Raw genomic sequence first — 55,180 nt, forward strand, 5'->3', positions numbered from 1 at the left:
GGCGTAACACCGCCGTCCAGTACCCCGCTGTTCTATCGCGTCGCGGCTGATCAGTTCACTACGGATCCGGACATTCAGGTGCTGGGGGAAGCTTCCAGTGGCGAGGTGGAAGTGGTCCTGATCGGCACCGATCAGGGCACCCTGGTAGGTATCGGCTCCGATCACACCGACCGCGAAGCCGAAGCCTGGTCCGTGGCCCATTCCAAACAGGTCTGCGCCAAACCCGTCAGCTCTCAGGTGTGGCGGCTCGACAGCGTGATCGGCCACTGGGATGAGCTGCAGATGGCATCCTATGCCACCATCGACGGTGAGGAGGTGCTTTATCAGGAAGGTCCTATTACAGGCCTGTTGCATCCGACAGAACTGCTTCGCCGGTTCGGGCTGGACAGGACGGAACTGCTCCCGGGCCAGGCCATGCTGTGCGGCACGCTTCCGGTGATCAGTGAGCTACGCCCGGCACAGGCTTTTCGCATGGTGCTTAAAGATCCGGTCTCTGGCCGCGAACTTCAGCACCGGTACAAAATCCACACCCTGCCGGTGGTCGCATGAACAGCGAAAAACCCCTCGCCCAACTGCTCGACGACATGACCAGCGGCCGAAAGCGGGCCACAGAGCTACTGGACAGTTGCCTGGCCCAGATCGACGCCTACGACGATGCCAAAGCCCAGGTCTACACCAGGCGCTTTGATAAAGCCGCGCGCGCCGAGGCCGACGCCACTGACCGCCTTCGCCATGCAGTGGTGCCCGCAGGACAACTTGCCGGGTTGCCCATTGCCCTCAAAGCACTGTTTGATGTGGCCGGCGAAGTCACACATGCGGGATCCCGGGGCTGGCAAGCGCCGGCACAATCCGATGCTGTTATTGTTTCCCGGTTGCGGCGTGAAGGCGCGGTGATTATTGGTCACACCAATATGACCGAGTTTGCGTATTCCGGCGTGGGATTGAACCCTCACTTCGGCACACCAGACAACCCTCTGGCACCGGGTCGTATTCCCGGTGGCTCGTCTTCCGGCTCTGCCGTGGCGGTGGCCCGTGGAATGGCAGCCGGAGCCATCGGCACCGATACCGGCGGTTCCGTGCGGATTCCGGCGGCGTTCTGTGGCCTGGTGGGCTTCAAGCCGTCCCAGTCCCGTGTTCCCCGTGATGGCACCTATCCGCTATCCGACAGCCTGGATTCCATCGGCCCGATCGCCCGCACTGTGGATTGCTGTGCCCGCCTGGATGCGGTTCTGTCAGGGCGCCGATACCAGCCGCTCAGGCCGGTTTCCCTGAAAGGCCGGCGCTTTGTCGTGCCGACCGATTACATGCTGGACGGCCTGGATGACACCGTTGCCCGGGCGTTTAGCCGCAGCCTGGATATTCTGCGTGATGAAGGCGCCAACGTTGTTGAAGCACCTGCACCGGTGCTTGCCGCAATTCCCCAACTCATGGAGGGGGGCGGGTTCACTGCCGCGGAAAGCTATTTCGTGCACCGACAATCACTGGTAGACCATGGCGACCTTTACGACCCCCGCGTGCGCAGCCGGATTGAGCGTGGTGCTGCCATCACCGCCGCCGATTATCTGGAGCTCTGTCGCCGGCGCCAGCAACTCAAGCTGGACGCGGACGAGTGGTTACAGGATTACGATGGCCTGCTCGCCCCGACCGTGCCGGTGGTCCCTCCCCGCATCGAGGAACTGGCTGCGGACGAGGATTACGCACGCCTTAATCTGCTGATCCTGCGTAATCCCACTGTGGCGAATATGCTGGACCTGTGCTCCATCACCCTTCCTGATCACAGGCCTGGCGACCTGCCAGTCGGGCTGATGCTGACTGGCCGCAACGGCGCGGATGACGCCCTGTTACGGTTGGCTCAGGCCATTGAGCGCGTGTTGTAACTGCCATGCTGACCATTCTGCTGACCAAGCTCATTGCCACTGCCATCGTAGTGATCGGTGTTTCGGTGTCAGTGGGCAAACTGGGGCCAAGACTGGGCGGCATTCTTGCCGGAACGCCGATCATTCTTGGCCCCGGTTACTTCTTCATGCTGCAGGAGTGGCCAACGGAATTCATCCAGGAAGCTGCACTGGCCACTCTCCATGCGCTGATCGCCACCCTGCTGTTCAGCATTATCTTCGTACTGACTGCCAAAAAGCTCGGTGCTCTGGCAAGCCTCGGCCTGGCAACGCTGGCCTGGATTCCGGCGGCGTATCTTTGCTCATTCATTCCCGGCGGCGTTGTGGTTGCGGTCGTGATCTATGGTGTGGTGCTGTTATCAGCAGAAGCCATCAAACGTGCGCTCGCACTGAAGAAGTCCAGAGTGGTCGCAGTTTCTGGCTGGTTTGATGTGGTCCTGAGAGGGCTGCTCGGTGGTGTACTCGTGGCTGTCGCCACCACCCTGGCAGCCCGCTCCGGCCCCATGCTGTCAGGGATCCTGGTCGGTTTTCCCGTAGGCCTGTTCACCATCGGCTGGGCGCTCCATGACCGTTACGGTGCCGACGTGGCCCGAGCTACGGTGGGCGCCGCGCAACAGGGCATGCTCAGCCTTGTCGCCTTTGCCGTGGTCACCGCGATGCTGGTGGGCCATGTGCCAGCGATGATGACATTTGTATTCGCCCTGCTGGCATCACTTACCGTCAGTGCAACCCTTTTCATGGCCAGCCAGTGGAGGGTCCGGCGGGCTTACGGGCACCTGCTGGATTCCTCAATCAACAATAAAGAGAAATCACATCCATGACTGACAGAAACACGGTTTCCGACGAAGAGATTGCTGATTCCCGCTCAGGTGGGGAGAACGCCCGCCGCATCCTCCGGCGTGACCCGAATCCCCATATGTTCCGCCCCATCCGTTTCCGGTCAGTGGAGGCGCGCAACCGCATCATGCTGTCCCCCATGTGCCAGTATTCCGGCCAGGACGGGCTTTCCAACGACTGGCATTTTGTTCATCTGGGCGCGCGGGCAGCCGGTGGCGCTGGCTGGGTTTTCACCGAAGCAATACACACCGAACCACGGGGCCGAATCACGCCATATTGCCTCGGCCTGTGGAACGATGAGCAACGCGACCGCATCGCCCGCATCGCCCGTTTCGTTTCAGATCACGGAGCCGTACCGGGTATTCAGCTTGGCCACGCCGGTCGCAAAGCCTCCGTGGGTCGCCCCTGGGAAGGTTCTCAGCCGCTATCGGCAGAGGCCGGCGGATGGGAGGACCTGATTTCTGCGTCGGCGCTGCCCTATGCCAACCGATGGCAGGTCCCGGAGGCAATGACAAATAACCAGATCGGCGAATCACTCCAATCCCTGAAGTCCGCCACCCGTCGCGCCCGGGAAGCCGGTTTCAAAGCACTGGAACTGCACGGTGCCCATGGCTATCTCATTCATCAGTTTCTGTCACCTCTGAGCAATCAGCGTACCGATGCGTACGGTGGCTCGTTTGAAAATCGAATTCGCTTCCTGCAGGAGTCGATCTCGGTGGTTCGTGAGGAATGGCCAGACGATCTGCCCCTCTTCCTGCGCCTGTCCTGCACCGACTGGGTCGACGGCGGCTGGACCCTCGATGACACTGTGCATCTGGCTACCCTGTTACGATTCCAGGGCGACGTGGACCTGATAGACTGTTCTTCCGGAGGCAACGACCCGCGACAGAAAATTCCCATTCACCCAGGCTACCAGGTACCTCTGGCTCAGGCGGTGCGGGCACGGGCTGATATTGCCACCGGCGCCGTTGGCCTTATTCACAGCCCGGACCTTGCCGAGTCGGTTATCGCCAACGGTCAGGCCGACCTGGTGATTCTGGGGCGGGCGCTGCTGTCGGATCCGGCCTGGCCGCTTCGTGCCGCAGCGGCTCTGAAAGCCGAAAACGTCGAGTGGCCCAAACAGTATGAACGCTCAAACATTTTCTGAGCCATCGCGCAGGGTTTTTTGCATAAGCGGAGAAGACACCATGAAACCTATACTGCTGAACGCCGACATGGGGGAAAGCTTTGGCCCCTGGGTAATGGGGCTGGATCACCAGGTTATGCCCCACGTGGATCTGGCCAACATCGCCTGCGGTTTTCATGCCTCCGATCCGGACGTCATGCGACGCACGGTGCGCATGGCAGCAGAACATTCCGTGGGGATTGGAGCTCACCCGGCCTACCCGGACCTCATCGGTTTCGGCCGCCGTTCGCTGGCCTGTTCACCGACGGAAATCGAAAACCTGGTGCTCTATCAGATAGGGGCCCTGGCAGCCATATGTCGCGCCGAAGGCATCGGGATCCGCTACGTAAAGCCTCATGGCGCACTCTACAACGACATGGCCCACAGGCCTGAGATATTCAGCGCCGTTGCCCGGGCGATGCAGGCATATGACCCGGAGATACCGCTGATGACTCTGGCAACCCGTGATACCTCTGCCATACGGGAACTTGCGCTTGAGCATGACATCACACTATGGTTCGAAGCTTTTGCCGACCGGGCCTACGACGGTGACGGCCGGCTGGTTTCCCGGACAGAGCTCGGCGCAGTGCATCACGATCCTGACGTTATCATTGAACAGGCACGGCGGATTGCGAGCGGGCATCCACTGACCGCCAGCGACGGTACTGATCTGATCCTGACTGTAGACACTCTGTGCGTACACGGGGACAACGAAGAGTCTGTAGCGTCGGTTCGTGCCATCCGGCAAATGCTCAACAGACTTCACCGGCCAGCATGAAAACAACCCCTGTGCCCTGCCTGGAACGCGCCGGCCTTGACGGCTGGATGGTGAGGTTGTTCGACCGTATTGAAGAAAGCAACCTGCTGTGGCTGACCGCACTTGCCGATGATTGCGAGGCAACCTTCGGGGACGTATTGATAGACCTCGTGCCTTCCTACACCACACTCCTGGTGGTCTTTGATCCGTTTCGCATGACACCCTGTGAGGCCAGGCAGCAACTGATCGATATACTGGCCCGGCTTACACCAGGGCAAACCGGGGCCGACGGCAAATTGCACGAATTGCCAACCTGGTACGATCAGCGAACAGGCCCCGACCTGCAGCGAGTCGCTGACCTTTCTGGCCTGTCAATCGAATCAGTAATTGAAGCCCATAGCAGCCGGCACTATCGCGTGTTCGCCCTTGGTTTTGCGCCCGGGTTCGCCTTTATGGGATTGCTCGACGAAGCACTCACCTGCCCGCGCCTGGACACTCCCCGCCAGAAAGTGCCTGCTGGCAGCGTAGCTATCGCCGGGCGGCAGACTGCCGCCTACCCGGTGGTCACGCCCGGGGGCTGGAACCTGATCGGTCGCACCACGGCGCGCCTGTTTGATCGCAATCGCGAGGGTTTCAGTCTGCTTCGGGTGGGCGATCGGGTTAGCTTCGTGCCCGTGGATCAGGCTGCATTCGAGGCGCAGGGCGGCGACATCACACCCGCTAACCGGGAGTCGGGCCAATGAGTGAGCGCAATCTGAGCGGCTTCCGCGTATCCCGCGCTGGCCCTCTTGCCTTGTTACAGGACGCAGGACGCTTCGGCGTCCGGCACCTTGGCGTGACCCAGGGCGGGCCGGCCGACCTGCACGCCTGGGCCTGGGCCAACCGCCTGGCGGGCAACGCCTGGGGCAGCGGGGTGCTGGAGATCACAGTTGGCGGTCTGGAACTGATAGCCGAACGGGATCTCACCATCGCGCTGACCGGCGCCGACCTGGGTATCAAATACAACGGGCAAGCGGCGCCGCGGTGGCGCACGCTGGCCATCACCATCGGCGATACACTGACCTTTGGTTCACCGGTCAACGGCTTGCGCGCTTACCTGGCTGTTGCGGGCGGGTTCCGTGGCGACACCGTGCTGGGCAGCGCCGCCTGCGTGGTGCGTGAACAGCTCGGAGGATTTGATGGCCAGGGAAACAGCCTGCGCGAAGGTGACACACTGACCGTGAACCGGGCCGAACATCTGCCAGCCGAACAGGCTGCACCGGAATCGGAACAGCCGGATTACCGTCAGACAGCCGTCCTGGATCTGCTGCCCGGCGCCCAGATAGCGGCATTCACCGGCAGGAGCCTGTTTGATGCCTTCAATGCCGAATGGCAAGTAGACCAGCGCGCCGATCGCATGGGAGTCCGGCTGAGCGGCCCCAGACTGCAATGCACCATTGGCTCACTGGTGTCGGAAGGAATTTCTCTGGGTGCGGTACAGGTGCCGCCAGACGGACAGCCGATCGCACTGCTCAATGACCGTCAGACCATTGGCGGCTATCCCCGCCTGGGCAACCTGACGCCATTGGCCGCCAGCCGCCTGGCCCAATGCATGCCGGGGCAGACCGTGCGGTTCCGGGCCGCCGGCATCGACAGCGCACTGCGACGACACCGGCAGTTTGTTCAGGACCACAAATGAGTCACCGTTTCCGGATTGGCCAGTCCCGGGTGAATCCTTCTCAGGCTCGCCCCAGAAAGCGTCGCTCTTCCACATTGACCCTGATTCGATCGCCGGTGGAAATGTGCTCGGGGACCTGGACAACCAGACCCGTTGTGAGTCTGGCCGGCTTGGTCCTGGCCGTCGCAGAGCCGCCCTTCACGGAAGGATCCGTTTCCTCCACCTGAAGGTCCACGGTAGGGGGCAGATCCAGAGCCACCGGTGCATCGCTTACCAGAACCACCATCAGGCCCTGGGTATCCTCGTTGACGAACAACAGCTCGTCGGCAATGGCTTCGGCAGTCAGACTGTACTGCGTGTAGTCCTCGGTATCCATGAAGACATATTCGTCACCGTCAGAATAGGAAAACACTGCTGGCCTGCGGACCAGATCCGCCAGGTTCAGCATGTCGGAGTCCCTGAACGTCTGATCGATCTTGTAGCCGGTCACCACGTCGTAAAGACGCATGCGATAAAGACTGCCACCCGCCCGCCCCTGCGGCACCGACCGCTCGATGTCCTTGACGAAGTAAACGCCGCCCTCGTACTCAACTGCCGAGTTCTTCTTGATTTCACCTGCTTTTGGCATTGCTTCTGGTTCCGCAATAAAAGTGAGAAATAGACGCGTGATCAGGCGCTGAGTTGTTACCCCGTAAGGCCAAGATTCTCGGCGTCCTTCAGGATGCAATCATCCAGAAGTTCGAGATACCCGGCCTTGGCTTTACGCTTGGTTTGCTCATGGGCCTTCATGTTCAGCTTCCGGAATTGCTGGGCCAGCTCATTCGCCCGCTTCATAAGCCGATCAGGTGCAACCACTTCATCCAGGAAGCCTGCCTGGACAGCACCTTCCGGGCTGAAGATTTCGGCGTTGACCACAGAGCGATAGAAATGCGCCGGCGACAGGCGGTGCCGCGCGATCTCGATACCGGCATGGTGCATGGTCATGCCGATGGCCACCTCGTTCAGACCCAGCTTGAAGTCGCCCTCGATACCAATGCGGTAATCCACCGAGAGCAGAACAAACGCGCCCTTGGCAATGGCGTGGCCACTGCAGGCAGCGATCACCGGCAGCGGAAAAGCCGCCAGACGGCGGGTAAACCTTGACCCCACCGTGACCAGGGCAGACGCTTCCTTCGGCCCCTTCTGCATTTCCTTCAGGTCGTAGCCTCCGGAAAGAATCCCGGGCTGTCCGGTCAGGATGACCACTGCCTTGTCTTCTTCAGCCCGATCAAAGGCCAGGCCAAGCGCCTCAAACACTTCATGACTCAGCGCGTTCGCCTTGCCGTTACTGATTGTGATTGTGGCAACACCATCTTCCAACTGGTAATTTACAAGGTCCGTCACCGGAATTTCCTCTTGCTGAAGTTGTCTTTCAAGGTGGAGAACTTTGCCAGCTTCTGCCGGAACTAGCCACCCTGCAGAAGCCGCTGTTCCTGCGACGGTTTCAGAAGCTCGCCAACTCATCCTGAAGGTCGCGTTTTAACTCCTCGGGGTCGGTAATCCAGAGGGTGTCATCCCGGCCCGGAAACACGCCCACCTCCAGACCATCTTTAGTCAGGCCGGGGACCCATTTTCTGAAAAAATCGGGCAGTGAAATGCTCTTCGGCGAGAGGTCATCAGAGCCCTTTGCGTATTCGGCAGCAAAGGCCGCGCGGGGCCAGACCGGCAAGTGGGCGATATCGCCGTCTCCGGATTCAATTTTCAGGAAACGGTTGTCCGCATTCACCAGAATCCAGATCTCCCGCTCTTCACCAACCAGGCTCAGGAAGTAGTCATATCGTTCCTCACCGTTCAGTTCGAGGATCTGGTTCATTTCATCATTGTTCATCGTATTCACCAACAGTTACGCTCCGGTAAGATTGCTTGCCCCACTCACCTGCTACACTTTCATGTTCAGGGCTGCAGTGGGTCCTGGATTATGGTTCCACAAGCACACTATAAGGAAATTGGAATGGGAAGCACGAAACTCCTTGGACTCGTTCTGCTCGTCGTAGGCGTTGCCCTGCTCTTCTTCGGTTATCAATCCACACAATCCGTCGGGGACCAGATAACCGAAACGCTCACCGGCCGCTTTACGGATGAAACCATGTGGTACCTGATTGGTGGCGCTGCAGCCGTTGTTGCGGGTGGATTCCTGGCATTCGTCAGAAAATAATCATCACAGGAGACCAGCCTTATGACACTTCATCTTGAACTCGCTCCCCTGATCAGCCTGGGCGCCGGCATTGCCATACTGGTATTTCCAAAGCTGCTCAACTACATCGTGGCAGGTTACCTGATCGTTCTGGGTGTTCTGGGATTGCTGGGGCATTCTTTCTGAAAAAAACGGGGTGATTATTTGCGGGACTGTCGTTTGCTAGAAGCTCGACCTTCCCCGCAACAGTACCTGTAACTGGTCAATACTGTCATCCCCGTCGAGCGGGAAGGCAAAATCCAGATGCGCCATCCGCTGGACCTCAATACGGCTCGACGCCAGCCGCAGACCAAAGCCCACATCTTTCAGAATGCCGTCATCCGGGCCATTGTTGCGCCCGTCGTCGAACCAGGCCCGCCCCACATCGGTAAACAGAACACCGCCCAGGCGGAACAGCTTGAACGGATGCCAGTCCGGAAAATAGCGACGCTCCAGAGTCCAGAGCGCCCGACGGTTGCCCTGTTGGTAGTCACTCGGATAACCACGGAGGCCATTTTCACCACCGATCAGGAGCTGCTGATCCACGGTCAGATTGCGCGCTGCCGTCAGGGAAAGATTGGTATACCAGCTGTTCCAGCGTACAGAACCGCCGTGAAAATACTCCAGATTGAGCGTTCCCCGAAGATTCTCGACACGGTTTCCATCCAGCCGATAGGTGCCGCTCTGGCTGAGCCCGTAGCGGGCATAGTTGGTTTCGGTGGCAAGAAGCGCATCCTCGAAATCCATGTTCAACACAAAACGATCCTCTGTAGCACCCAGTCCGGGGGATGAATAGCCCACTTCCGTGCGCCACACGAATCCATCGCGGACGTCCTCGACCCGCTGCAGGCGGGTCAGGTTTACCATCTCCCGAAAACGGTTTTCGCGGTAGTCAAAACCGATCCATGGATAGCTCAGAGTCCGGTCTTCCGGTAGTAAATCCAGGTCAGGCTCATCCGGCAAGCGCCCGAATTCCAGTGCGTCATAACGGTAGCCAGCAAGCAACCGGACCTGTCGGTCATTACGCTCCGTCAGCCGCCATCCCACATCAATGCTGACAAATTCCTGGCTACGGCGATAATCCGCAATGGCCTCGGCAGCGACAAAACGGGATTCTTCCCGCACGTCGTCCACCCCGCTGAGTCCGAAACGCCAATCTGTACGTTCGCTGTAAAAAGGACGCTCCAGATAGGCACTGCGGCCGCGGCCATCGCTGCGTTCATCCAGGGAAAACCCGGTCTGCCAGTGGGAACCAAGGACGTTGGGGTCATCAAAGTTGAAGCTGGCCTCGGTGCGGTCGGGATCTCTTGTGTAGGAAATCCCGACGTTTTTACCGGAACCGAGAAAATTCGGATCGGAAAGTCCGGTGTTGGTGGTATTCTCACCACCGGAGCGGGAGCCCCCGACAGACGGAAACAGCGTCCAGGTGTCCCGTGCCAGAACAGTCACCTCCACCTCGTCCCCGCAGACACGTGTTACGCCAACCCAGGCTGCTGTCAGGTACTCACGCTGACGGAGGACGCGTTCGGACTCGGCAAGCAGGCCCGGCTCGTAAACATCACCCTCACTGAATACCAGCTGGGCACGCAGAGCCGACTTCCAGGTTGGCGTATTGAGTCTGTTCAGAGTGCGATAGAGAAAATTATCCTGGTCCGGGTCACTGACATCAAAAATGGGCCGGCGAACAATGCGGATCTGGCCGATGCTGGCCCCTTCCGGGATCACCAGATCACTCTGGCGGGCCAGCTGGTCCCGGGGCTGGTCAAGATCAATTGACTCTGGCTGCACCTCGCTGGCAAGACAGGCGTCAGTCTCTGGCTCAGCACCGGCCCCGGGGGTAGCGTGCGTCACTGCGGAAACGAGAAAGACGCGCACCAGGGCTTTCACCGCAGCGCGGCTCATGCCTGCCTCCAAGCTATCGAATGCCTTGCGACTGCAGCCACTGGCTGATCTGCGACTGATTCATGGCACCACTCTGGCGGGCCAGTTCACGACCATTCTGGAACAGGATCAGGGTAGGAATGCTGCGAATAGCAAACTGCCCGGCTGTCGCCTGCGCCTGCTCGGTATTCAGCTTCGCAAAACGGACTTTGCCGCGCCATTCCCTCGCTGCCTGCTCAAATTGCGGCGCCATCATCTTGCAGGGCCCACACCAGCTGGCCCAGAAATCCACCAGCACAGGAACGTCACTCCGGCCGGTATGGACAGCAAAGTTCTGATCCGTCAGTTCCAGAACATGATCCGGCCAGAGCGGCTGTTTACAGGCACCACAATTGCCACCGGATGCCAGCTTGTCAGCAGGCAGCCGATTCACCTTGTGGCAGTGCGGACACACCAGATGTCGGGTATCGGTTGTCATTGGTCAGCCTCTGTTGATTCATTTGATCAAAAGATCGGGGCACCTGAAAGGAATTCAACCAGGGTGCGATCACGTCCAAAGAACCCCGAGACTGTCACGTCCGCGCCCTGGCTATGCGGAACAGCGCTTCCGGCGAAACCCGCTTGATCCAGAGCGCAGCCATCTCCTTGCCCTTGCCAACCGGGATCTCCCGTTTCTTTGCCTTGAGGCCTTTGAAAATCACCTCCGCACATGCGTTTACGTCCATGCCACCGGCAATATCCTTGTCCTCCTTCCCGTAGGCGGCACCGTCACCGGCGAGGGCATTGCGGGAAATGTCGGTGCGTATAAAACCCGGGGTAATCGTGGAAACATTCACACCCTGCCCTTCCACCTCTGCGCGCAGGGCATCGAAAAACCCCATCACCGCATGTTTGGCGGCACAGTAACCCGTCCTCATTGGCGCGCCTACCTTGCCGGCCACGCTGGACGTCACCGCAAGATGCCCGGCGCCCTTTTCCAGCATATGAGGCAGAACCGCTTTGGTCAGCGCAATCTGGCCCATCACATCGACATCCATCAGTTTCTGGTACACCGCCATATCGGTATCTTTGCACAATGAGCGCTGTGAAACACCGGCGTTGTTAACCAGCAGATCAATACTGCCGAAGGTATCGAGCACCGTCTGGACCGCACCGGGCAGCGAATCCCAGTCTGTCACATCCAGTGGCAGCACCAGCACCTCATTGGCGGCAAGCCCTGCCTCACGGCAACGAGTGGCAACGCGCTCCAGCTCGCTTTCCCGCCGGGCAGAAAGAACCACCCGGGCACTGTCCTGCGCAAATCGCACAGCAAGCGCCTCGCCAATGCCGGCGGACGCCCCTGTAATCCAGACGGTTTGTGTGGGCATAGGGGTTATATCCTTGAAGAGTCAGGTTGTGTTGGCAGAAAGTCTCACCAAGAGACTACACCAGCCCCCGCTCCCGTGCCATCGCCACGGCCACCCTGCAGTGGGTCTCTGGTGGTAAAAGACCACTCCACTCCCTCACCGTTTACGTGTGGAAAAACTCATCTTCTGATTCGCAAGTTTTTCCTCAGTTCCAAGCCAGGCGTAGGCCAGCAGTGTGGGTTCGAAGTCGCCTGTTGTCATGCGATGAGCTTTTTCCGGCGGATTGAAAAACAGGGCGCCGGGCGCAAACACGCTGTAATTGCCGTCTGAGACCGACCCGCTCAGGCATATATAGGATTCACTGATGCCATCGTGGCTATGCTCGGGATAGGTACAGCGAGGGCCAAACAGAACGAGCCCGAGAATGACCTTCCCGCTGATCGCCGGACCACCGGGACCCATCAGTTCCGTGTAGGCGTACTTACGCGCCAGGCTTTTGTGCATGCGTTCATAGCCATAACGCCAGGTCAGTTGTCCGGACACCCGCATCAGTGCCCGGACAACTGGCGCGGTGCGCTCGCTCAACCCCTGGTCCAGAGCCCGACCCAGCCACGCGCATACCGGCAGCTCGACTGGTTGATCGAGCTCCATAACAGGATTGGATTCAAGTTCGGCATTCAGCCTGTTACGGACATCCTTCAGGTGGGAGCGAATGACCGGGTTGCCGCCTGCAGAAGTGAACCGGTAAAGGTGCCAGTACTCGCGAAACAGATATTGCCAGTCAACGTGATCTGAGAGTCTCGACATAGGTTGGATTCTCCAGGTTCCTTGGTCACTATCCCTACAGGATAGGAGAAATGCAGCAGGTCGGTCAGCCTGAAAACCACCGATGTGGACTCGAGAGCCGGGTTTTGCTTCACTGGACTCCACAACGCATACAGGAGGGAAACCATGATTAATGAAACGGATATGAAACATCTCGGACGCTGTGTTGAACTGGCGACCATGGCGATTAAAGGCGGCAATCCTCCTTTCGGTTCAGTGCTTGTGGATGAACATGGGGCGGTAAGGTACGAGGGGCATAACGAGACCGCCGGCGGTGATGCGACCCGCCATCCCGAGTTTGAAATAGCGCGCTGGGCCGCGGCCAACATGACGCCCGACGAGCGGGCAGCGGCAACTGTTTATACCTCGGGTGAACATTGCCCCATGTGCGCCGCGGCCCATGGCTGGGTGGGGCTTGGCCGGATCGTCTACGCAAGTTCCTCCGAGCAGCTCTCAACCTGGCTGGACGAGATGCACGCAACACCGCCACCTGTAGCAACCCTGCCGATCAATGAGGTGGTTCCCGGTGTGCCGACCGAAGGCCCCTTTCCTGCCCTGGCAGATGCGGTTCGTGATCTCCACAGGCAATTCCGCTCGCAGCATCGATCCAGCGGCAGAGCCTAGCGCCCATGCGTATTCGCGTCACTCACCAACGCATCACAATTGCCCTGCAACTGGTGCTGCTTGCCGAGACGGTGTTTGCCATCTGGGGTCAACGCTGGTTTACCGCGTTCCTGACAGCAATGATCATTGCCATCACCTTTTTCCCGCTGTTGTTTGAACACCGTTTCCGCATCCACATTCCGCCAGAGCTGCAACTGGCTGCCATTGTATTTGTGTTCGCATCCCTGTTTCTGGGGGAGATACGCGGTTACTACACGAGGTTCTGGTGGTGGGACGTGGCCCTGCACACCATGTCCGGCTTTTTGCTGGGTATTCTCGGCTTCCTGCTGGTCCACATCATGAACGAGACCGAGAAAATTCACGTCCATATGAACCCCGGTTTCGTGGCCTTCTTTGCTTTCATGTTTGCCGTGGGCGTTGGCGCGCTGTGGGAGATTTTCGAATTCACCATGGATTCTGTCTTCGGCATGAACATGCAGAAGCCCATGCTGGGCGACCCCTCGGGGCTGACGGATACCATGTGGGACCTGATCGTCGATGCTCTGGGCGCCCTGGTGATCTCAGTACTGGGCTGGCGCTATCTGAAAAATCCCGATGAGCGATCATTCCTGGAGCGCTGGATCGACTCTTTCATCGAGCGCAATCCCCGATTCTTCAGGCGCTAAAGCACGGGAAGCAGTTCATCGTGCATCGACCATTCCTGATCGGGGAACCAGACAATTCATTGCTGTAATGGACAGATCCCTGAATACGCCCTCCGAGGCAATCACACCCGGGAACCTGTCATAGATAGCGCGCCGGCAGGACGATGTCCGGGCTTCGGCTCCGCTAACGCACTCCCGGTAGGCTTCTGCGTCGCGGTTTTGTCCGGTTGCATTTTCACAAACTGCGGGGATTTGGGTAATCACCCAGTCCACCGCGACACTGCGCTCGACAGGGTTCGCTGAAAGGTTGGTAAAGCGGCTGGCATCGACCGGCTCTGGCTGGTCCCGGCTCTGCTCCCACAGAACGAACAGCAGAGCTGCGGATACCAGTATGATGGTGACCTTTGGAATCTTCATGGACGCCTTTCAATCCGATGGAACAGGCAGCGGATGATATACGCTCGGGAATCCACTGTCTTGGGCTGCCTATACACTTTACAATGACAGGACATCCCAACGAACCGCAAATTCCCGGGGAGGCCAGTGATGATATTCCGGCAACTGTTTGATGATGTTTCATCGACGTTCACCTATCTCCTTGCCGATGAGGTCAAAAAAGAGGCCATCCTTATCGACCCCGTCTTTTCTCGGGCAAAGAGAGATATTGCCCTGATAAACGAACTCGGATTGACCCTGACCCTGGTCGCAGATACTCATGCCCACGCCGACCACATCACCGCTGCCTGGCTGCTGAAACAGAAAACCGGCTGCAACATTGCTTCTGCCCGAGCCATCGGTGCACAGCATGTGGATGTGGCGCTGGACGATGGTCAGCAATTCGGGGTGGCAGGTATCGCGCTTGAGGCCATCTCCACTCCCGGCCACACTGACGGGTGCATGAGCTATCTCCTTGCGGATCAGACAATGGTATTTACCGGGGACACCTTACTGATCCGGGGCTGTGGCCGCAGCGACTTCCAGCAGGGCAGCGCCCATAAACTCTTCGAGTCCATCTCCGAAAGACTGTTTGCCCTGCCCGATACCTGCCTGGTGTATCCGGCACACGACTATCATGGCCGGACCCAGAGCTCGATCGGGGAAGAGAAAGCGTTCAATGCCCGTGTTGGTGGCGGAGCGAACGAAACGGATTTTGTGGAGTACATGAAGGCCATGAAACTTCCCCATCCCAAAAAAATCGACGAGGCGCTACCTGCAAACCTCCGGAGCGGTTGTACCGAGGATGGTAAATTGCCTGAAGAACCTGACTGGGCCGATATCCGCATTACCTATGCCGGCGTTCCGGAAATCGGTGAGGAATGGCTTGAACATCACCTTGATGAAGTGACGGTTCTTGATGTCAGGCTCGAGGAAGAGGTGAAGGATTACCCCGCAACGGAGGCGCTGGTGGATATCCATATCCCCCTGGACCAGCTCAGGTCCCGAATTGGAGAATTGCCCGCCGACAAGCCTGTGGTTGCACTTTGCCGCTCGGGGCGACGGTCCGCCATGGCCGTCAATATTCTCAAGGAAAACGGTTTTGAAAAGGTAGCCAGCCTGAGTCATGGACTCCTGGCAATAACAAGAGATTGATGGACAAGACCCCTATAACCACAAGGAGCATTCATAAATGACCACACTGATCGTTGGCCTGGTTCTGTTTTTCGGCGTGCACTCATTGTCGATCGTTAACGAACCACTGCGTAATCGCCTCAACGCCTCTCTGGGTGAGGTTCCCTTCAAGGGACTCTACTCTCTGGTCTCCCTTGTCGGCCTGGTACTGATCATCTGGGGCTACGGCGCTGCACGTATGGATCCAACCGTGATCTACACGCCGCCGGGCTGGCTCAAGCACCTGTCTTTTCTGCTTTTAGTGCCCGTCTTCCCGCTACTGTTTGCCACCTATTTCCCGGGCAAAATCAAGGCGAAGGTGGGACACCCGATGCTGGTCGCCGTGAAACTCTGGGCGCTTGCTCACCTGCTGGCCAATGGAATGCTGCATGACCTGCTGCTGTTCGGCGCTTTCCTGGCGTGGGCGGTGGTTGACCGGATTTCCATGAAACGCAGAACCCAGCGGCCGATTCCGACTCTGCCTGCCACCAGGGCAAATGATGCCATTGCGGTTGTAGGTGGCCTGGCAGTGTATGTGGTCATGGTGGTCTGGGCTCATCAATGGCTGTTTGGTGTGGCACCGGTCTGATCTTCAGCCCCTTTTATTCCCTGCATCCATCCCCACAGACTTGGTTAACGCGTCGCTTGAAGAACACGTTGATTATTGTTTTACCGGGATGGAGGATTGATGCAAAGGACCATCGTCAGCCTGTCTTCGCTGATTATCAGTATTATCCTGCTCATTATGGGCAACGCCTACCTTATGACCCTGCTGGGCCTGCGGCTCAGCATCGAGGATTTCAGTGCCAGCGTCATCGGCTGGATCCTGGCATTCTATTCCATTGGTTTTGTCGCCGGCACACTTTACGCCGGGCGGATCATTGAGAAGGTCGGCCACATTCGGGCGTTTGCTGTCTTTGCGGCAGTGCTCACAGCCTCAATACTGATCTATCCCATGGCGATTGAAGCCAACCTGTGGGGTGCCCTGCGGGCGGTGGGGGGCTTTGTAATGGCAGGCCTGATGATCGTCATGGAGAGCTGGTTCAGCAGCAAGGCTGACAACCGCAACCGGGCGAGCCTGTTCGCGATTTACCAGATCGTTTTCTTCCTCTCCACTGCAGGCGGGCAGGTATTGATCCGCGTGGCCGATCCATCCGGTTTTATCCCGTTTTCCCTCGCTGCGGTTCTCGTTGTACTGGCGCTGACCCCACTGTCGATGACCCGTCGCGAATCACCGAGCATTACTCAGAGCGAACGCCTGTCACTGACCAGCCTCTATCGCAAGTCGCCAGCGGGCACTCTGGGCGCACTCATCGCCGGGCTGCTGATCAGTGCGTTTTACGCCATGGGGCCGGTGTTCGCCAACCGCATTGGCCTTGACCTTGGCCAGCTCTCCAACTTCATGGCGTCAGCCATCGTGGCCGCCATGTTACTGGCGTGGCCCATCGGCCGTATCTGCGACCGTTTTGACCGCTACCGGGTCATGCTGATTGTTGCTATTGTTGCCGCTGTCAGCAGCCTCATAGCGGCAGCCATCAGCAACTACAGCGTCATAGTGCTGGTGCTTTTCGTTGGCCTGTACATGGGCCTCAGCGCTGCCATCTACCCCATCGCTGTTGCCATCACCAATGACCTGATGGAAAGCCATCAGGTCACTGCCGCAAGTACGGCGCTTCTGTTGAGCTATGGACTGGGAAGCATTATCGGGCCGCTGATCAGTGCGCTTTTCATGGAGCTGCTGGGAGCCCACGGCCTGTTTATCAGCAATGCTCTTATCCTCGCATGCCTGATATTGTTCATGCTGGCAGGACCGGGACGCAGCCATCCCGAAGTAACACAGCAGGAGCACTACTACACCACAACCCCGGAAGCCGCCCTGGGTGTGTCGGAGCTGGACCCGAGGAACACCGGGTTCGAGGAATCCCTCGACAGCGACACGGATGAAAAACCCGAAACCACAGACAATGGAGTCAAGTGATTCCCCCACTAACTCCGACAACCCACAACACCGTGAAGAATTCTGCCCGATCCGGCCCTGCGTCCTGGCTCCATGCAGGGCCTCATCTGCCTCACAGTTACTGATTACTACGCTCGTTTAAATTTGTAATCCTTCTTCGCCACTGTCGCTTTGAATTACAGATCCAGCCATCAACAATTATCCTGAAAATCCCTAAATAACAGGGCCTTAAGAACACATTACCGTGTAACGTTTAATCTCAACGTGTATCCCCCCGTAATCGCCAATTTTCTGACGGATCCGCCCCGAAAAATCTGGAACCAGGCCGCATATCACCGAAAACCGCCGCTGTATGATTCGCCGGAACTCGTCAATAAACTGGTGCAAAAAAATGTCATATTGCGGCAAAACATTATCGAAGCATGGACTGCTGAGCTTACCTGCGGTGATTCTGCTCTCGGGCTGCGGTCTGGACATTAACTCCGGCGACAGCACTACAGCGGCGCAGTCCCAGGGCTCAGAAGAACCAACCGTGGCGATCGCCGGCGCTGCCATGAAAGGGGTTATCCAACAGGGGCTGGTGACGGCCAATCGCCTGATCTCCGACAAAGACGGCTACTACGCCCCCCAGCGACAGGCTGCAAAGCCTGTTCTGACTGCAGATGATGGCAGTTACGAGTGGCGACTGCGGGGAAAGGCGGACAGCTGGGCTCTGGTGGAACTCCAGGCAGACAGCGGTACCCGCATGATCTGTGACGTGGCGCCGCAATGCGAACAGAACAGTGCTGAGCCTGTGGCCTTCGGACAACCCATGTCCCTGGACAGTAACTTCAGCCTGCGCGGAGCCGGCGACCTGCGCCTGGAAACTGTCAACCTGACGCCACTGACCCATCTGGCTGTAGCCCTGGCGGAGCGCAGTGCCAACGGGCTTTCTCCCGATTCCCTGTCAGGTACTTACCAGACGGTGGAGGGCTGGTTCGGCCTTGCAGCCGGATCCCTCCGCCTTACGCCACCGGATCTGACCCGGCTTGATGAAGCTGACAGCGTATCTGCCGATGCATTGCAGGTGGCTATCGCCAATGCTGCCTTTCTGGCGCTGGTGAACAATAACGCCCAATGGGACTCCATTTCTGAGGTATTGACCGACGCAACCATCCAGGTCGCTGAAACCGGCCAGATCAGCCTGATGGGAGATGGTACCAACGTTGCGTTGGCAGACCTCATTACGGTCGCAGCGGTGCAGGCCGCCGAACTTCAGGCCACGGTGGATTCGAGCATCATCAGCCAGAGACTGGGGGTGGTTCAGAGCCGAAACGTTCATCATTTCAAGACCGTCGCGGACGTCTACGAAGACACTGATACCAGCGTTGCCGAAACCGGCGAAACTGCCAACGATACAACGGAAGGCAGCAATAACGACACCACCACTGACACCACTGACGACAATACCGGTAGCACCGAAGAAACCGCCGGGACCGGGGGCGACACTACCGGTGACACTATCGCCGACACAGACACCGGAACCGACACCAGCGAGCCGACAACCACCGAAACAACCGTGGAAGAAACGATTCCGGCCAATGCCGCACTGCTGAGCTGGACCGCACCGCTTACCCGTGAAAACGGTGACAGCCTGGCCATGGGCGAAATTGCGGGTTTTGAAGTGGTCTACGGCACCAGCGCAGAAATCCTGGATCAGAATCTCGCCATTGGAGATGCCTCTGTCGACGAACTGCTGGTGGATGAACTCACCGAAGGCACCTGGTACTTTGCCATTCGCACCCTTGATACCGATGGTAATCGCAGCCGCCTGTCAGAAGTTGTCCACAAGCAGATCTGAGTGAGATGCACTGACGGACAGCGTGGCTGACTTGCCGGCATGGGCGGATGAATCCGTCCATCGCGCTGTCCGCTATCGGACCAGCTGCGAAAAACGAACAAATCTGAATTCGTCGGTCAGAATGTCTGCCAGGTACTGAATGTGGGCGGGCGTAATCTCACAACACCCGCCCACAACACTGGCGCCATCGGCCAGCCATTGGCGCACCTGTGCGGCGTAGGATTCCGGAGAAACCTCCGCCCGCGCCTCCAGGGTATCCACCAGACCACCATTCGCTACGGCCTCGACAGATTCAAAGGCATTGGCGTAACCTCCGACAATCGGGTATAGCCTCACCAGCTCAGGCATGGTGTCGGTCACCCGTTCGGGTTCGCAACAGTTCAACATAATCGCAGCGGGCGAATAACCTTCAACAGCAGCAACCGCTTCCGCCAGGGTTTCCCCGGATTTGAGCCTGCCATTCGCTTCCAGGCGAAACGACACCCCGAAGGGTTTGCCCTGCTCCCGGGCTGCCGCACAAGCGGCACGTGCCTCCAGCGTGTTGGTCATTGTCTCAATAAGGACCACGTCGGCGCCGGCCTGCAGCTCAGCCAGCGTGACATATTCATCCACAACATCTTCAAAAGAACGAGCCGGCTGGCCCTGATAACTTGCGATGAGGGGCGGAAGACAGGCGGCAATATCCACCTGCACACCGTTGGCGTCGATGGCCCGCTCAAGGGCCTGGAACGCCCGCTGATGAATAGCTGCCAATTGATCATGCATACCCTGTTTCCGCAAACGGGTTGGTGTGGCGGCATAGGTATTGAGCGTCAGCGTTCTTGCCCCGGCCCGGATGAAATCCGAATGCACTGCGGTGACAATCTCGGGCTGCTCCACCATGACGGCCACAGACCACAGCGGGGAACTCACACCACGAGCCCGGCGATAGATTTCCTGGCCAAGACCACCATCAAGCAGTGCCACGGCCCGCCTGTCGGCGCCAGCGTTGTTATCAGGCATTGTAATCTCCACGTGAATAAGGAACATGATGGGTCTTTGAATCTGAATAGACACTCAAAGCAGTCACCGTGACCAGAATAAGCCCCATCCCGATAAGCTGAACGGGATCCAGACTTTCATTAAGCAGCAAAACGCCGAAAAGTGACGCGGTGACAGGCTCAACCATCGCGACAATCGCAGCTACGGTTGGCACAGTATTTTTCAGACCAACGATATAAAAAATGAAGGACAGCCCTGCACCGAGCACGCCCAACGCTATAAAAAACGGCCAGTCCGATGCTCCCAGAACCGCAACCACCTGTTCTGCGCTGGCCGGCCAGATCAGAATGATACCCAGAACGGCGAACGCTATCACCAGAACGGCCTGCGGGCTGCCATTTCTGGCTGCAAACTTGAAGCCGAAGATGAACAGGGCGTAAGATAATCCCGCAAGCAGACCGGCAACAATACCAGCCAAGGTGATCTGGCTACCTTCAATATCATAGATGCCTGTAAGCAAAGAGATACCGATAACAACAATCACGATGGCCGCAAGTTTGAACGGTGTCGGTCGCTCGAGTCTGAGAATGAAAGAAATCAGAAACACAAACACCGGGGCGCAGTACATCAGCGTTGCAGCAACGGCAACGCTGCCTTCCGAGATGCTCAGGAAATAAAAAGAAAAGTTACCAGCCACTCCCAGACCGGCAATGATCGCCCAAAGCCAAAGCCGGGGATTGCCCAACCCACTGTTCTGCGGATGCAGGGCCAGCCAGAAAAGCACAAACAGCAAACCGATACTGCCGCGGTAAAACGAAACCACGAATGGACCCCATCCCTCGGCTAGAAGGATGCCGCCGATGCCACCTGAAAGGCCCCAGAAAAACGCTGCAAGCGCTACAAGTATCGCGCTATTTGGCACACGATAATCGGTTTGACCTGCCCCTGGTCCGGTCACGATATTCTCCCTTGCAGCCAAACATGATCCAATCCCGTTCAGAACGACTATCCTACCCTACATGACAAACAAATTAACGGAGGCTACGACATGAAACTCGCCACTCTCTGCCAACCCGGCGGACTGGATCAACTACAGATCACCAACGCACCTGAGCCCGGAGAACCTGGCCCGGGCGAGCTGCTGGTGAGAATTCACGCCAACTCGCTCAATTTCCACGATTACGCCGTTGTTGCCGGCGCCATACCGACCGAGGAGGGACGCATCCCCATGGCTGACGGCGCGGGCGTGGTTGAGGCAGTTGGTGCTGGAGTGAGCGGGTTCAGGGCAGGCGATCATGTGGTGTCCACCTTTTTCCCACAATGGGAAAACGGCCCGGCTCCCATCGGCAACTTCAGCACCACGCCGGGTGACGGTATCGACGGTTTTGCCCGCGAGCGCGTCATTGCACCCGCACAGGGATTCACCCATTCGCCGAAGGGCTTCAGTCACGCCGAAGCCTCAACACTGACAACAGCTGGCCTCACCGCCTGGCGGGCGCTGGTGGTCAATGGCGGGTTAAAGGCGGGCGATACTGTACTCACCCTTGGTACCGGTGGCGTGTCCATTTTTGCCCTGCAGTTCGCCAGGATGATGGGCGCAAAAGTGATATCAACTTCCTCTTCCGACGACAAGCTCGAACGCCTGACCGCCTTGGGTGCCGATCACACCATCAACTACAAAACCACACCAGCCTGGGGCCAGCGCGTACTCGAACTGACTGGCGGACAAGGAGTTGATCACGTAATCGAGGTGGGCGGACCGGGAACCCTGCCGGAATCCATTGACGCAGTGCGCATCGGCGGCCACATCGCCTTGATCGGCGTGCTTACCGGTCAGTCCGGAGATGTGCCGACCGCCAAACTGATGGCCAAACAGGCCCGCCTGCAGGGGCTGATCGTGGGTAGCCGTGCCCACCAGCAGGAAATGATCCGTGCCATCGAGGCCAACGATCTGCATCCGGTGATCGACCGCACTTTCACACTGGATGAAATCGCGGATGCATTCCGCCATGAGGAGTCTGGCAAGCACTTTGGCAAGATCTGCCTGGAGTTTTAAGCAAACCTGACGAAACGGACTGGCGTTATTGGGGATTACAGAATCCGTTCTGTATTCCTCAGGACAGCGGTTCGGGTGCTGCGGAGGATAATTTCGGTGGGCCTGTTGCCTCGACTACTGTTCTGGCGGTTCGCTCCAACGTCAGTGCCAGCCGTTCAAACATGCCTTCGATGATAATCGTTTTCTGATCCGGATCCCGGTGGGCATGAATCGCCTCAAGCAGTCTGGCGCTTATCTTCCGGAACTCTGGATTCACGGCACCCCGGGAGCTTAACAGGTAGGTCTCGGCCAGGGTCTGCTGCCACTCCTTCAAAAGCGTATCAACTGCCGGGCTGCGATGGTCCTGAATCAGCCTGCGAAGTCGAATCGACACATGGCCGAGATTAAGCCCGGTGAAGCCAAGGTCTGTCATATAGCGATCGCTGCTTTCGGAACTCTGGTCATAATTGGCCAGCCGCAACAGGCGTTCCCCCATACGACCATTGAACCAGTTTTCCGGCTGTTGGTGATCGTCAATTGTGGTCAGATCACGGGCCGTTGATCTCAGCAGGCGGCGCTGCATGAACCGGCTGTCCGGCGGGGTAATCAGTTTGAATACCCAATAGAGAATACTGAGTCCCACAAACAGGCCCAGTGCAATATTCATCGCGCTTTCGGCATTGAATGTCATGCTGTTGCTGGGCTGCGTGATAATGGTGAACGGAATACAGAAGCCCAGACCGTAAGGCAGTGTGAGGCGATCGGCAAGTGCCAGCAGACCGAAGAAATAAGGGCCGGCCAGAACCAGTATCAGGAGTTCGAAATAGCCACTGGCCCGCGATAACAGGCCCAGCCCGAAGATCACCGCAACAGGAATAGCCACCGTTGCACCAATCAGCACCCGACGCAGAATAGGCGTCAGTGCAGCGAGGGAGAAACGCGCGAACATCACGGAAAACACCACGGGCATGATCATGATCATCAACGCCGCCGAGCTTGCTGTCTCGATCCAGATCACCGCCCCGATTACAAATATCATGGCCGTGCGAAAGCCGTTAATGAGTCCGACCAGCGGATCCCGATGGGTTTGCAGCATAGGCGCCTTGAGCAACGTCTGGTCCCGGCTTTCCAGCGCGTTATAGGCCCGCAATACCACCACCAGATCACCCACCAGTTCCAGGGCCGTCTTGGTCAGCCGGGTGACAATAGCGGACTCATTGCTGAAACCGCTTCGCTGCTCCAGCAAGGATCGCCGCAGCGCATGGGCAAGCCGGTAACCTTCCTGGTAGTTGTCTGCTTCCGCAATTTCCCCGAAGTAGCGGCGCATCTGGCGGAGCACCTCACTGAAAGCCGGCGACACCAGGTCACCATGATTCCGGTGGAAGCGCCCCAGAATCTGGGAAACCGCCAGCAGGGACATCACCTTATTGCACAATAAATTGGCTGCCCTGCTCCGGCCGGAACCTTCCGGGCCTTCGTAGGTAACAGCGCTGGAATCGTCATTAAGCGCCACCAGGATTTCGAGAATCTCGTCCGCATGTTGGTGACGCTGCTCGTGGGAGCTCCCTGGCTCCAGTTCCAGCGTGAGATACGCCAGTGTTTTGTTGATCACCTCGCGGGCGTTCCCTCGCAGGCTCTGTTTTACGGTCACGGGCCATAACAGCTGGCTGACCAGCATGGCACACACTGCGCCGGTGGCGATCTCACTGATCCGGGCCTGGGCGATGGCAAAAACCGCCTGGCTGTCTGTTGTGCTGGCATCCGCCATTACCAGGATAACGACCAGCCCGGCGGTCATTCCCGCCATCGCGAACGCGTATATATAGTTGGTGTTGTGCACCATGGAGGAGGCTGCCGAATTCAGGCCAATCCACAGGGTTAACAGGGCCAATGCCAGAAGCGGATAGGGCGTCAGGAATGCAAGCACCAGGATGCCAAAGCCGCCGCCAATCACCGAACCCACGATCAGGCAAAGCGCCTTCTCGATCACCAGTCCGCTTTCCGGCCGGATCTGTAGTAAAACCGCCGCAACCAGCGCCCAGTAAGGACGGTCCAGCTCCAGAGCCATCGACACAAACAGCGCCAGCGCCATGGCAACCACACCCTTGATTGCGAAGATCACGGCGTATCGGTTCGGCGTCAGGAGCTGCGCCAACAGAGGATGGAGAGACATACGCGCCAGCCTGCTACTCGGAGTCCAGATAAATCGAAACTGTCATGCCGGCACTCAGGTTTATATCCTCCGGCAGCGGGTCCAGCGTAATATCCACCGGAATCCGCTGGGCCAGCCGCACCCAGTTGAATGTCTGTTGCACCTGCGGAAGCATCTGGGCATTGCTGCTGGTATTGGTGTTGGCAATCGCCGGGGCAATACTGGCAACGGTGCCAGTCAACTTCCGGTCGCTACCCATCAGTGTCATCCGGGCGGACTGCCCGATCTGCACCAGATGCAGTTTGGTTTCCTCAAAGTATCCGGTGACATAAAACGAATCGGCCCTCACCTCAGACAGCACTGCTTCCCCTTTAACGACGTAATTGCCCCGGCGCAAATGCAGGTTGTTGATGGTGCCGTCTGCTGGCGCCACCACCTGTGTGCGCTCCAGATCAATACGTGCGGTCTCAAGTTCCGCCATGGCGAGTTCGTAACTGGCCTTTGCTGATTCCATGTTAATGCGGTCGGTGTCCGAGTCTTTCCCAGTGATGGCCTGGGGCTCAGAACCCCCCTGGCGACTCTGGTACCTATGCCTGGCCAGTTCCAGAGCACTGCGTTTCTCTGCGACTTTCGCCCCGGCTTCCGCAACCGCAGCCCGATAGCGTGTATCGTCAATGGTGAACAGCGGATCACCCTGATTTACAACCTGATTGTTGTTCACGCTCACTTGCGTGACCCAGCCTGAAACGTCTGGCGCAATCGTAATGATATCTGCGCGTATTCTTCCGTCGCGTGTCCATGGCGAATACAGGTAATGGTTCCAGAGCCAGCTACCGGCAACAACCGCTATCGCAACCACCAGCAACGTAATACCAACACGCAGTAGCTTTCCCATGAGTCTTTCCTAGCTCCCGAACAGATAGACAATCATTGCCAGGTAACACACGAACGCGGCGACATCGAACCAGGCCTCCTTCCAGATATAGCGACGCAGGTCCAGTCGGTGCAACGCCAGCCGGGTAGCAGCGCTCAAAATAAACGCCATCGGCACGAGCACCAGCAATGGACTGAACAGCATTCCGCCAAAACCCAGTTCGTGAAGCATGCATCCTTTACCGTTGTGTAGTGACGTAGTGGATAATCATGACCCAATCCGCCTCAGAAAGACTACCTTAAAAGGCTTGCGTATACTTACCCTGACAGACGACAAAGAACCGGTCCCTGATGAGCACATTACCGGGCTGGGAATCGACTTCCGCGAGATGGCTCTGAAGCGGAGTGACTGATTATTGCGATCGCGCCTTCAGCGCTCCCGGCCGAAACACAGCGGTGCCCAGCACCAGGAAAAACGCCCCCAGCACAAATACCTTGTTCACAAACCAGTTGGTCCGCCAGATGGACCACTCCGGGTCAACAAGGAAACGGCTGAACAGGGTGACGATGATCAGAATCTCAACTGCGGACATGCCAATAGCCAGCAGGCGGGTGTAACGTGGGCGCGCCAGTAATGCCCAGGCCAGCCAGACATGGGCAACCGGCCACAGGTCCCAGTAGATATAGGTTGTCCACGGCTCCCCGCTGGCTTGCGCAAAAGCGATCGGGAACAGGTATTTGATAAAGAGAGTCCAGGCCGCGAGAATCAGAAACAGATGCGCCAGAAAAGTCGTCCACCGGTTTCTGGGATGTTCCGTGGACGGTGCGGCCCTCTCATTCATCGTCGCTGAATGCGGAACGGTGGAATTCTGCGGCCTCATCCGCTTCCCTTACGCCTGCCTCGAGTAATTTCGGTGTCTCTCCACCAGCAAGCACTTCCAGCACCGCGTGGACACCTTGTGCGAGAGAGCTCAAATTGTAGCCACCCTCCAACACCAGGGCTAGCCTGCCTGCACAGTGCTGGTCGGCAATTTCCTGAATGATGCGGGTGATAACCCTGAAGCCATCGTAGGTCAGGTTCAAAGCCATGTCATTGCGGTGGGGATCGAATCCCGCAGACACGAGAATCAGGTCCGGCTTGAAGTATGCTGCGGCCGGCACCAGTATTTCCCGGTACACTTTTTCAAAGGCGACGTCGCCGGCTGACTCCGGAAGCGGAACATTGATAGTATAGCCCTCGCCGAAGCCCGCACCTACTTCTTCCAGGTCTCCGGACCCCGGATAAAAGGGTGCGGCGCAATGGGTATCAAAGAAAAGCACATCCGGGTCTGCCCAGAAAATATCCTGGGTGCCATTACCATGATGCGCGTCCCAGTCAACGATCAGCACCCGCTTGCAGCCCAGTTTTGCCTGGGCATGGGCGGCCGCCACGGCAACGTTATTCAACAGGCAGAAGCCCCTTGCCCTGACCGGCTCAGCGTGATGGCCGGGTGGACGCACCAGTGCAAAGGCGCTCTGGCAATCACCGTTGACTACACTTTCCACCGCTGCAATGGCATTACCGGCTGCCGCTAAGGCGGCGTTGACACTGTTTGGCGATACTGCCGTGGTATCCGAGTCCACCCAGGCGCTCTTTCCGAAAAGGGAGAGGAAGTGATCCAGGTAGGATGTGGTATGTACCCGGGCGAGCTGGTTGTAGGTGGCAGGGCTTCCCGACTTGAGCTGGACACCTGGCACAGGGTGTTGGTCCAGGTAATTTTTGATAGCCGTCAGGCGCCCCGGATGCTCCGGATAACTCCATTTGAAGTCCAGGCCCTGCAGTATGTGCCTGACGCGCTTTTCCACCCTGCTGGGAACAAAAGGCAGATCCACCTGGGGATCGTGGCCCAACATGACTTCGTCATAAAACACATTCACGGTTCTGTCGCCTAGCACCCAAACCTCCTTTGCGTCTTGAGCGTTCTATACCGCACCGGCTTCTAAGACCGGCTTTTCAGGGCTTCCCGCACCGAGCTTGTAAATGCGGCGGCACGTACCCCTATTGTCTTGAAGCCCAGCCTGGTCCAGGCCGCCCTGGCCTCCTTGTTAGACGCAGAGTACTCGAGAACCAGCTCATACACACCGCGGATCTCCGCGAATGCTACCAGCTTTCGCAACAGGTCGGGGAAAATCCCCAGCTTCCGGAATTCAGGCTCCACCCATACATCATCGATGATTCCCGACCTATATTCCAAATGACTGGTCTGCTCCCAGATGCCCTGATTGCTCGCTATATAAATATAGCCCATGCCAACCAGGCCTGCTTCCGGCACCTCCGCCACCACTATCTGCTTATTGGCATCGGTCAGAGACGAGCGCAACACTGCAATAAGACGGTCGCGCTCATATTTCTCCAGGCTCAAGGCTGGCGCACCCGAAACGTGCAAGGCCAGGCTGGCAAGAAATTCCACCAGTACGGGCAAATCATCCTCTACGGCTTCCCGTATCAGATACCTGTGGGCCTTCTCATTCATGGCTATCCGAAGCCTCCAAGCGAGTCCTTCGCTCAGTGTAGAATATAAGCCAACCATTAGCAGACTGGATCAACAATGGAATTCACCTTCCTGGGCACATCCGCCGGAACACCAACACGATCACGGAACGTGAGCGGGCTGGCGCTTTGCCACTCCGGCCCCAGACCCTGGTATCTGGTGGACTGTGGTGAAGGCACGCAGCACCAGCTGTTGCACAGCCGGTACTCGCTCATGCAATTGCGGGCCATCTTCATCACCCATATCCACGGCGACCATACCTTCGGCCTGCCGGGACTGCTCACCAGCGCCTCGATGCTGGGCCGCACCGAAGGGCTCGATATCGTCGCCCCTGCCCAGGTGCAAAGCCTCGTCAATGCGGTGATTGAAAACAGCGACTCAAGCCTTGGCTATCCTCTCAACTTTATCGACTCCGAGGCACCAGGCTTGCAATGGCAGGATGAACATTTCGGGGTGACCAGCGTGGCACTGTCCCATCGCGTGACCTGCCGCGCCTGGGTGTTCACTGAGCGGAACCTGGAGCGACAGCTACTGCAGGACAAGCTCAGGGAAGATGGCATAGAACCCGGGCCCAGTTGGGGCGAGCTGCAGAAAGGACAGGACGTAGCCCTGGAGGACGGCCGCCTGCTCAGGAGTGAAGATTACACGCACATTCCACGCCCGGCCCGCCGCCTGATCGTCGCCGGAGACAACGACGACCCGCAGCTGCTGAGCGATGCCTGCAACGGGAGCCATGTACTGATCCACGAGGCCACCTACACCCAGGACGTGGCAGACAGGATCGGCCCCTGGCCACAACACAGCTCCGCCCGGCAGGTGGGCCGGTTTGCCCAACAGGCCCGGCTGCCTAACCTGGTGCTGACCCACTTCAGTTCCCGCTATCAGTCGGGCCCCGGGGGCGCACCCCATATCAACCAACTGGCTGCCGAAGCCATGCAACAATATCGAGGCCAGCTGTTCCTGGCCCGGGATTTTGATACCTACAGGCTGGAAAAGGACCTGTCACTGAGCTGTCTGACCGCCAGACCCAAGGGTTCGTGAACCGGGACCGGGCGATGTAATTTCAAAAGGCAGGAGCAGTTGAGCAAAAACAACGATCCGGAATATTCAGCTAACTGCCTTCACGAGCCCTTGTCCAGGTATTTGAATACCGACGCAAAATCATCCCGTCCATGCCCTGCGCTATTTGCCTGCCCATAGACAGATTTCGCCAGGCTGGCCAGGAATAGCGGCTGTTTGTGTTCGTAGGCGGTCACATCCAGCAAGTGCAGATCCTTGAGCATCAGTTCCAGCGGAAACTGAGCTTCGTAACCGCCTTCCTTTATGAGCTCCGCCTTCCCCTTCAGAAAGGGCGCTGTAACCGGCAAATTCGGCAGTGTATCCATCAGAAAATCCCGGCTGAACCCGAGTTTCTCGCCCAGAAGTGCAGTTTCGGAATACACCAGCATGCTCTGGGCCAGCAGTGCATTGACCAGCATCTTGAAGGCACTGCCCTGGCCTGCGGGACCAACGTGAAGGACCTTCTGCCCCATAGCATCGAGCAATGGCCGAACCTGATCGACATCAGCAGATTCTCCGCCGAGCAGGAACGTCAGCTCGCCCGTTTCTGCCGGCATTTTGGTGCCTGCCACTGGCGCATCCAGAAAGCGTATTTTCCGGGCACGGGAGCGCTCGTCGCATTCTCGGGTGTAAGAAGGATTCACGGTCGAGCAATTTACCCAGAGGGCGTTTTCCTTCATGGCATCGATAAAACCGCCGTCATCCCCAAAGGCGACCTTTTCCACCACTTCCGGTGCGCTGAGCATCGTGAACACTACTTCGGCGTCAGCCACTGCATGCCGGGCAGAATCGGCGGCCCGGGCGCCAGCCTTTTCAAGCGGAGCCATTGCTTCAGGGGAACGGTTGAAAACCGTCAGTGTAATGTCATCGCACTTGAGCAGATTATTGGCCATGCGGCTGCCCATGATGCCAAGGCCGATAAATGAGACGTTCATGCAATCCTCCTTCATGGTTTCGGTGCGCGTATTTCCGTCGGATCCTTTGTGACAACCTTACGGAACATGTGGATCAGAGTCTCGATGTCTGGATGGCCACTTTCAATTACCGGGCGGGGCGCTCACAATCGCAGGATAACTTACTTGCGAGTGAACACGCACCCGATGTCATCAAACGTGAAAACCCGGATTCTTTTCCATTCCAGACGCCTGAACATCTACCTGGTCCGTTACCCCGAGGGTCATAAGATAGTGCCTCACGTAGATATGGTATCCGAGGGCCGGCTGTACAAATTCAACTGTGTGCTGATCAAACCCAAAGCGGGTGGCCAGTTCATTTGCGAAAAAAACGTATTCAATCTGTCCGGACGATTCATTCTGTTCCGGCCAGACCTTTACCAGCACGGGGTTTCAAAGATCGAAAGCGGTAGCCGATGGCTACTGAGCTTTGCTTTGAGCCGAAACTGATACAGAGCCGGGCGCAGTTCGTACATCACCTTGCGATCCATCAATCAGGGTCCACTTTTTTTCACGCAAAAGGACATGTATGAACAATTCCAAAGAACTGCTGGAATCTCCACTCTTTAAAACCGTGGCAGGCCTGGCTTTCGAGTCGGTGATGGTGACCGAAGCGACGGCTGACCATAAAAATTCCGTGATCGTGTATGTGAACCAGGCCTTCAGCAATCTGACCGGCTATTCAGCCGAAGAGGTGCTGGGCAAGACACCGGGACTACTGCAGGGGCCGGAAACCGAGAGTGGCGTAAAAGAAAGATTGGCGGAAGATCTGAAAAACAACCGGACCTTCCACGGCACCACTATTAATTATCGCAAAGACGGTTCGGCTTTTACCATTGAATGGAAAATTGCACCGGTGATGGATGGCGGTACCGCCACGCATTACGTAGCGGTCCAGAGAGCTATTGATTAAGAATGTGAAATCCGCCTGAACGGAGCCAGCCAGCAGCTATTTTGCCATGTGCCCCACATACGCGGCGGTAAAGGCGGGTTCCTGAAAAACCTTCAAGCCGGTGTCGGCAAAAGCAACGGACATTGGATTGCCTGCCAGCGTCGATTTTATCAGCGCTGGCGGCAGCAACCTTACTTCCAGCTCAACATCGCTGATCAGCTGGATGGCAGCCTCCAGTTTGAAGCTGATGGCGCCACCGGCAAACTTGCCTTTCGGCATCCGCTCCCTGATCGCCACGCTGGTCACCCCGTGTTCAGCCATCAATGCGGCGAAAGCTGCCTGGAACTGTTTCAGGTCTTGCCGGGTGTGGTTCTTGTTCAGCGACAGCTTGCGCACCTTGCACTCCGGCAAACTGAACTGGTCCCGGTCGAGATTCAGTAAACACACAACCGCATCGCTGCCGCTAAGCTCGACTCCGCAAATAATCATGCTTTGCTCTCTTTATGCTCATGACCCTCAGGCACAGCACTTCTTGAATTTAAAGCCACTGCCACAGATGCAAGGGTCATTGCGGGACGGTGCTTTGGCCGTGGTGACGGTCGCGCCTTTGTTCTGCAGTGCACTCAGTTCAGCGATGGATTCAGCAGCGCCCTCGCGGGTATCAACCATAATGTCCGCATAGACTCTGGCCTCGGCCACCTGTGCTTCGATCTCGAGCTTGCGGGCCTCACTGGTAACCACCAGTGTCAGCGGGAACTTCTTGCTGCCACTCTTTTGGCTGGCGTTGGTCTGGAAGCCGCCGTAAGCGGTGTGGTGCTGGCGTGCGTCCTGCCGGCCTTTGAAGAAAAATTTGTCTGACATGCTGAAATCCTGATGAATGGAGAGGCACCCGGGCGCTTTAAGAAACACTGGCGACCACTGGCGAGACGTTTTAGCATGCTTCCAGAATTGGTTATATAGGCATAAGTGGAAATTCGTGCCGTAGAGAGTGAGTAGCGTTCAATGAAAAAACCAATCCTGTACACCCTGGCGGCCATCGCAACCCTCGTTGTGCTTGGGATTGGCTACCTCTGGCTGACCTTTGCCAGCCCCTATGGCTATAATCCGGCCGGAGACCTGCCTGACATTGATGACGACGCCACCTATTCGGTCTTTGTCTACGGCACCCTCACGGAGCCCTGGGTGCGCTGGCTGGTGATGGGGCGCGCCGGAGATGGTGAACCCGCAAAGCTGCCCGGCTTCCGTAAGGACGAACTGGACCTCAAGCCAGCTCCCGGGGCTGTCACCGAAGGGGAAGTCATCACAGTGAATGCCGATGAACTCCGGGCCCTCGATCGGTACGAGCGGCTGGGTGTTCGCTATGAGCGAGTGGAATTGACGCTGCAGGATGGCGATTCAGCCTGGGTTTACCGGTTGATGGATCCACTCGTCTTGGAGCTTTCAGACGAGGTTTCCAATTAAATAAGGATTCGTCTTTGTCTGGTCATTTCGCTGCCAGCTTCGGGTACAAGGGCTCCATGATCGGCTTGAGCCCTTTGGCATCGTCAATAAACAACTGCAAATGGGGGAACGGAATCTCGATGCCAGCGGTGTCCAGGGCATCTTTCATCTGCTCCAGAATGTCCGCCATGATTCGCGGCTGTACATCCAGGTTGTCCGGAGTAATCCATACTTTGACTTCCAGATCCTGCGAGGAATCACCCAGGCTTTTGAGCATCACGCGTGGTTCCATGCCAGCGCCCTGCAACACCTCCGGGTGGCCAAGTAAAACCGGCATAAGAACTTCCCTGGCCGCCTTCGCAGACTCCTTGTAGGCAATGCCCACTTGAATATTAAGCCGGGTCGCACCTTCGGCACTGTAATTAATGATATCCGATGACGCCACGCTATCGTTCGGAATCATTGCGAAAATATTATCCCGGGTGCGCAGCCAGGTGGTACGCAGTGCGATCTTGACCACTTTGCCATCCTGGCCGTTAATCGTCACCCAGTCGCCGATGTGGAAGGGCCGCTCAATCAGCAGGGTAATACCGGCAATGAAGTTCGAAAGAGTGGACTGCGCCGCAAAACCGACCGCAATACCGACGATGCCCAAACCTGCAATAATGGAGATTACATCAAACCCGAACTGGGCCAGTACTGTCACCAGAGCCAGGGTGCCGGCAAATACTGAAAACAGGTTTTCGACCAGCTGGCGGATCGACGGATCCAGGCGATAGCGAGTCACAGCCTCCTTCATCAGTCGCCTGACAATCATCCAGGCAACAAAAAATGCCAGGACCATCAAGCCTGCCCTGGCCATGCCCTTGAGGAACTCGGGCGAGGCCCCGAATTGCGCCAGGATTACCAGCAAAGCACCCAGCCCGGCCAGGTAGCGGGCACCGCTGGATATTTGTGAGAACAACGCCTGTTGCGCCCGCTGCTTGCCTATCACCAGACGGATCGCACCGATCAGCAGCAGATAAGCTGCGACAAACAACGCAAGGTAGAAAATGGAGATAAGCAGTTGGCTCAGTAACTGAGCCGCGAACTCTCCCCATTCCACATTCTCGCCGGTCAGAGCCTGGAGAGCCGCGCCCAGGTTTTGCCTCAGCTGTTCCGCCACTGCTGCGGAGAATGATTCAGCCATCGGCTCGCTCCGCCTTATCTTGTGGCGACATAATTACGATCCCTGAAGATGCATGATCTACGCAGAATCGCCCAATCACCCCAGGAAATCTACTTTTCCAGACCAAACTTCTCGTGTTCCCCGAGATCTGGCTGTTCGCCTTTAATCTTGGCTTTGGCCGTTTTGACACTTTTCAGCATCTTGCTGCTGTCGCTGTTCCAGTGCTCTCCTTTCACAACCTTGATTTCCACCATGCCCACGTTGGGTGCATCCTTCCCGTCAGGGAACCACGCAGCAACAAACGGATTCCAGTATTTGTCGATCAATGTCTTGTCCTGAATGGCACGGCCGACACCGGTGAGCGACACGTAGACATGCTCGTCGGGGTCAGCAAACGAAATACAGACATCGTTATCGCTCTCCAGCTCAAATACTTTTTCCGACTCCAGATCGGTGTAAAACCACAGAATGCCGTCATATTCATCCTGCACCAGCACCATGGGCCGTGACCGAAGCTCTTCGCCATGACGCGTTGTCAGCATTCCGGTCTTGATATCCTTGATGAGATTCCAGATTTTCTGCTTGTGCTCCGGGCTGGACATACATCTTCTCCTTTCAGCGTCTAAAAAGTTTCCGCCTGCAAATTCAGTATATTAAAAGCATTGAAATTTGCCACGTACCAAGGGCTACGATCGAAAACACGGATTGGTTTTTCGAGGAACAGTCAGAAAGTAAATCTCCCCTGGTTTTTAACGCTGCTTCCAGGTGCCATCCGGCTGACACACGAGGGGTCCGATAACCGTGCCCGTTGGATAGGAGCGGCCGTTATAGACACAATCCGCCAGTGTCGCGGACGCAAAAAAGAGGCCAGCCAACAGTACAAGTACTCTCATTTTTCACCTCCAACCCCTGTTAACACCATTGAAACGACCGCCTCCTGACCCATGACCATCTTTACCTGGTACCCCAGGGGCACGATGTAAGCCACGGCCGACTGTAACCGCTCCTGCCCTACATTTCCGTAAAGTGCCCTGGCAGTGTTGGCATTTATCATGATGACTTCGGTGGCATCCGGGTCAGGTAGCCGGGTGCAGTGGAAGGGTCTCTCCGCGAACACAGACACCATTCTCTGTGTCTGCTCGCCATTGATCAGAAGCAGGTCATGACCGATAAACTTGTGCCTTCGTGGCGAGCAAACGGCGGCCGAATTATCGGAAAGTTGCGAGTCCGGTACAAACGTTACCCGAACAGGTATGCCGACCTGCTGGAAAATGCCTTCCTGTTGGTTCGCCGCCTCCCTGAGGCGCACAGCGGCCGGGGAATCGCGGTTGAGTCCGATTATTTCAAGGGCCGCGCTGAGGCTATGGATATTTCGATAGGTATGGAACTGATGATCAAACGGGCCTGCACCATCCACTAGCAGGCCAATGATCTCTTTGGAAACCTCGTCTTGAGGTGAAAGTCTGCGTAAGTAATCCACAAACTCGACACTCTGAACGCTATACAGACCATATCGCTCCCTGAGCATCGCCCGCACGATGTCGGCCTGGCCTTCGTCTGCCATCACATCGTCGAAGAGGCTGGAGAGCTCATACTCCCGCCCGCTGAAATCAAGAACGACCGAGTTCCCGCCTTTGGTCTCCACCTTGAACAGGCCCGGGCCGGAACTGCTCAGCATCATGTAGGTGAAGAAAGCGGCGAACAGGAGCACCGCTACAATGACCAGGTTAGTGTGGATCTTTATCCCTTCACTCATGGCGACAACCCCCCTTCCAGCATCCGGCTGAACATTCGGAGGATTCCCTGACGGCAAGAGCGTCATTGTAAGGACACGGGGCTCTAACAAAGGAATCAAAAGCGCCCCGCCCAAGTCACGCTAACCGTCCCAGCCGGCCTGCAGTGCGTTGTCGGGCGCCATCTTTTAAGTTAGTTCATCCCCTGAGGAAGTCAAACGAGGGGCCGAAATCAATGACAACAAATAACGGATTACCAAAAAAAAAAGCGTTTAGTGGTCTATCCTTGAGTGAAATTCTCCGCAGTTTCCCAGGCTGCCAGTCAATCATCAGGAGGACCTTGATGACATTACCCACGCCACTGACCCCGGAACAGGTCTATCACCGGTGCCCACTCGACCAACTGGATTTTGACACCACCGATTCGCTGGAGGACCTTGATCAGCCCTGCGGCCAGGAGCGCGTGCTGCGGGCCCTGGAGTTCGGGGCCAGTATGCAGGCAGACGGATTTAACCTGTTTGTCCTGGGGCCTGCCGGTGCTGGCAAGCACGACCTGGTCGAGCGTTTCCTTGGCAAACACGCCGAGCGGCAACCGGTACCTTCGGATTGGTGCCACGTTCACAACTTTGAGTTCCCGGACCGGCCCGGGGCCATCCGTCTCGCAGCCGGGGAAGGACGGCAGTTCAAGAAAGATATGAATGACCTTTCCGCGGAGCTGCGCACGGCAATTCCGGCGACCTTTGAAAGTGAGGAGTATCAGGCGCGTCTGCAGGAGCTGCAGGAGGAAGTGACAAAGCGCCAGAATCAGGGTTTGTCTGATATCCAGGAAGAAGCCAACGCCAATAACATCGCCATGATAACAACGCCCTCGGGCTTCACCTTTGCCCCCATTCGCAATGGCGAGGTAATTGATCCGGAGGAATACAAAAAGTTCTCCGATGAAGAAAAAGAACTCATCGAGTCCAAGGTGGAGGAACTTCAGAAGAAACTTCAGCAGACCATCCAACAGATTCCACGTTTACGCAAGGAGGTGCGACAGCGGGTTCACGAGCTGAATGAAGAAATGGTTCAGCTCACTCTCGGCGGACCGATCGGAGAGCTTCGCGAAAAATGGCGTCACCGGCCCGAAGTTGTCGATCACCTGGATGCCATACGCGAGGATGTGGTGGAACATGCGGAAGCGTTCCAGGACAGCGAGAACGGTCCACCCAATGGTCTGCTGGGACGGTACCGGGTCAATTTACTGGTGGATAATGCGGAAACAACGGGGGCACCCGTCATTTACGAGGACCTGCCTAATCATCAGCACCTGTCAGGCCAAATCGAACACCGGACCCGGCAGGGCACACTGTACACCGATTTCAGTCTGATAAAGGGTGGTGCTGTTCACCGGGCCAACGGTGGCTACCTGATCATTGATGCGCGTCGGATACTGACCCAGCCAATGGCATGGGAGAGCCTGAAGCGGATCCTGTTTTCCAGCGAGATCCGGGTCGAGTCCCTGGAACGGCTGTATGGATTGGCGAGCACCATAAGCCTGCAGCCGGAGCCCATTCCGGTATCGGTTAAAGTCGTGTTGCTGGGCGACCGCATGTTGTATTACCTGCTGTCCCACTATGATCCTGATTTTCTGGATCTGTTTAAAGTTGAGGCCGATTTTGAGGACGATCTCGATCGGGACGACGATAGCTATGGGCTCTATGCCCGCATGATTGCTACCATGGCGCGGAATCTGAAGTGCCGGCCTCTTGGCCGCGATGCGGTGGCAAGACTGATAGAGCAGGCAAGCCGGCTGGCGGCGGATCAGCGCAAGCTGACAGCGCACGATCGGGTGCTGCGGGATCTCGTCAGCGAGGCTGACCATTGGGCAGAGCAGGCCGGTGTCACTACCATGGCAGCGGATCATATCCAACAGGCGGTCGATGAGCGGGAGTTCCGCGCCAGCCGGATTCGCGAACAGAGTCGTGAGCAGATTAGCCGCGGCATTGTGATGATTGCGACCGAGGGTAAGACCGTGGGCCAGGTTAACGGCCTATCGGTGCTCAAACTCGGTGCTTCGATGTTTGGTCAGCCAACCCGCATCACCGCCACCGCGCGGCCAGGAAAAGCACAGGTTGTTGATATCGAAAGGGAAGCCAAGCTGGGCGGCCCGATTCACAGCAAGGCAGTGATGATTCTCTCCCGTTTTCTGGCCAGCCGATACGCCGGCGATGGCGAGTTGTCCCTGTCGGCAAGCCTGGCTTTCGAGCAGTCTTACGGCGGCGTAGAAGGCGATTCTGCTTCCGTCGCAGAAACCTGTGTTCTGCTGTCGGCAATCGGCCGTCTACCGTTGCGCCAGGCGTTTGCCGTCACTGGCTCGATGAACCAGCATGGGGAGGTTCAGGCAGTGGGCGGTGTTAACGAAAAAATCGAGGGTTTTTTTGAGGTTTGTCGTGAAGCCGGGAAGGTCCACGGGCAGGGCGTGATTTTACCGGCGAGTAATGTCGAACACCTGATGCTCAATTCGGCGGTTCGCGAGGCCATTGCCGATGGCGATTTCAGCATCTATCCGGTCTCGCACATCAATCAGGCGATTGAACTTCTGACGGGCATGGAAGCCGGCGAGCCGGACGGGAACGGGGAGTTCCCCGAGGCGTCCTTCAATCGGGCGGTGGCCGATCGCCTGTCCCGGTTTGCCGAAGTTAGCAGGAATCGGGATGACGGCGAGGGAAGCCGTGACAGCAATGGAGGCGCAAGCGGTGATTAATCCTGAAAAATCCGAAAAGCAGGCGTCTGCGCGTGGCCGTATTCTGGTGCTTATCGACGGTTCACGGATGAGCTACGCGGCCCTGGAGGCTGCTGCAGATATTGCCGGAAAGCGGGATGCCGACATCCTGGGTGTGTTTGTTGAGGAGTTGAACCTGGTGCGCAGCGCCGGCTTCGGTTTTGCCCGGGAGGTTGGCTCGGTCTCCGGGACCAGCCGGCCACTCGATCCCGGCATTCTGGAGCAGCGCATGCGACGGCTGGCGGACCAGGCGCGTGCGGCCCTTGCCGGGGCCGTAAAGCAGCGGGGAGGCAAAGCCTCGCTCAGCATTGCCCGTGGTCGTGTCATTGAGGAGGTGCTGGCCTTGGTCGGCCCGGATGATCTCCTTGTACTCGGCCGTGCCGGCTGGTCTTCCCCGGGGGGTGCCCGGCTGGGCTCTACTGCACGGGGGCTGATTCGACAATCGCCCGGGCAGGTATTGTTGTGGTGCGAGCTGAAACCGCGATACCAGAACCGGGTGGTTGTTTTCCTGAATGAGCACGATGAGGCAAATCACCGGGCTGCGTTGGCAGCGATCGAGATCTGCCGGCACGATCACCAACCGGTGACCATCGTTCTGGGCACTGACGGCGAGCCAGCCGCCGAGCGGCTCGACGCAATCAGGCAGGAGCTTGAGGTGCTCGGGGCCAGCACCCGATTGCGGGTCATGTCCGATCCAAATCCGGCAACCGTAGCCCGGGTACTTCGCGAGGAGCGCGCCTCGCAACTGGTGATCAGTCGCAACTCCGGACTCTTCAACGAACCCGGCACAGAACAACTGTTGGCAGCGCTGAATCTCCCTATTACCGTGACACCCTGACAGACAAGGGCAACAGATGATGTTCGGAATTGCCTGGTTCGCAATGATGTGGTTTGGACTGCTCATGGTCGTGCTGATTGCCGCCGTGGTGTTCTTCCTGCGCAGGCGCCAGGATGGCGGCAATGACATCGAAGTGCCCGGACGCCTGCAGCAGAGTGAGGCTCGTCAACAGGTCGTTGAAATGGTCAGGGGCATGCATAGGGCCACTGAAGGTCTCCGTGGCCGCGCTCGTGTAAAGGCGCTGCGGAACTATATGGACAGCATGAGCGACGGCCTGGAACTGGCTTCGGAAATTCGCTCCCCTGGCAGCGACTCCCCCGGGGGCGAATGGGTCATTGCACCCGGTGCAAAACCCGAGCGACGCATTCTCTACATTCATGGTGGCTCCTGGGTCGCCGGCAGCCCCAGAAGCCATCGCGCCATCACCGACCGGCTGTCGCGCCTGGCCCAAGCCTGCGTATTCGCTGTCGATTACCGTCTGATGCCGGAAAACCGCTACCTGGATGGGGTCATCGACTGCCGTCAGGCTTATCGCTGGATGCTCGGCAACAGCCCGGAAGGACAGACTCCAGCCGATTTCGTCGTGGTTGCGGGGGATTCGGCTGGTGGTAGCCATGCCCTGGGACTCATCGCCTGGATACGGGATCAGGGCCTGCAACCGCCAGACGCTGCCATTGCACTGTCTCCCTCCACCGAACTCATGGTGACGTCACTGGGCAAACGAGCAAACCTGAAAACCGATGTCATGCTGGGGCCAACCGTCAAAAAACTGGCCCGGATACCGACACCGTTGCTGTGGTGGGCCACCGTTCTTGGCATGCGGGTATTGCCCACCAGCCCGGTTGCGTCGCCCCTGCGTGGGAAGCTACACAATCTCCCGCCAACACTGATTCAGGTCAGCGAATCAGAGATGCTGCTGGAAAATGCCCAGCGGTATGCAGAAAAAGCACGGGCTGCGGGCTCACCGGTGGAAGTGCAGACCTGGCCTGACATGGTTCATGTGTGGCATATATTTACACCACTGCTACCCGAAGCGGAGGAGGCGTTCGAGCATATCGGGGAGTTCCTGTCACGGGTGGAAGCGGGTTCAACCTGACGAAATTGCCTCAGATATTGGCGTGTCTCCAGACACCACATCAAACACGCGATTAGAGGCCGCCTCCGACTCCAGCGCCGCCAATAGCACGCGGGCGACATCCTGCCGTGGAATCTTGCCGAACTGCTCCAGCCTCGCGCTCATCGTGACCTTGCCCGTGCCTTCATCATTGGTTAACTGCCCCGGCCGAACAATGGTGTAATCCAGGCCGCTGTTCTTCAGGTGCTCATCAGCGTTGTGTTTGGCCCAAAGGTAGTGACGGAGTTTTTCCGGTCCCTTTTCCGCTTCTTCAGCACGCATACTGCTCACCATGATAAAACGCTTGATACCCATCGCCTTCGCTGTATCCACCAGCCGTATAGCACCGTTCTGATCCACATCGACGGTCTTATCCGGCCCGGTATGAGGGCCTGAGCCAGCGGTAAAAATGACTGCATCGCAGCCTCTCATGGCCTCGCTACAGTCCTGCTCCAGATCGCCCAGTACGGTTTCGGTAGCGCCCAGCTGTTGCAGTTCCGGCCCCTGATCCTGATGCCGGACCAGAGCCCGTGCCTCATGGTCGCTGTCTGCCATTTCCTGCAACAGGTGTTGCCCGATCTGCCCGTTGGCGCCTGCAATGAACACATGCATGATGAATCTCCTGGTTACCTGTCTGGCTTGAGCCAACTATAAACCCGCATCGGGGGGATGTTCCGTAGCTCCAGTGCACAGCTGGCAGGCGACCCCATGATCGGGTCGGTAATCAAGGCCACATCCCGCCGGAACTGATAAGCAATGAAACGCCCACCCCTGGCCAGGTTGTCCTTCACCGCCTGCGCCACACGGGTAGCAACGGCTTCCGGCATCTTCGAGAAGGGAATACCGGAGATAACCACGTCCGGTTGCCCCATATCGTGCAAGACCAGAATCTCTGCGAGATCCTCAGCGCTACCCACATGGTTGGTGAAGCGTGGATCGGCGATCTCGTCGAGCAGTTCATGGAAGTATGGACTTAACTCGATTGAGAGCAGGCGCGCATCCTCACCAAGGTGCCGGAGAAACGTTCGTGTAGTGCCGCCGGTACCGGGGCCCAGCTCCACCACTCGCTTGGCACCAGACAGATGCGACGCCTCTACGATCCGTTGCTCCAGGAATCGCGAACTGGGGATGATTGAGCCCACCTGACCTGGTTCCCGCAAAAATCCGCGCAAAAAGGCCCCGGGACGTGTTCTGCGGTTTGAATCGCATTTCGGACTCTCACTTTCTTCACCCATAGAGTGTTCTCTCAATCTGTCCGCCTAAATCTCAATCGATTATACCAGTGAGATCGGTACACAAAAGCAGAATGACCCAGGCTAATGTCTGTCTTGATCTCCGGAAGACTCTGCAACCGACTGGCCAGAGGTGCGTTCTTCCGAGTCGTAGCTGAACGGCTCGCCCTCCTCATCCCGGAGCTGATAATCGTACGCAGCCTGGAGGCCAGTGTCTTCCTGCACTTGCTCCTCAGACCCTTGCTCAATGCTGCGCGGATACAGCGGCGACAGCAGTGCCACCACGATGCCAATCGCGGCAAAAATGGCGAACGCGTCACTGTAGCCGAAGTTGTTCACCAACATGCCGACAATGGGTGAGCCGGTAGCCTGACCGAGCGAAATCGCCATGAATGGCAGTACCGGACCCATCGACAGGCGGCCCGGCAAAAGCCGGATGCCGGACATCAGGTAAAGACCTGTCAGACTCATATAGGCCAGGCCAAAGACCAGCCCGGAAAACGCCGCGAGCGCCAACTGCCCCGGACTGGCAGCCAACAGCGCCAGGCTTGCTGCCAGCATCATCAGCATCAGCGCCTGAGTGATGGGCGGGTTGTTTCGATCGGCCAGATCAGCCACTACCGCACCGCCAAGCCCGGCGATACCAACCGCCAGCCAAAGCCAACCGGTTTGCCCGGGTGGAAGCTCACCGAGGGTGACCGCGAGATCGGGCGCAAATATCCAGTAAGCGGAAGAGACGAAGCCCATCACGAAAGCAAACAGCGAAAGCCTGAAAAGACGCCACCACTGTAGGGCGCTGATCGGGGGCGGCGGCGCCGCATTTGACGGGGCAACCCGGGACACTGAGGGAATATAGTACCAGGCCGCCAGCACCCCGATAACCGCAAGGACGGCAAAGGAGACGTAAGCGAAACGCCAGATACCGGCCATAAACAGAACCGCAGGCACTGCGACCGCTACACCGATACTCGTACCTGCGTTCATCACAGAGCTGACGCGCCCGTGCATGGAACGATCAACCAGCACCTGCATGGCAGCAGTTAGCGCTGGCATCATCAGGCCGGTGCAGATGCCGCAAGCGAACACCCCCACTCCCAGCGACAACGCGCCCGAGGACTGGCTGATAAGCGCCAGGCCGACAGCTCCGAACCCGCCAGACAGAACCGCCGTGTTGCGGGCACCGAGACGATCGGCTGCCAGGGGCGCAACCAACGAAGCCAGCAGGAAACTGATGAGCGGCAGCGCGCCGATAATACCGATCATTTCAGGTGTCAGCCCAAGCTCGGCGCGAATGGGCGGGACAAACAGACCAAAGGCAAAGCGCGCAAGACCGTAACTGATGGCGATCAGCGATGCGCCGAAAAAAGCAAATCCTGTGCTCGATACGGTCTTCACGATACGTTCTCCAACAGTAGCGTGCTTACAATCCAACCCTCCTAAAATGGACCAAATCCGGAATACTTACAATCCTCAAAATGTTCGTCACCAATCCTTGTGTTCAGGCAGGGTCACCATGACGTGGCTATATACTGGGTCTCCAGGAACTCCTTAATGCCATCCTGGGCCCCTTCCCGGCCTATGCCACTCTCTTTCATACCACCAAATGGAGCGGCCGGGTCGGATACAAACCCCCGGTTCACGCCAACAATGCCCGCGTTAAGCCTCTGCGCAATTCGCATCGCCTTACCAACATCCCGGCTGAAAACATAGGCGGCCAGGCCATAAGGTGTGTCGTTAGCCTGCTGGATAACCGATTCCACCTCCCGGAACCGCACCAGAGGCGCAACAGGACCGAACACTTCGAGGCCGAGAATACGCGCATCGGATTTCACGTTACTGAGCACGGTTGGCGCAAAGAAAAACCCTTTCTCGTAAAGCGTCGTGCCACCGGTTTCAAGAGTGGCGCCGTCGCTTACTGCCTCAGCAATTATGGCCTGTAGTTTCTCCAGTTCTTTACGGGAAATGATGGGACCGACATCCACGTCATCCTCAAGACCATTGCCGACTGTCAGATTGGAGAACCGTTCTACCAGTCGGCTGCAGAATTCGTCGTATATGGAGTCATGAACATAAAGCCTGTTCGCGGCAATGCATGACTCACCGGCATTGCGCATCTTGGCGAGGAAAGCTCCTTCGATAGCCGTATCGATATTTGCATCATCGCAGACAATCAATGGCGCATTTCCGCCAAGCTCCATCGATGTGTTGAGGATCCTTCGGGCGGCAGAACCAAGCAGAAGTCGCCCGACACCCGTGCTGCCGGTGAAGGAAATTTTACGCAGCCGCTGATCCCTTACCAGAGTCTCGGTAAGATCGCCTGCGTCATCAGTCGTCAGGACGTTGACAAGACCATCGGGCACGCCACATCTTTGCATCAGTTCTGCAAGATACATGGAGGTAAGCGGAGTTTCTTTCGGCGGTTTGACAATGACGCCACAACCGGCGGCGATGGCTGGTGCGATTTTTCGGGTGATCATCGCGGCCGGGAAGTTCCAGGGCGTGATCAACAAAGCCGTACCAACCGGCTGATGGGTCACGACGATCGTATGCTTGCCACTGGGAGATGGCCGCATTTCACCTCCCAAACGCAGGGATTCCTCACCATACCAACGAAAAAACTCCGAGGCATAATCGACCTCACCGGTTGACTCCTTGAGGGTTTTTCCTTCCTCGAGTGTGATCAACCTGGCAATGATGTCTTTTTCTTTTTGCATGGTGTCGAAAATGGATCGCAAGACTTCCGAGCGCTCTCTCGGGCTCAGCGCCATCCACTCCTTCGCGGCCCCCTCGCAGGCATCAAGAGCCAACTTTGCATGCTCAGACGTGCAACTGGGGACAATGGCGATTACTTCCTCGGTAGCAGGATTAACCACCTCAATTTTGCCATTGGTTTCAGTTATCCACTCTCCGTTGACAAACAGTCCGTTGGGTATGCTTTGTCCAATTTCTTCAATATAGTCTTTCAAACCATAGACTCCTGATTCTGGAATCGCCGCTGGATCTGTTGCCGGTCAGTACTTGTTAGCGACAAACAATTCCTTGGACGGGAATAACGTGATCACCTGGCAACCATCCGGGGTCACAACGACCTCCTCCTCGATGCGAGCAGCGCCATTACCGTCTGCGGCGGGGCAATAGGTCTCCAACGCGAAAACCATTCCCTCCTGCAACTCGAACGGGCTGTCGAACGATACCAGCCGGCTTATAATCGGCCGCTCGTGAAGTGCCATTCCCAAACCATGGCCAAACTGCAGACCGAACGCCTCCATTTCATTAGCGAAGCCAAAATCGGTTGCCTTGGGCCATACCGCGGCAATCTTGTCGGTGGTCATACCGGGACGGACCAGTTCGATCGCAGAGTCGATCCATTCCCGACACTGCTTGTAGGCATCCTCCTGGGATTTGGTAGAGCTGCCAATATTCAGAGTACGGTAGTAACAGGTGCGATATCCCATGAACGCCTGGATAATATCGAAAAACGCCTGGTCACCCGGCCGGTACATACGGTCAGTGAAATTGTGGGGATGCGGGCAGCAGCGCTCACCGGATACGGCGTTAATTGCCTCTACATCATCGGAGCCGTTGTCATAAAGAAACTTGTTGACCAGGGCCACCATCTCGTTTTCCCGGGTGCCCGGCCGAAGCTTTTCGGCCAGATGATCGTAGGCGCCATCCACCATCGTGGCCGCCATGTTCAGGAGAGTGATTTCATCCTGGCTCTTGATCTGACGGGCATCCAGCATGACCTGTTGCACGTCCCTGATTTCCAGACCGACTTCCTGGAGTGCGAACAGCATTGGAGGCTCAACAACATCCACGCCCACGGGCATATCAGCGACGCCCTCGGCACGCAGAATATCGCGGATCTCTTCAGCGGCACGCTTGAAGAGGCCGGCTTCCTGGCCGATAGATCCCCTCAGCCCGAGCATCCCCGCACGACACCGCTCCTGCTTCAGCCAGGGGGCATAAATGCGATGATGGGCAGCGGCTGAACCGAAGTCCCAAAGGTAGGGATCCGAATTGCCGGTGAACAGGGCGTAGCGACAGAACTTGTCTCGGGTCCATTCACCAATAACGGAACTGGTGAGGTACCTGATGTTATTGTTGTCGAAACAGAGAATGGCCCCCAGGTCGGAGCCAGCCAGAGCTTCCCGCGCCCTTCCTGTTCTGTAGCGGTGCAGGCGGTCATAGTTTACCCGTTCCTCAAAATCAACATGCATCCTGCCCGGTGCAGGTATAGGGCGCCCCCATACCCAGTGAGGATCGACGTCCTCGGAACGGACAATGGTTGGCTCGCTCGGTTTTACTGTCTTAGCCATGACTCCTCCTCAATGCGGCGGCAAAGATAAGCCTCTTCTGCTTATGGAAACTATCAAGCCTTACTCTAGTGCAAACGTTTGCGTTATTCAATTAAAATGGTGAGGAAAAGCGTTCGTGCACCCAGATTCGTGTATCATTCAATAGATTAGGTATTCAAGATAATCGAACGCAGAAGCTCACGACGTAGTCTCACGTCGTTTTCCAACTCTCTCTCAGATACTGGACTTTGGTTTTGGTGCACAGGAAACGGGTAACACTTCGCGATTTGGCAGAACACCTCAACATCAACACCTCCACGGTGTCCCGCGCGTTGAGTGAGAAATCCAGTGAAATGATTTCCCCTGATGTTGTAAAGCGGGTGAGAAAAGCCGCCCAGGAGATGGGTTACAAGCAGAATGCCGCCGCATACGCCCTCAAGGTTGGAAGAACCAAGTCCATCGGCATCATTATTCCGGACATGATGAACCCCGTGTTTGCACCTATCGTTCGGGGCATACACAGCGTACTTAATCAATATGGGTACACAGCGTTCCTGGCTTACAGTGAAAATAACGCAAGTGCAGCTCATACCGAGGTGGAGAAGCTTATAAGCCGGGGCGTCGACGGCATCATATACGCGGCTGCATTTCGCACGGATAGCGTCGTGGATTTGTGTAAGAGCCACAGCATTCCCCTGGTTCTGGTCAACCGGGTGGTCGATCAGGGTAATGTGGATACGGTGAAAGTGGATGACTCATTGGGTATTGAAATGGCAGTAGGCCATCTGCTTGATCTGGGCCACCGTAAAATCGGCTTCATTGCCGGCCCCAAGAACATCTCGGTGTCATACATCCGCCTGCGGGCCTTCACGCAAACAATGGCCGAGCATGATCTCGAAGTTGAGCCACACCGCATTGTCGAAGCCCACTCTTTGACAGAGGAAGGCGGCGAAAAGGCAATGTCAGTATTTCTTGGGCAAAACCCCGACGCTACGGCGCTTATCGCATCAAATGACCTGATTGCCCTGGGCTGCTTCACCGCCTTGACACAGTTTGGATATACCTGCCCGAAAAGAATATCGATAGTGGGCTTTAATAACATGCCTTACCTTGACTGGTTTGCGATCCCTCTTACAACGATATCCATTCCCCATTTCCAGATGGGCGAACGGTCTGCAGAGCTATTACTGAAACGAATAGATCCTGAGAGTGATGACCATTATGAGGAAGTGCTGCTGAAACCCAAACTCATTATCAGGCAGTCAACAGCTCCCGTGATCCGGAGGAAGAAAAAAATCGCCTCCACCTAGTGTCCCGTCTGGCCAGTGATTGCTCTGATCAGCGTGTCTTCAGTTACCTCGCTACGGTCAAAGCATCGGGTTATACGGCCATCGTACATTGCGATAATCCGGTCGCTTACGGTAAGTACCTCCGGCATTTCAGAACTGACAACGATCACAGCCAGGCCAGTTTTCGCCAATTCCCTTATAAGATGATGAATCTCTGATTTGGAGCCGACATCGATACCTCTGGTGGGCTCGTCGAGGATGAGAATTTTTGGCGAGGTACTCAACCACTTACCAATGACCACCTTCTGCTGGTTGCCACCACTCAGGTTGAGAGTTGAATATTCCCAGCCCGGGCATTTAATGCGAAGCTTATCCATATACTCTTCGAACACCTTTCTCTCAGCAGAAGTATCAATCCAGCCAAGCTTCGTAAACTCGCTGATATTGGCCAGGGTCGTGTTGTCTTTACAACTCATCCCAAGAACCAGCCCCTGCTCTTTACGGCTCTCCGGCACCAGACCAAGGCCATGATCGATAGCATCACTCGGCGAGTTGATGGCCAGATTCTGGCCATTAATCTGAACACTTCCGGAATCAGGCTTACGCAGACCGAAAATTGTTTCCATGATCTCAGTCCGGCCAGCCCCGACCAGGCCATAGAATCCAACAACTTCCCCGGCGTGAACATCAAATGAAATATCTGAATACAACCCATCGATACCAAGACCGCTGACCTCCAGGGCTTTGGCCCCAAGTTCCGGCGGCTGATGCTCGATATCGGCATCGAGGTCCCTGCCAATCATTCGCTGGGTCACTTCGTCTTCATTCGTTTGACGGGTGTAAAAAGTGCCCTGGTAGGTGCCATCGCGCAACACCGAGATGCGATCGGAAAGCTCGAAGATCTCATCCATACGGTGCGAGATGTAAACAATGGCAGTGCCACTCTCCTTCAGCTCCCGTATTACACCGAACAACACCACTTTTTCGTAGTCCGTAAGAGAGGCGGTAGGCTCGTCAAAGACAACGACTTTTGGCTGAAAAACCAGTGCCCGAGCGATTTCTACCATTTGCTGGTTGGCAATCGACAGATTGCCAAGCTTTTCCGTGGGCTTGAACTTGCAATTGAGGCGGGTGAGGATTTCTCCACATCGCTCATTCAGATGGCGATTATTGACAAACATATTGGCAAACCGGGGAATGTTTCCCAGGAATACGTTCTCGGCCACTGTCATGTCCGGCACCAGGGAGAGTTCCTGGTGGATCAGCAACACACCATGCTCCCGGGCCTCCAGGGGGCTCGACATGTGCACCAGTTGATCCTCAAGAAAGACCTCCCCCCCATCCGGCTGATAGATGCCGGCGAGTATCTTCATCAGGGTCGATTTCCCGGCCCCATTTTCACCGAGAAGCGCATGTACCTCTCCGGCGCGAACATCCAGTTCCACACCATCCAGTGCCTTTACACCAGGGAACGATTTACTGACGTTTTTCAGTTTCAGTAAGGGTTTTTCTTCGGGCTGCGAGTTTATCGATTCTTTCATTTCGGTTTGTGTGTTCATGCTCCCACTCCTTGCGGCTCGGCGAAGCGCTTATCGATAAACAGAACAATGATCAGAATAGAGCCCAGAATGATAAGCACGTAGAACGACGGCACCTGAAGTAAATTCATACCATTTCGGAGTATTGCGATGGCAAGAACACCGCCAAGGGTTCCGATGATGCTGCCAAAACCACCGGTAAGACGCGTCCCGCCCAGGACGACCGCAGTGATCGTCCAAAGCTCATAATTGCGGCCAAGATTCGGCGTTGATGCGCCCATTTGAGTAGATAACAGAATACCCGAGAGTGCGGCCAGGAAGCCTATCAGAATAAAATTCAGTAACATATGCGGGCCGACACGAATACCCGCCTCTTTGGCAGCAACCCGGTTACCGCCCACAGCAAAAACGTTTCGTCCATGAATCGTATATTTCAATACCAGATGGGCAATTATTGTTAAACATATAAAAATCAGTGCCAGCACAGGCATCCCAAACAACGAGCTGGCACCAAAATCAGAATAGGCCAGATCGTGCGCGTAGAAAGCCTGCTCTCCGGTATAGATGAACACCAGCCCTCTCACGCCTATCATTGCACCAAGAGTAACAATGAATGCGTCAACACCGGTTTTCCAGGCGATTATTCCATTCAGCGCGCCAATCACAATACCGGAGAGCAGTCCTACCAGTACCGCTCCGGTAATTCCCAGTTGCGGCTGCAAACCGACGGCAAGACTCGCTGCGAGCGCCAGGGTCGCTCCAACCGATAAATCTATATTGCCGTTGATCATGACAAACGTCATTCCAAGAGCAATCAAACCGATTGTCGAAGCCTGCACCAGAATATTACTGAAATTCCTGATGTCGAAAAAATAAGGTGATGAAAAGCTGAAGAAGACAACACAGATAAAAACAAATATCCAGATCGGCTGTCTTTTTACCAAGTCAATTATACGATTCATTGTCATTATCCCCGTCATATTTCGGGTTTTAATAAGTGCTAAACAGCTTGCCACGCTTGGCAGCTATGTCTAGCCAGACTGCTACAATAATAACCACCCAGGTAACAAGCCACTGGGTATAGTAAGGGAAGCCCAGCAGCAACAGTCCATTCTGAATCATCGCCAGAATCAGTACACCGATGACGGTTCGCGCAATACTTCCTGAGCCGCCCAGAAGGCTGGTTCCGCCCAGGATGACACCGGCAAGTACAAGCAACTCGTAACCTTCACCGACATTATTCTGAGACCCCATCACACGGGAGCCCAGAATCAGGGCAGCACAACCAGTGGTGAACGCTGATAACAAATAGGTACTGAATACAAGACGATTTCTGCGCAGGCCGGAGAATAATGAAGCGGTTGCGTTACCGCCAATGGCAAATATCTTGCGGCCGAAACCCGTTTTCAGGAGCACAATCTGCAAGATAATGCCCAGTACTATAAATATTATTGCCGGAACCGGAACTCCAAAGAGCGCCTCTCTTCCAAAAAAAGCAAACCAGGTGTTTGTCTGATCGGATATATCAACATTTTTACCACCTGAATAAACGAGGGTAATGCCCTGTATCGCGGATAACATACCCAGGGTGACAATCAGTGAATTCAAACGTAGATAACCGATTAAATATCCGTTAATCGAACCAATCAGCAAGGTAAAAACAAACATCAGCAGGATTGCCGTCCCAGGCCCTACCTTGTCATGAAGGTCGACTACCAGAACAGTGGCAAAAGATAATAGTGAACCTACAGACAGATCCAGATTTCCCCCGATGACAACAAAAGTCACACCGAGCGCAATGGTCCCGATAATGGACGCCTGCATCACCACGGTCAGGAAATTATCTGTGCTAAGAAATTTTTGAGTCGACAGCGAAAAAATGACGACACATAGAACGAAGGCCACCGAAATACCATGCTTCCCAAAAAACTGAAGCACAGATATTTCGCCACCTTTTGAACCTGGCTTGAAAGAATCCAACAAAGCTTTCATTATTTGACCCCACTAACCGGAGCCCTTTATGCAAGGGCCCCTTTTGCTGTCAGATATCCCGACTCAGAAAACAGGCTTTTCGAATTCGTCCATGTTTTCCTGGGTTATCTTCGGCGTGTCAAAATAACTCATCTTGTCCACTTCTTTCCCTTGGGCAACCGCAATAGCGATGTTTAAAGCATTGCGCGCATCCTCTGCGGGTGACTGGTACACCGAGCCATGATATTCACCCCGAGCCATGGCCTCATAACCAACCGCGAAGTTGGTGGCACCAATGAAGATTATCTCTCCGGCACGGTCTTCGGATTTCGCAGCATTCAGTGCACCAACCCCCATGTTATCGTCGGCTGCATAGACACCATCGATGTTGTCATATCGGGTCAGAAAGTCCTCCATCGTGCGCTGGGCTTTTGCACGATTCCAGTCGCCGGGCTGTGTATCGAGAATTTTTACATCGGGGCAGACTTCGGGAAGACGGTCTTCAAAGCCTTTCTGCCTCTCAATGGCCGTTGTATAACCAGGTTGCCCGGTAATCTGAACAATATTCCCCTCGCCTCCCAGCTGGTTACACATCATTTCAGCCGCATAAGCGCCCTGTTGAATGTTGTTGGGGCCGGAAAAGGAAGCGATCAGCGGCTGACCTGCCTCAGCAATATTCGAATTTGTTACCACTACGGGAATACCCGCGTTCCTGGCGCCGTTAATTGCAGGAACTACCGCCTGGCCATCGGTCGGCCAGATGATGATTACATCAACCTGTTGCTGGATCAGATTTCTTACCTGTGAAATCTGGCGGGCAACATCTCCGCCAGCATCGAGAACCACGACGTCCACGTTATCTGCTTCCTCAGCGGCATCCTCAAAGGCTTGCTCATAGGTAGTCTGATAGCTGTCCACGCCCACGTTGTTCTGGGTAATACCGATCCTGAAAGTTTCGGCCTGGGCCATCCCTGACAACCCGAGACTGATGATCGATCCGGCAAGAAGAGAAACTTTGCCGAGATTCTGAAAAGTGCGAATTGGATTTATTTGAACTTTCATTGTTTTGACTCCGTTGCTTGTTTTTTTGGGGATATGAGTTACTCAAAATCTCATTGTTAATCTTTGCAGAGTGCAAGCTATAATGCAATCGTTTGCACTGTTTTTTGATGTTTTTTTGACCACCTATCAGTGTTGGTGACCTTCCTCTACCTGCCCCTTCTCGACAAGTAGAACCTCTGTCGTAATCAACAGCGTCGCCAGTGACGATGCGGTCTGAACCGCCAGCCTCGTGACTTTTGTAGGATCGATAATGCCTGACTCGAACAGGTGTTCTATTTTTCCTGTCGCGGCGTTCAAACCGTAGTCAAGACTGCCACCGCGAATATTCTCGATAATCACCCCCGGTACCAGACCGGCATTTTCCGCGATCGTCGAGAGCGGCGCCTCCAGCGCCCTGATGGTAAGAGCGTATCCGGCGGCTTCGTCGGGAGTCAGCTCTGCAGCCGGATCCATCTTCTCGATCGCCCGCAACAGGGATACGCCACCTCCCGGAACATACCCTTCCTCGATAGCCGCACGCGTGGCCTGGATAGCATCCCCAATCCTGTCCTTTCTCTCCTCCAGCTCTACCTCTGTCGCTGCGCCTACCTTGATAATGCCGATACCACCGGAAAGCCTCGCCTTTCGCTGCATCAATTTTTCCCGGTCATAGTCTGAAAACGCATCCGGTATCTGCTGCTTGATCTGGTCAATTCGGTCGGTGATCGCATCCGGGTCACCTGCACCATCGATAATGGTGCAGGTATCCTGGGTTATAACGACCCGCCTGGCGCTGCCCAGATCAGCCTCCTGGAGATCAGCAATAGTGACGCCAAGGTCAGTTGATACCAGGCTGGCCCCCGTCAATATCGCAATATCGGCGATCATGTTTTTACGCCGATCACCAAACCCCGGCGACTTGACAGCTGCAACTTTTACACGTCCTTTCATGTGGTTAACGATCAACGTAGGCAGAGTATCGTGCTCAAACTCTTCGGCAATAATCAGAAGCGGCCGCCGACTCTTGCCTACTGTCTCCAATAAAGGGACCAGATCATTGAATGAATCAAACTTTCCGTCAATGGCCAGGATCAGTGGATTTTCGAAATCCACCGACATGCTCTTGTGATCGTTGATGAAGTGGGGGGATGCGTATCCACGGTCAAACTGCATGCCTTTGACCAACTTCAGCTCCAGATCAAGACCAGTACCATCCTCAACCGTGATCACTCCTTCAATGCCAATCTCACTCATGGCATCGGCAATCATTCCACCGACCGCTCTGTCGCCATTTGCAGAGATGGTCGCGATACGGCGGATGGATTCAGGCTCATTGCAGGGCAGCGACATGCTGATGAGAGCAGTGACAGCATCTTTTGTTGCCTGCTCTATGCCGCGCTTGATAGCTACCGGGCTCATATTTGCCGCGACCGCCCTCATCCCCTCGTTCATCAGCGCCTGAGCAAGAACAGTGGCCGTTGTGGTGCCATCGCCTACCTCTTCATTAACCTTGGATGCAACATTGCGTGCAAGGCGCGCTCCGGTATCCTCTATCTCGTCTGATAATTCTGTTTCCTTCGCAACCGACACCCCATCCTTTGTCACGTATGGCAAACGATCCTTTTTACTGATGACGACGTGCCGGCCACAAGGGCCGAGAGTTGCCTTGACCGCATCACCGAGCGCGTTGATTCCTCGCAACAACGAATTCCGGGCTTCCTGGTTGAACTGGATATGCTTGGCTGACATAAGCAAAAAACTCCTGAATAATAATGATTAGTTGGCTTTATTGTTCATTGGCCCATGCCAGCACGTCGCCCAGGTGAATAATCACCCTGCTAACACCAGCGACCGCTACCACTTCTCCCTGCCCGGGTACAAAGAAAACAGTATCGCCCCGTTCCATGCCTTCAAGGCGGGACCTCGCTTCATAGCCAATCTCGACAACGCGCCCTTTCGGCGACTCTCCGGAGCTTCTGTGTGACATGACAATGCCCTGAGCAGACTCGTGTCGTTGCTCTATCAATTCCAAAATCAGGCGGTCAGGAGCGGGATGCAACGTCATAATAAATTTCTCCAATTGGTAAATTCTTTGTGGTTGCTTATATTTATTGAGTGCGAGCGAAACTCTTCAAATCAATGTAGCGCAATCGTTTGCATTTGTAAAACCGGTTAGCTAGACTTGTCATATCACCTGAAACCCAAACAAAGACAATACGCGAGGGGAAGACATGGATAAGACACGTTTAGAAAGCAAAAACTGCCTGATTACCGGTGCAGCCAGGGGCATTGGTGCAGCCGTTGCCGAGCACTACGCGGCGCAGGGCGCGAAAGTCTGTGTTGCGGATGTCAACCTTGAAGGTTGCCAGGAAGTTGTAGCCCGAATACAGGAGAAAGGCGGAAAAGCGATAGCGGTTACTCTGGATGTAACAAAGAGAGACCAGATGAAAGCAGCCGTTCAGGCTACCGTCGAGGCATTTGGCAGCCTCAACGTAATGCTCAATAACGCTGGCATCAACAAACCCCTGATGTTTCTTGATATCACCGAAGAAAACTGGCAACAGATCATGGACGTTAATGCCTGGGGCTGCCTGGTCGGCATGCAGGAGGCAGCAAAACAGATGATCGCCCAGGGTAAGGACAATGGCCCGTATAAAATCATCAATGTGGGTTCAATTCTCAGCCGCCAGGCATTTGACGACGTCATCCCCTACTCCTGCAGCAAACATGCTGTTCAGGCGATGATAAATGGTGGCGCCAAAGCGCTGGTTGACCACAACATAACGGTTAACGGATATGGCCCCGGCGTTGTGCGAACGGAATTGTGGGAGCAGCTGGACAAGGATCTCGTTGCCATCGGGAAGTTTGAAAAACAGGGGCAGTCCATGGACGAGCTGGCCGAAAAGATGATCCTCATGAAGCGTTATTCCTACCCTGAAGACATCGTGGGTACTGCCTCTTTCCTCGCCAGCAGTGAATCTGACTATATGACGGGCCAGTTGCTGATGATCGATGGCGGCATCGTGCTCCAGTAACGGATTCCACGAAATAAAGTCGTTTTGACCGGCTACTCGTCGATGATGCCCTGACGTAAAAGCGGCATTGTGTTGTTGTTTCCTACCCCCTTGTCAAAGGGAGCTTGCGCCAGCATTTTGCTGGCGCCTTTTTTATTCAGTTCTCTCTCCGATTGCGTCCATGACAGGCGAAGTACTGCGCACCAGAGTCATCAGTCTTTCATCAACAACCTGAGGCGGGAATAGCTGTTTTTTTTGTGCAAACGTTTGCATTATTGATGAGCTTTTGCTAAAAATTGAATGTGCAGTTGCACATCCTATGTAAACAAAAACAATGCGGAGAGAACCATGACTAGTATGATACCGAAGGTTAGGCTGAAGTTTCAGAGCTTATCTGCTGTCGCTGGTGCGATTGCAATGCTTTGCACCTCAACGGTGATGGCGCAGGAATCGGCCGGTTACCGGATGGAAGATATTGAAGACCGGATCGCAGATCTCGAGAACACCATACCTCTCAGAGTCGGCGTCGGTGTAGAAACGCTCTATATTTATGCCGACCACGACGAATCCAGTCGCGACAAGGTCGGCACCTATTTTCTCGATAAGTTCGAGCTCATTGTCAGCGGTGAGTGGGACAACGGTCTCTATTACAACTCCAGATGGGACTATCAGGTAACCCAGCAGGCCTTCTTCCCTGCCTGGACCTACGTCGGCCTGAATCACAACGAGGCCTGGTCTACCGAAGTCGGCGTTATCATCCAGCCCCTGGGCGCTGGTGTAGACGGCTCTTATTACGACAACAGCTTTCTTAGCGACGTGCCCCTGTGGATTGGCCTGGCAAACAACCCCGACCTCGGCATCAAAACCCAGTACCAGCAGAACAACTGGCACTGGGTAGCCAGCTTCACCAAGAATACCGAGCTCAGCGGTGACAATCCGAATGCCCGTTTCCGTCCCGACGTAATCGCCCAGGGCGAGATCAACCCACGTGGATTTGCCAATGAAACGTTTTCTGC

60 protein-coding genes (2 of these 60 cut by a window edge) are annotated in these 55,180 nt (G+C 56.2%); 26 read left to right on the forward strand and 34 right to left on the reverse strand.

Annotated features, from left to right (window positions below; all coding sequences use genetic code 11):
* The 7 genes from DIT72_RS00575 to DIT72_RS00605 all read left to right on the forward strand — a co-directional run.
* Positions 1-549, forward strand: partial view of a DUF2848 domain-containing protein gene (locus DIT72_RS00575; RefSeq protein ID WP_135953274.1) — the 3' portion only. Its footprint begins 129 nt before the window's first position; 549 of the gene's 678 nt are visible here — the last part of the coding sequence; its start codon lies beyond the left edge, outside the window; its stop codon occupies positions 547-549.
* Complete coding sequence (locus tag DIT72_RS00580; protein WP_135953275.1) at positions 546-1,877, forward strand: amidase; 1,332 nt, start codon at positions 546-548, stop codon at positions 1,875-1,877. Before DIT72_RS00575 ends, DIT72_RS00580 begins: the two co-directional genes overlap by 4 nt.
* A 5-nt stretch (positions 1,878-1,882) precedes the next feature.
* On the forward strand, positions 1,883-2,716 hold the full coding sequence (locus DIT72_RS00585) for a hypothetical protein (protein ID WP_135953276.1): 834 nt from the start codon (positions 1,883-1,885) through the stop codon (positions 2,714-2,716).
* Between the two features lie 95 nt (positions 2,717-2,811).
* Complete coding sequence (locus DIT72_RS00590; protein WP_206081057.1) at positions 2,812-3,879, forward strand: NADH:flavin oxidoreductase/NADH oxidase; 1,068 nt, start codon at positions 2,812-2,814, stop codon at positions 3,877-3,879.
* A gap of 40 nt (positions 3,880-3,919) precedes the next feature.
* Positions 3,920-4,675 (forward strand): 5-oxoprolinase subunit PxpA, encoded by a 756-nt coding sequence (locus DIT72_RS00595; RefSeq protein WP_135953278.1) that lies wholly within the window; start codon positions 3,920-3,922, stop codon positions 4,673-4,675.
* Complete coding sequence (gene pxpB, locus DIT72_RS00600; RefSeq protein WP_135953279.1) at positions 4,672-5,397, forward strand: 5-oxoprolinase subunit PxpB; 726 nt, start codon at positions 4,672-4,674, stop codon at positions 5,395-5,397. The genes DIT72_RS00595 and pxpB overlap by 4 nt, the downstream gene beginning before the upstream one ends.
* Before the next feature lie 11 nt (positions 5,398-5,408).
* Positions 5,409-6,332 carry a 5-oxoprolinase subunit C family protein gene (locus DIT72_RS00605; RefSeq protein ID WP_407657961.1) on the forward strand — a complete coding sequence of 308 codons (924 nt, stop codon included), beginning with the start codon at positions 5,409-5,411 and terminating at the stop codon, positions 6,330-6,332.
* 40 nt (positions 6,333-6,372) lie between these two features.
* On the opposite strand, the gene efpL is transcribed toward DIT72_RS00605, so the two are convergent.
* The 3 genes from efpL to DIT72_RS00620 all read right to left on the reverse strand — a co-directional run bounded on the left by efpL (position 6,373) and on the right by DIT72_RS00620 (position 8,178).
* Positions 6,373-6,939, reverse strand: a complete 567-nt coding sequence (efpL, locus tag DIT72_RS00610) for an elongation factor P-like protein EfpL (protein ID WP_135953281.1) — start codon at positions 6,937-6,939, stop codon at positions 6,373-6,375.
* A 56-nt stretch (positions 6,940-6,995) separates the two neighbouring features.
* On the reverse strand, positions 6,996-7,694 hold the full coding sequence (locus tag DIT72_RS00615) for a crotonase/enoyl-CoA hydratase family protein (protein ID WP_168354992.1): 699 nt from the start codon (positions 7,692-7,694) through the stop codon (positions 6,996-6,998).
* 100 nt (positions 7,695-7,794) lie between these two features.
* Positions 7,795-8,178, reverse strand: a complete 384-nt coding sequence (locus tag DIT72_RS00620; RefSeq protein WP_135953283.1) for a DUF2750 domain-containing protein — start codon at positions 8,176-8,178, stop codon at positions 7,795-7,797.
* Positions 8,179-8,301: 123 nt separating this feature from the next.
* On the opposite strand from DIT72_RS00620, the gene DIT72_RS00625 reads away from it, so the two are divergent.
* Both DIT72_RS00625 and DIT72_RS00630 read left to right on the forward strand, forming a co-directional pair.
* Positions 8,302-8,505: a DUF3185 family protein gene (locus DIT72_RS00625; RefSeq protein ID WP_135953284.1), complete on the forward strand. Its 204-nt coding sequence runs from the start codon at positions 8,302-8,304 to the stop codon at positions 8,503-8,505.
* A gap of 21 nt (positions 8,506-8,526) precedes the next feature.
* A complete protein-coding gene (locus tag DIT72_RS00630) occupies positions 8,527-8,670 on the forward strand; it encodes a DUF3096 domain-containing protein (protein WP_114613847.1) in 144 nt (47 codons plus the stop codon).
* Between the two features lie 36 nt (positions 8,671-8,706).
* On the opposite strand, the gene DIT72_RS00635 is transcribed toward DIT72_RS00630, so the two are convergent.
* The 4 genes from DIT72_RS00635 to DIT72_RS00650 form a co-directional block, all read right to left on the reverse strand.
* A complete protein-coding gene (locus DIT72_RS00635; protein WP_135953285.1) occupies positions 8,707-10,425 on the reverse strand; it encodes a BamA/TamA family outer membrane protein in 1,719 nt (572 codons plus the stop codon).
* A 13-nt stretch (positions 10,426-10,438) separates the two neighbouring features.
* Entirely contained in the window at positions 10,439-10,882 is a 444-nt protein-coding gene (gene trxC / locus DIT72_RS00640; protein ID WP_135953286.1) for a thioredoxin TrxC, read from the reverse strand.
* A 94-nt stretch (positions 10,883-10,976) separates the two neighbouring features.
* Complete coding sequence (locus tag DIT72_RS00645; RefSeq protein WP_135953287.1) at positions 10,977-11,771, reverse strand: SDR family oxidoreductase; 795 nt, start codon at positions 11,769-11,771, stop codon at positions 10,977-10,979.
* Positions 11,772-11,906: 135 nt separating this feature from the next.
* Entirely contained in the window at positions 11,907-12,557 is a 651-nt protein-coding gene (locus DIT72_RS00650; RefSeq protein WP_135953288.1) for a dimethylsulfonioproprionate lyase family protein, read from the reverse strand.
* A gap of 144 nt (positions 12,558-12,701) precedes the next feature.
* On the opposite strand from DIT72_RS00650, the gene DIT72_RS00655 reads away from it, so the two are divergent.
* Both DIT72_RS00655 and DIT72_RS00660 read left to right on the forward strand, forming a co-directional pair.
* A complete protein-coding gene (locus DIT72_RS00655; protein WP_169450020.1) occupies positions 12,702-13,199 on the forward strand; it encodes a nucleoside deaminase in 498 nt (165 codons plus the stop codon).
* 5 nt (positions 13,200-13,204) lie between these two features.
* On the forward strand, positions 13,205-13,864 hold the full coding sequence (locus DIT72_RS00660) for a hypothetical protein (protein ID WP_135953289.1): 660 nt from the start codon (positions 13,205-13,207) through the stop codon (positions 13,862-13,864).
* Positions 13,865-13,879: 15 nt separating this feature from the next.
* Here the strand turns inward: DIT72_RS00660 and DIT72_RS00665 are convergent, their stop codons facing one another.
* Positions 13,880-14,260: a hypothetical protein gene (locus tag DIT72_RS00665; RefSeq protein ID WP_135953290.1), complete on the reverse strand. Its 381-nt coding sequence runs from the start codon at positions 14,258-14,260 to the stop codon at positions 13,880-13,882.
* 129 nt (positions 14,261-14,389) lie between these two features.
* Here DIT72_RS00665 and DIT72_RS00670 point away from each other — a divergent pair, with 129 nt between their 5' ends.
* The 4 genes from DIT72_RS00670 (at position 14,390) to DIT72_RS00685 (ending at position 19,248) form a co-directional block, all read left to right on the forward strand.
* Positions 14,390-15,433, forward strand: a complete 1,044-nt coding sequence (locus tag DIT72_RS00670) for an MBL fold metallo-hydrolase (RefSeq protein ID WP_135953291.1) — start codon at positions 14,390-14,392, stop codon at positions 15,431-15,433.
* Positions 15,434-15,470: 37 nt separating this feature from the next.
* A complete protein-coding gene (locus DIT72_RS00675) occupies positions 15,471-16,040 on the forward strand; it encodes an NnrU family protein (protein WP_135953292.1) in 570 nt (189 codons plus the stop codon).
* 99 nt (positions 16,041-16,139) lie between these two features.
* Positions 16,140-17,429 (forward strand): MFS transporter, encoded by a 1,290-nt coding sequence (locus tag DIT72_RS00680; protein ID WP_135953293.1) that lies wholly within the window; start codon positions 16,140-16,142, stop codon positions 17,427-17,429.
* 424 nt (positions 17,430-17,853) lie between these two features.
* Positions 17,854-19,248 carry a fibronectin type III domain-containing protein gene (locus tag DIT72_RS00685; protein ID WP_228260689.1) on the forward strand — a complete coding sequence of 465 codons (1,395 nt, stop codon included), beginning with the start codon at positions 17,854-17,856 and terminating at the stop codon, positions 19,246-19,248.
* 72 nt (positions 19,249-19,320) lie between these two features.
* On the opposite strand, the gene DIT72_RS00690 is transcribed toward DIT72_RS00685, so the two are convergent.
* Positions 19,321-20,250: a homocysteine S-methyltransferase family protein gene (locus DIT72_RS00690; RefSeq protein ID WP_135953295.1), complete on the reverse strand. Its 930-nt coding sequence runs from the start codon at positions 20,248-20,250 to the stop codon at positions 19,321-19,323.
* On the reverse strand, positions 20,243-21,187 hold the full coding sequence (locus DIT72_RS00695; protein WP_228260691.1) for a DMT family transporter: 945 nt from the start codon (positions 21,185-21,187) through the stop codon (positions 20,243-20,245). Before DIT72_RS00695 ends, DIT72_RS00690 begins: the two co-directional genes overlap by 8 nt.
* Before the next feature lie 90 nt (positions 21,188-21,277).
* Between DIT72_RS00695 and DIT72_RS00700 the strand changes: the two genes are divergently transcribed.
* Positions 21,278-22,285 (forward strand): zinc-dependent alcohol dehydrogenase family protein, encoded by a 1,008-nt coding sequence (locus tag DIT72_RS00700; protein WP_135953296.1) that lies wholly within the window; start codon positions 21,278-21,280, stop codon positions 22,283-22,285.
* A gap of 58 nt (positions 22,286-22,343) precedes the next feature.
* Here DIT72_RS00700 and DIT72_RS00705 read toward each other — a convergent pair whose 3' ends face one another.
* From DIT72_RS00705 to DIT72_RS00730, 6 genes are all read right to left on the reverse strand, one after another.
* The gene (locus tag DIT72_RS00705) at positions 22,344-24,437 is read right to left on the reverse strand and encodes an FUSC family protein (protein ID WP_135953297.1); all 2,094 of its coding nucleotides are present in this window, start codon (positions 24,435-24,437) and stop codon (positions 22,344-22,346) included.
* Positions 24,438-24,450: 13 nt separating this feature from the next.
* Complete coding sequence (locus tag DIT72_RS00710; protein ID WP_135953298.1) at positions 24,451-25,311, reverse strand: efflux RND transporter periplasmic adaptor subunit; 861 nt, start codon at positions 25,309-25,311, stop codon at positions 24,451-24,453.
* 9 nt (positions 25,312-25,320) lie between these two features.
* A complete protein-coding gene (locus DIT72_RS00715) occupies positions 25,321-25,521 on the reverse strand; it encodes a DUF1656 domain-containing protein (protein ID WP_135953299.1) in 201 nt (66 codons plus the stop codon).
* Between the two features lie 181 nt (positions 25,522-25,702).
* A complete protein-coding gene (locus DIT72_RS00720) occupies positions 25,703-26,131 on the reverse strand; it encodes a hypothetical protein (RefSeq protein WP_135953300.1) in 429 nt (142 codons plus the stop codon).
* On the reverse strand, positions 26,124-27,224 hold the full coding sequence (locus DIT72_RS00725) for a histone deacetylase family protein (RefSeq protein ID WP_169450019.1): 1,101 nt from the start codon (positions 27,222-27,224) through the stop codon (positions 26,124-26,126). Before DIT72_RS00725 ends, DIT72_RS00720 begins: the two co-directional genes overlap by 8 nt.
* Positions 27,225-27,268: 44 nt before the next feature.
* The gene (locus DIT72_RS00730) at positions 27,269-27,802 is read right to left on the reverse strand and encodes a GNAT family N-acetyltransferase (protein WP_228260692.1); all 534 of its coding nucleotides are present in this window, start codon (positions 27,800-27,802) and stop codon (positions 27,269-27,271) included.
* A gap of 75 nt (positions 27,803-27,877) precedes the next feature.
* Here DIT72_RS00730 and DIT72_RS00735 point away from each other — a divergent pair, with 75 nt between their 5' ends.
* Positions 27,878-28,861 carry a ribonuclease Z gene (locus DIT72_RS00735; RefSeq protein ID WP_135953302.1) on the forward strand — a complete coding sequence of 328 codons (984 nt, stop codon included), beginning with the start codon at positions 27,878-27,880 and terminating at the stop codon, positions 28,859-28,861.
* 80 nt (positions 28,862-28,941) lie between these two features.
* On the opposite strand, the gene DIT72_RS00740 is transcribed toward DIT72_RS00735, so the two are convergent.
* On the reverse strand, positions 28,942-29,814 hold the full coding sequence (locus DIT72_RS00740; protein WP_135953303.1) for an NAD(P)-dependent oxidoreductase: 873 nt from the start codon (positions 29,812-29,814) through the stop codon (positions 28,942-28,944).
* A gap of 165 nt (positions 29,815-29,979) precedes the next feature.
* Between DIT72_RS00740 and DIT72_RS00745 the strand changes: the two genes are divergently transcribed.
* Both DIT72_RS00745 and DIT72_RS00750 read left to right on the forward strand, forming a co-directional pair.
* On the forward strand, positions 29,980-30,282 hold the full coding sequence (locus tag DIT72_RS00745) for a 2OG-Fe(II) oxygenase (RefSeq protein ID WP_135954684.1): 303 nt from the start codon (positions 29,980-29,982) through the stop codon (positions 30,280-30,282).
* A gap of 79 nt (positions 30,283-30,361) precedes the next feature.
* The gene (locus DIT72_RS00750; RefSeq protein WP_135953304.1) at positions 30,362-30,745 is read left to right on the forward strand and encodes a PAS domain-containing protein; all 384 of its coding nucleotides are present in this window, start codon (positions 30,362-30,364) and stop codon (positions 30,743-30,745) included.
* 36 nt (positions 30,746-30,781) lie between these two features.
* Here DIT72_RS00750 and DIT72_RS00755 read toward each other — a convergent pair whose 3' ends face one another.
* Positions 30,782-31,213, reverse strand: coding sequence for a DUF3010 family protein (locus DIT72_RS00755; RefSeq protein ID WP_135953305.1), 432 nt, complete (start codon positions 31,211-31,213; stop codon positions 30,782-30,784).
* Positions 31,214-31,240: 27 nt separating this feature from the next.
* A complete protein-coding gene (locus DIT72_RS00760; protein ID WP_135953306.1) occupies positions 31,241-31,585 on the reverse strand; it encodes a PBPRA1643 family SWIM/SEC-C metal-binding motif protein in 345 nt (114 codons plus the stop codon).
* A 141-nt stretch (positions 31,586-31,726) separates the two neighbouring features.
* On the opposite strand from DIT72_RS00760, the gene DIT72_RS00765 reads away from it, so the two are divergent.
* Positions 31,727-32,185, forward strand: coding sequence for a gamma-glutamylcyclotransferase family protein (locus DIT72_RS00765; RefSeq protein WP_135953307.1), 459 nt, complete (start codon positions 31,727-31,729; stop codon positions 32,183-32,185).
* Between the two features lie 22 nt (positions 32,186-32,207).
* Here the strand turns inward: DIT72_RS00765 and DIT72_RS00770 are convergent, their stop codons facing one another.
* The 4 genes from DIT72_RS00770 to DIT72_RS00780 all read right to left on the reverse strand — a co-directional run bounded on the left by DIT72_RS00770 (position 32,208) and on the right by DIT72_RS00780 (position 35,088).
* Positions 32,208-33,353, reverse strand: coding sequence for a mechanosensitive ion channel family protein (locus DIT72_RS00770; protein WP_135953308.1), 1,146 nt, complete (start codon positions 33,351-33,353; stop codon positions 32,208-32,210).
* A gap of 89 nt (positions 33,354-33,442) precedes the next feature.
* Complete coding sequence (locus DIT72_RS00775; protein ID WP_135953309.1) at positions 33,443-33,934, reverse strand: pyridoxamine 5'-phosphate oxidase family protein; 492 nt, start codon at positions 33,932-33,934, stop codon at positions 33,443-33,445.
* 147 nt (positions 33,935-34,081) lie between these two features.
* Positions 34,082-34,225, reverse strand: coding sequence for a hypothetical protein (locus DIT72_RS18250; RefSeq protein ID WP_168354993.1), 144 nt, complete (start codon positions 34,223-34,225; stop codon positions 34,082-34,084).
* On the reverse strand, positions 34,222-35,088 hold the full coding sequence (locus DIT72_RS00780) for a hypothetical protein (protein ID WP_135953310.1): 867 nt from the start codon (positions 35,086-35,088) through the stop codon (positions 34,222-34,224). Before DIT72_RS00780 ends, DIT72_RS18250 begins: the two co-directional genes overlap by 4 nt.
* A 320-nt stretch (positions 35,089-35,408) precedes the next feature.
* On the opposite strand from DIT72_RS00780, the gene DIT72_RS00785 reads away from it, so the two are divergent.
* Genes DIT72_RS00785 through DIT72_RS00795 form a run of 3 tightly spaced genes read left to right on the forward strand, consistent with a single transcriptional unit; the run spans position 35,409 to position 39,763 of the window.
* Positions 35,409-37,811 (forward strand): AAA family ATPase, encoded by a 2,403-nt coding sequence (locus tag DIT72_RS00785; RefSeq protein ID WP_135953311.1) that lies wholly within the window; start codon positions 35,409-35,411, stop codon positions 37,809-37,811.
* Positions 37,762-38,667 (forward strand): universal stress protein, encoded by a 906-nt coding sequence (locus tag DIT72_RS00790; RefSeq protein WP_228260693.1) that lies wholly within the window; start codon positions 37,762-37,764, stop codon positions 38,665-38,667. Before DIT72_RS00785 ends, DIT72_RS00790 begins: the two co-directional genes overlap by 50 nt.
* 16 nt (positions 38,668-38,683) lie before the next feature.
* Complete coding sequence (locus DIT72_RS00795; RefSeq protein WP_169450018.1) at positions 38,684-39,763, forward strand: alpha/beta hydrolase; 1,080 nt, start codon at positions 38,684-38,686, stop codon at positions 39,761-39,763.
* Here DIT72_RS00795 and DIT72_RS00800 read toward each other — a convergent pair.
* From DIT72_RS00800 to DIT72_RS00820, 5 genes are all read right to left on the reverse strand, one after another.
* The gene (locus tag DIT72_RS00800) at positions 39,755-40,393 is read right to left on the reverse strand and encodes an SDR family oxidoreductase (protein ID WP_135953312.1); all 639 of its coding nucleotides are present in this window, start codon (positions 40,391-40,393) and stop codon (positions 39,755-39,757) included. The two genes, DIT72_RS00795 and DIT72_RS00800, sit on opposite strands and share 9 nt — an antisense overlap.
* A gap of 14 nt (positions 40,394-40,407) precedes the next feature.
* Complete coding sequence (locus tag DIT72_RS00805) at positions 40,408-40,923, reverse strand: class I SAM-dependent methyltransferase (protein ID WP_206081034.1); 516 nt, start codon at positions 40,921-40,923, stop codon at positions 40,408-40,410.
* 174 nt (positions 40,924-41,097) lie between these two features.
* Positions 41,098-42,408, reverse strand: a complete 1,311-nt coding sequence (locus tag DIT72_RS00810; protein WP_135953314.1) for an MFS transporter — start codon at positions 42,406-42,408, stop codon at positions 41,098-41,100.
* Between the two features lie 113 nt (positions 42,409-42,521).
* On the reverse strand, positions 42,522-43,979 hold the full coding sequence (locus DIT72_RS00815) for an NAD-dependent succinate-semialdehyde dehydrogenase (RefSeq protein ID WP_135953315.1): 1,458 nt from the start codon (positions 43,977-43,979) through the stop codon (positions 42,522-42,524).
* A 45-nt stretch (positions 43,980-44,024) separates the two neighbouring features.
* Positions 44,025-45,332, reverse strand: a complete 1,308-nt coding sequence (locus tag DIT72_RS00820) for a M24 family metallopeptidase (protein ID WP_135953316.1) — start codon at positions 45,330-45,332, stop codon at positions 44,025-44,027.
* A gap of 266 nt (positions 45,333-45,598) precedes the next feature.
* Between DIT72_RS00820 and DIT72_RS00825 the strand changes: the two genes are divergently transcribed.
* Positions 45,599-46,621, forward strand: a complete 1,023-nt coding sequence (locus tag DIT72_RS00825) for a LacI family DNA-binding transcriptional regulator (protein WP_168354994.1) — start codon at positions 45,599-45,601, stop codon at positions 46,619-46,621.
* Here DIT72_RS00825 and DIT72_RS00830 read toward each other — a convergent pair.
* From DIT72_RS00830 to DIT72_RS00855, 6 genes are all read right to left on the reverse strand, one after another.
* Positions 46,618-48,159, reverse strand: coding sequence for a sugar ABC transporter ATP-binding protein (locus DIT72_RS00830; protein ID WP_228260695.1), 1,542 nt, complete (start codon positions 48,157-48,159; stop codon positions 46,618-46,620). The two genes, DIT72_RS00825 and DIT72_RS00830, sit on opposite strands and share 4 nt — an antisense overlap.
* Entirely contained in the window at positions 48,156-49,100 is a 945-nt protein-coding gene (locus DIT72_RS00835; protein WP_135953318.1) for an ABC transporter permease, read from the reverse strand. Before DIT72_RS00835 ends, DIT72_RS00830 begins: the two co-directional genes overlap by 4 nt.
* A gap of 28 nt (positions 49,101-49,128) precedes the next feature.
* Positions 49,129-50,130 carry an ABC transporter permease gene (locus tag DIT72_RS00840; protein WP_135953319.1) on the reverse strand — a complete coding sequence of 334 codons (1,002 nt, stop codon included), beginning with the start codon at positions 50,128-50,130 and terminating at the stop codon, positions 49,129-49,131.
* A 63-nt stretch (positions 50,131-50,193) separates the two neighbouring features.
* Complete coding sequence (locus DIT72_RS00845) at positions 50,194-51,171, reverse strand: sugar ABC transporter substrate-binding protein (RefSeq protein WP_135953320.1); 978 nt, start codon at positions 51,169-51,171, stop codon at positions 50,194-50,196.
* A 126-nt stretch (positions 51,172-51,297) separates the two neighbouring features.
* A complete protein-coding gene (gene groL / locus DIT72_RS00850; protein ID WP_135953321.1) occupies positions 51,298-52,899 on the reverse strand; it encodes a chaperonin GroEL in 1,602 nt (533 codons plus the stop codon).
* 37 nt (positions 52,900-52,936) lie between these two features.
* Positions 52,937-53,215 (reverse strand): co-chaperone GroES, encoded by a 279-nt coding sequence (locus DIT72_RS00855; protein WP_135953322.1) that lies wholly within the window; start codon positions 53,213-53,215, stop codon positions 52,937-52,939.
* A 166-nt stretch (positions 53,216-53,381) separates the two neighbouring features.
* Between DIT72_RS00855 and DIT72_RS00860 the strand changes: the two genes are divergently transcribed.
* Complete coding sequence (locus DIT72_RS00860) at positions 53,382-54,185, forward strand: SDR family NAD(P)-dependent oxidoreductase (RefSeq protein WP_135953323.1); 804 nt, start codon at positions 53,382-53,384, stop codon at positions 54,183-54,185.
* A gap of 327 nt (positions 54,186-54,512) precedes the next feature.
* Positions 54,513-55,180, forward strand: partial view of a hypothetical protein gene (locus tag DIT72_RS00865; RefSeq protein WP_135953324.1) — the 5' portion only. 586 nt of this gene lie beyond the right edge of the window; only the first 668 of its 1,254 coding nucleotides appear in the window; its start codon is at positions 54,513-54,515; its stop codon lies off the right edge, out of view.

Source organism: Marinobacter orientalis (assembly GCF_004792665.1).
In the GTDB taxonomy this organism is placed as follows: Bacteria; Pseudomonadota; Gammaproteobacteria; order Pseudomonadales; family Oleiphilaceae; genus Marinobacter; species Marinobacter orientalis.

What these genes read in the sequence shown, in the direction of transcription:
- DIT72_RS00580 (WP_135953275.1), top strand. Translation starts at nt 546, where the DNA reads ATGAACAGCGAAAAACCCCTCGCCCAACTGCTCGACGACATGACCAGC.
- DIT72_RS00655 (WP_169450020.1), top strand. Translation starts at nt 12,702, where the DNA reads ATGATTAATGAAACGGATATGAAACATCTCGGACGCTGTGTTGAACTG.
- DIT72_RS00690 (WP_135953295.1), bottom strand. Translation starts at nt 20,250, where the DNA reads ATGCCTGATAACAACGCTGGCGCCGACAGGCGGGCCGTGGCACTGCTT.
- DIT72_RS00595 (WP_135953278.1), top strand. Translation starts at nt 3,920, where the DNA reads ATGAAACCTATACTGCTGAACGCCGACATGGGGGAAAGCTTTGGCCCC.
- DIT72_RS00745 (WP_135954684.1), top strand. Translation starts at nt 29,980, where the DNA reads ATGTCATCAAACGTGAAAACCCGGATTCTTTTCCATTCCAGACGCCTG.
- DIT72_RS00770 (WP_135953308.1), bottom strand. Translation starts at nt 33,353, where the DNA reads ATGGCTGAATCATTCTCCGCAGCAGTGGCGGAACAGCTGAGGCAAAAC.
- DIT72_RS00585 (WP_135953276.1), top strand. Translation starts at nt 1,883, where the DNA reads ATGCTGACCATTCTGCTGACCAAGCTCATTGCCACTGCCATCGTAGTG.
- DIT72_RS00780 (WP_135953310.1), bottom strand. Translation starts at nt 35,088, where the DNA reads ATGAGTGAAGGGATAAAGATCCACACTAACCTGGTCATTGTAGCGGTG.
- DIT72_RS00730 (WP_228260692.1), bottom strand. Translation starts at nt 27,802, where the DNA reads ATGAATGAGAAGGCCCACAGGTATCTGATACGGGAAGCCGTAGAGGAT.
- DIT72_RS00680 (WP_135953293.1), top strand. Translation starts at nt 16,140, where the DNA reads ATGCAAAGGACCATCGTCAGCCTGTCTTCGCTGATTATCAGTATTATC.
- DIT72_RS18250 (WP_168354993.1), bottom strand. Translation starts at nt 34,225, where the DNA reads ATGAGAGTACTTGTACTGTTGGCTGGCCTCTTTTTTGCGTCCGCGACA.
- DIT72_RS00715 (WP_135953299.1), bottom strand. Translation starts at nt 25,521, where the DNA reads ATGCTTCACGAACTGGGTTTTGGCGGAATGCTGTTCAGTCCATTGCTG.
- DIT72_RS00630 (WP_114613847.1), top strand. Translation starts at nt 8,527, where the DNA reads ATGACACTTCATCTTGAACTCGCTCCCCTGATCAGCCTGGGCGCCGGC.
- DIT72_RS00635 (WP_135953285.1), bottom strand. Translation starts at nt 10,425, where the DNA reads ATGAGCCGCGCTGCGGTGAAAGCCCTGGTGCGCGTCTTTCTCGTTTCC.
- DIT72_RS00700 (WP_135953296.1), top strand. Translation starts at nt 21,278, where the DNA reads ATGAAACTCGCCACTCTCTGCCAACCCGGCGGACTGGATCAACTACAG.
- DIT72_RS00775 (WP_135953309.1), bottom strand. Translation starts at nt 33,934, where the DNA reads ATGTCCAGCCCGGAGCACAAGCAGAAAATCTGGAATCTCATCAAGGAT.
- DIT72_RS00705 (WP_135953297.1), bottom strand. Translation starts at nt 24,437, where the DNA reads ATGTCTCTCCATCCTCTGTTGGCGCAGCTCCTGACGCCGAACCGATAC.
- DIT72_RS00785 (WP_135953311.1), top strand. Translation starts at nt 35,409, where the DNA reads ATGACATTACCCACGCCACTGACCCCGGAACAGGTCTATCACCGGTGC.
- DIT72_RS00750 (WP_135953304.1), top strand. Translation starts at nt 30,362, where the DNA reads ATGAACAATTCCAAAGAACTGCTGGAATCTCCACTCTTTAAAACCGTG.
- DIT72_RS00765 (WP_135953307.1), top strand. Translation starts at nt 31,727, where the DNA reads ATGAAAAAACCAATCCTGTACACCCTGGCGGCCATCGCAACCCTCGTT.
- DIT72_RS00735 (WP_135953302.1), top strand. Translation starts at nt 27,878, where the DNA reads ATGGAATTCACCTTCCTGGGCACATCCGCCGGAACACCAACACGATCA.
- DIT72_RS00800 (WP_135953312.1), bottom strand. Translation starts at nt 40,393, where the DNA reads ATGCATGTGTTCATTGCAGGCGCCAACGGGCAGATCGGGCAACACCTG.
- DIT72_RS00845 (WP_135953320.1), bottom strand. Translation starts at nt 51,171, where the DNA reads ATGAAAGTTCAAATAAATCCAATTCGCACTTTTCAGAATCTCGGCAAA.
- DIT72_RS00720 (WP_135953300.1), bottom strand. Translation starts at nt 26,131, where the DNA reads ATGAATGAGAGGGCCGCACCGTCCACGGAACATCCCAGAAACCGGTGG.
- DIT72_RS00840 (WP_135953319.1), bottom strand. Translation starts at nt 50,130, where the DNA reads ATGAAAGCTTTGTTGGATTCTTTCAAGCCAGGTTCAAAAGGTGGCGAA.
- DIT72_RS00795 (WP_169450018.1), top strand. Translation starts at nt 38,684, where the DNA reads ATGATGTTCGGAATTGCCTGGTTCGCAATGATGTGGTTTGGACTGCTC.
- DIT72_RS00660 (WP_135953289.1), top strand. Translation starts at nt 13,205, where the DNA reads ATGCGTATTCGCGTCACTCACCAACGCATCACAATTGCCCTGCAACTG.
- DIT72_RS00790 (WP_228260693.1), top strand. Translation starts at nt 37,762, where the DNA reads ATGACGGCGAGGGAAGCCGTGACAGCAATGGAGGCGCAAGCGGTGATT.
- DIT72_RS00625 (WP_135953284.1), top strand. Translation starts at nt 8,302, where the DNA reads ATGGGAAGCACGAAACTCCTTGGACTCGTTCTGCTCGTCGTAGGCGTT.
- DIT72_RS00860 (WP_135953323.1), top strand. Translation starts at nt 53,382, where the DNA reads ATGGATAAGACACGTTTAGAAAGCAAAAACTGCCTGATTACCGGTGCA.
- efpL (WP_135953281.1), bottom strand. Translation starts at nt 6,939, where the DNA reads ATGCCAAAAGCAGGTGAAATCAAGAAGAACTCGGCAGTTGAGTACGAG.
- DIT72_RS00650 (WP_135953288.1), bottom strand. Translation starts at nt 12,557, where the DNA reads ATGTCGAGACTCTCAGATCACGTTGACTGGCAATATCTGTTTCGCGAG.
- DIT72_RS00820 (WP_135953316.1), bottom strand. Translation starts at nt 45,332, where the DNA reads ATGGCTAAGACAGTAAAACCGAGCGAGCCAACCATTGTCCGTTCCGAG.
- groL (WP_135953321.1), bottom strand. Translation starts at nt 52,899, where the DNA reads ATGTCAGCCAAGCATATCCAGTTCAACCAGGAAGCCCGGAATTCGTTG.
- pxpB (WP_135953279.1), top strand. Translation starts at nt 4,672, where the DNA reads ATGAAAACAACCCCTGTGCCCTGCCTGGAACGCGCCGGCCTTGACGGC.
- trxC (WP_135953286.1), bottom strand. Translation starts at nt 10,882, where the DNA reads ATGACAACCGATACCCGACATCTGGTGTGTCCGCACTGCCACAAGGTG.
- DIT72_RS00855 (WP_135953322.1), bottom strand. Translation starts at nt 53,215, where the DNA reads ATGACGTTGCATCCCGCTCCTGACCGCCTGATTTTGGAATTGATAGAG.
- DIT72_RS00675 (WP_135953292.1), top strand. Translation starts at nt 15,471, where the DNA reads ATGACCACACTGATCGTTGGCCTGGTTCTGTTTTTCGGCGTGCACTCA.
- DIT72_RS00760 (WP_135953306.1), bottom strand. Translation starts at nt 31,585, where the DNA reads ATGTCAGACAAATTTTTCTTCAAAGGCCGGCAGGACGCACGCCAGCAC.
- DIT72_RS00740 (WP_135953303.1), bottom strand. Translation starts at nt 29,814, where the DNA reads ATGAACGTCTCATTTATCGGCCTTGGCATCATGGGCAGCCGCATGGCC.
- DIT72_RS00835 (WP_135953318.1), bottom strand. Translation starts at nt 49,100, where the DNA reads ATGAATCGTATAATTGACTTGGTAAAAAGACAGCCGATCTGGATATTT.
- DIT72_RS00620 (WP_135953283.1), bottom strand. Translation starts at nt 8,178, where the DNA reads ATGAACAATGATGAAATGAACCAGATCCTCGAACTGAACGGTGAGGAA.
- DIT72_RS00755 (WP_135953305.1), bottom strand. Translation starts at nt 31,213, where the DNA reads ATGATTATTTGCGGAGTCGAGCTTAGCGGCAGCGATGCGGTTGTGTGT.
- DIT72_RS00665 (WP_135953290.1), bottom strand. Translation starts at nt 14,260, where the DNA reads ATGAAGATTCCAAAGGTCACCATCATACTGGTATCCGCAGCTCTGCTG.
- DIT72_RS00670 (WP_135953291.1), top strand. Translation starts at nt 14,390, where the DNA reads ATGATATTCCGGCAACTGTTTGATGATGTTTCATCGACGTTCACCTAT.
- DIT72_RS00710 (WP_135953298.1), bottom strand. Translation starts at nt 25,311, where the DNA reads ATGGGAAAGCTACTGCGTGTTGGTATTACGTTGCTGGTGGTTGCGATA.
- DIT72_RS00645 (WP_135953287.1), bottom strand. Translation starts at nt 11,771, where the DNA reads ATGCCCACACAAACCGTCTGGATTACAGGGGCGTCCGCCGGCATTGGC.
- DIT72_RS00830 (WP_228260695.1), bottom strand. Translation starts at nt 48,159, where the DNA reads ATGAACACACAAACCGAAATGAAAGAATCGATAAACTCGCAGCCCGAA.
- DIT72_RS00590 (WP_206081057.1), top strand. Translation starts at nt 2,812, where the DNA reads ATGTTCCGCCCCATCCGTTTCCGGTCAGTGGAGGCGCGCAACCGCATC.